The 57,671-nt window shown below is 55.1% G+C and carries 51 protein-coding genes and 2 tRNA genes (2 of these 53 only partly in view); 20 read left to right on the top strand and 33 right to left on the bottom strand.

The window, feature by feature from the left end; all coding sequences use genetic code 11:
• On the top strand, positions 1–8 hold the 3' portion of the coding sequence (locus FKM52_RS03465) for a luciferase-like monooxygenase (protein ID WP_141174809.1). The gene continues 1,003 nt to the left of window position 1, outside the view; only the last 8 of its 1,011 coding nucleotides appear in the window; the start codon falls outside the window, past its left edge; its stop codon occupies positions 6–8.
• Positions 9–81: 73 nt separating this feature from the next.
• Here FKM52_RS03465 and FKM52_RS03460 read toward each other — a convergent pair whose 3' ends face one another.
• The 19 genes from FKM52_RS03460 to rlmE all read right to left on the bottom strand — a co-directional run bounded on the left by FKM52_RS03460 (position 82) and on the right by rlmE (position 22,230).
• Positions 82–1,968, bottom strand: coding sequence for a DEAD/DEAH family ATP-dependent RNA helicase (locus FKM52_RS03460; protein WP_141174808.1), 1,887 nt, complete (start codon positions 1,966–1,968; stop codon positions 82–84).
• A 176-nt stretch (positions 1,969–2,144) separates the two neighbouring features.
• Positions 2,145–3,029: a lipoprotein NlpI gene (gene nlpI / locus FKM52_RS03455; protein WP_141174807.1), complete on the bottom strand. Its 885-nt coding sequence runs from the start codon at positions 3,027–3,029 to the stop codon at positions 2,145–2,147.
• Between the two features lie 126 nt (positions 3,030–3,155).
• Positions 3,156–5,285 (bottom strand): polyribonucleotide nucleotidyltransferase, encoded by a 2,130-nt coding sequence (gene pnp / locus FKM52_RS03450; protein WP_141174806.1) that lies wholly within the window; start codon positions 5,283–5,285, stop codon positions 3,156–3,158.
• Between the two features lie 308 nt (positions 5,286–5,593).
• Positions 5,594–5,863 (bottom strand): 30S ribosomal protein S15, encoded by a 270-nt coding sequence (gene rpsO, locus FKM52_RS03445; protein ID WP_038628742.1) that lies wholly within the window; start codon positions 5,861–5,863, stop codon positions 5,594–5,596.
• 106 nt (positions 5,864–5,969) lie between these two features.
• The gene (truB, locus tag FKM52_RS03440; RefSeq protein ID WP_141174805.1) at positions 5,970–6,914 is read right to left on the bottom strand and encodes a tRNA pseudouridine(55) synthase TruB; all 945 of its coding nucleotides are present in this window, start codon (positions 6,912–6,914) and stop codon (positions 5,970–5,972) included.
• Positions 6,914–7,318, bottom strand: a complete 405-nt coding sequence (gene rbfA / locus FKM52_RS03435; RefSeq protein ID WP_141174804.1) for a 30S ribosome-binding factor RbfA — start codon at positions 7,316–7,318, stop codon at positions 6,914–6,916. Before rbfA ends, truB begins: the two co-directional genes overlap by 1 nt.
• A gap of 98 nt (positions 7,319–7,416) precedes the next feature.
• The gene (gene infB / locus FKM52_RS03430; protein WP_141174803.1) at positions 7,417–10,107 is read right to left on the bottom strand and encodes a translation initiation factor IF-2; all 2,691 of its coding nucleotides are present in this window, start codon (positions 10,105–10,107) and stop codon (positions 7,417–7,419) included.
• Positions 10,108–10,124: 17 nt separating this feature from the next.
• Positions 10,125–11,612, bottom strand: coding sequence for a transcription termination factor NusA (gene nusA, locus FKM52_RS03425; protein WP_141174802.1), 1,488 nt, complete (start codon positions 11,610–11,612; stop codon positions 10,125–10,127).
• Positions 11,613–11,636: 24 nt separating this feature from the next.
• Entirely contained in the window at positions 11,637–12,089 is a 453-nt protein-coding gene (gene rimP, locus FKM52_RS03420; RefSeq protein ID WP_141174801.1) for a ribosome maturation factor RimP, read from the bottom strand.
• A gap of 211 nt (positions 12,090–12,300) precedes the next feature.
• Positions 12,301–12,377 (bottom strand) — tRNA-Met (locus FKM52_RS03415).
• A gap of 253 nt (positions 12,378–12,630) precedes the next feature.
• Positions 12,631–13,440 (bottom strand): tyrosine-protein phosphatase, encoded by an 810-nt coding sequence (locus tag FKM52_RS03410; RefSeq protein WP_141174800.1) that lies wholly within the window; start codon positions 13,438–13,440, stop codon positions 12,631–12,633.
• Positions 13,441–13,913: 473 nt separating this feature from the next.
• On the bottom strand, positions 13,914–14,168 hold the full coding sequence (locus FKM52_RS03405) for a putative Se/S carrier-like protein (protein WP_141174799.1): 255 nt from the start codon (positions 14,166–14,168) through the stop codon (positions 13,914–13,916).
• Entirely contained in the window at positions 14,161–15,228 is a 1,068-nt protein-coding gene (yedE, locus tag FKM52_RS03400; RefSeq protein WP_246085497.1) for a YedE family putative selenium transporter, read from the bottom strand. The genes FKM52_RS03405 and yedE overlap by 8 nt, the downstream gene beginning before the upstream one ends.
• A gap of 1,373 nt (positions 15,229–16,601) precedes the next feature.
• A tRNA-Leu gene (locus tag FKM52_RS03395) sits at positions 16,602–16,688 on the bottom strand.
• Positions 16,689–16,724: 36 nt separating this feature from the next.
• A complete protein-coding gene (secG, locus tag FKM52_RS03390; protein WP_141174797.1) occupies positions 16,725–17,057 on the bottom strand; it encodes a preprotein translocase subunit SecG in 333 nt (110 codons plus the stop codon).
• Positions 17,058–17,355: 298 nt separating this feature from the next.
• Positions 17,356–18,690, bottom strand: coding sequence for a phosphoglucosamine mutase (gene glmM / locus FKM52_RS03385; protein ID WP_141174796.1), 1,335 nt, complete (start codon positions 18,688–18,690; stop codon positions 17,356–17,358).
• Positions 18,687–19,529: a dihydropteroate synthase gene (gene folP, locus FKM52_RS03380; protein WP_141174795.1), complete on the bottom strand. Its 843-nt coding sequence runs from the start codon at positions 19,527–19,529 to the stop codon at positions 18,687–18,689. The genes glmM and folP overlap by 4 nt, the downstream gene beginning before the upstream one ends.
• A gap of 84 nt (positions 19,530–19,613) precedes the next feature.
• The gene (gene ftsH, locus FKM52_RS03375; RefSeq protein ID WP_141174794.1) at positions 19,614–21,545 is read right to left on the bottom strand and encodes an ATP-dependent zinc metalloprotease FtsH; all 1,932 of its coding nucleotides are present in this window, start codon (positions 21,543–21,545) and stop codon (positions 19,614–19,616) included.
• 55 nt (positions 21,546–21,600) lie between these two features.
• Complete coding sequence (rlmE, locus tag FKM52_RS03370; protein WP_141174793.1) at positions 21,601–22,230, bottom strand: 23S rRNA (uridine(2552)-2'-O)-methyltransferase RlmE; 630 nt, start codon at positions 22,228–22,230, stop codon at positions 21,601–21,603.
• 125 nt (positions 22,231–22,355) lie between these two features.
• Here rlmE and yhbY point away from each other — a divergent pair, with 125 nt between their 5' ends.
• Positions 22,356–22,649: a ribosome assembly RNA-binding protein YhbY gene (yhbY, locus tag FKM52_RS03365; RefSeq protein WP_141174792.1), complete on the top strand. Its 294-nt coding sequence runs from the start codon at positions 22,356–22,358 to the stop codon at positions 22,647–22,649.
• A gap of 116 nt (positions 22,650–22,765) precedes the next feature.
• Here yhbY and greA read toward each other — a convergent pair whose 3' ends face one another.
• A complete protein-coding gene (gene greA, locus FKM52_RS03360) occupies positions 22,766–23,242 on the bottom strand; it encodes a transcription elongation factor GreA (protein WP_141174791.1) in 477 nt (158 codons plus the stop codon).
• 249 nt (positions 23,243–23,491) lie between these two features.
• On the opposite strand from greA, the gene dacB reads away from it, so the two are divergent.
• The 3 genes from dacB to pmrB are packed head-to-tail and all read left to right on the top strand — an operon-like array spanning position 23,492 to position 26,645.
• Complete coding sequence (gene dacB / locus FKM52_RS03355; RefSeq protein WP_141175196.1) at positions 23,492–24,925, top strand: serine-type D-Ala-D-Ala carboxypeptidase; 1,434 nt, start codon at positions 23,492–23,494, stop codon at positions 24,923–24,925.
• 5 nt (positions 24,926–24,930) lie between these two features.
• The gene (gene pmrA / locus FKM52_RS03350; protein ID WP_141174790.1) at positions 24,931–25,593 is read left to right on the top strand and encodes a two-component system response regulator PmrA; all 663 of its coding nucleotides are present in this window, start codon (positions 24,931–24,933) and stop codon (positions 25,591–25,593) included.
• Positions 25,590–26,645 carry a two-component system sensor histidine kinase PmrB gene (pmrB, locus tag FKM52_RS03345; protein WP_141174789.1) on the top strand — a complete coding sequence of 352 codons (1,056 nt, stop codon included), beginning with the start codon at positions 25,590–25,592 and terminating at the stop codon, positions 26,643–26,645. The genes pmrA and pmrB overlap by 4 nt, the downstream gene beginning before the upstream one ends.
• A gap of 524 nt (positions 26,646–27,169) precedes the next feature.
• On the opposite strand, the gene cgtA is transcribed toward pmrB, so the two are convergent.
• The 3 genes from cgtA to rplU all read right to left on the bottom strand — a co-directional run bounded on the left by cgtA (position 27,170) and on the right by rplU (position 29,142).
• Positions 27,170–28,342 carry an Obg family GTPase CgtA gene (gene cgtA, locus FKM52_RS03340; RefSeq protein WP_141174788.1) on the bottom strand — a complete coding sequence of 391 codons (1,173 nt, stop codon included), beginning with the start codon at positions 28,340–28,342 and terminating at the stop codon, positions 27,170–27,172.
• 215 nt (positions 28,343–28,557) lie between these two features.
• Positions 28,558–28,815 carry a 50S ribosomal protein L27 gene (rpmA, locus tag FKM52_RS03335; RefSeq protein WP_141174787.1) on the bottom strand — a complete coding sequence of 86 codons (258 nt, stop codon included), beginning with the start codon at positions 28,813–28,815 and terminating at the stop codon, positions 28,558–28,560.
• A 15-nt stretch (positions 28,816–28,830) separates the two neighbouring features.
• Positions 28,831–29,142, bottom strand: coding sequence for a 50S ribosomal protein L21 (gene rplU / locus FKM52_RS03330; protein WP_141174786.1), 312 nt, complete (start codon positions 29,140–29,142; stop codon positions 28,831–28,833).
• A 258-nt stretch (positions 29,143–29,400) separates the two neighbouring features.
• On the opposite strand from rplU, the gene ispB reads away from it, so the two are divergent.
• On the top strand, positions 29,401–30,372 hold the full coding sequence (gene ispB, locus FKM52_RS03325; RefSeq protein WP_141174785.1) for an octaprenyl diphosphate synthase: 972 nt from the start codon (positions 29,401–29,403) through the stop codon (positions 30,370–30,372).
• Between the two features lie 343 nt (positions 30,373–30,715).
• A complete protein-coding gene (locus FKM52_RS03320) occupies positions 30,716–30,991 on the top strand; it encodes a helix-turn-helix domain-containing protein (RefSeq protein ID WP_141174784.1) in 276 nt (91 codons plus the stop codon).
• Positions 30,992–31,059: 68 nt separating this feature from the next.
• On the opposite strand, the gene murA is transcribed toward FKM52_RS03320, so the two are convergent.
• The 7 genes from murA to mlaF form a co-directional block, all read right to left on the bottom strand.
• Positions 31,060–32,316, bottom strand: coding sequence for a UDP-N-acetylglucosamine 1-carboxyvinyltransferase (murA, locus tag FKM52_RS03315; protein ID WP_141174783.1), 1,257 nt, complete (start codon positions 32,314–32,316; stop codon positions 31,060–31,062).
• Between the two features lie 68 nt (positions 32,317–32,384).
• Positions 32,385–32,639 carry a BolA family iron metabolism protein IbaG gene (gene ibaG / locus FKM52_RS03310; RefSeq protein ID WP_141174782.1) on the bottom strand — a complete coding sequence of 85 codons (255 nt, stop codon included), beginning with the start codon at positions 32,637–32,639 and terminating at the stop codon, positions 32,385–32,387.
• A gap of 117 nt (positions 32,640–32,756) precedes the next feature.
• Complete coding sequence (mlaB, locus tag FKM52_RS03305) at positions 32,757–33,062, bottom strand: lipid asymmetry maintenance protein MlaB (protein WP_141174781.1); 306 nt, start codon at positions 33,060–33,062, stop codon at positions 32,757–32,759.
• On the bottom strand, positions 33,055–33,693 hold the full coding sequence (mlaC, locus tag FKM52_RS03300; RefSeq protein ID WP_141174780.1) for a phospholipid-binding protein MlaC: 639 nt from the start codon (positions 33,691–33,693) through the stop codon (positions 33,055–33,057). The genes mlaB and mlaC overlap by 8 nt, the downstream gene beginning before the upstream one ends.
• Positions 33,694–33,705: 12 nt before the next feature.
• A complete protein-coding gene (mlaD, locus tag FKM52_RS03295; protein WP_141174779.1) occupies positions 33,706–34,248 on the bottom strand; it encodes an outer membrane lipid asymmetry maintenance protein MlaD in 543 nt (180 codons plus the stop codon).
• 4 nt (positions 34,249–34,252) lie between these two features.
• A complete protein-coding gene (mlaE, locus tag FKM52_RS03290) occupies positions 34,253–35,035 on the bottom strand; it encodes a lipid asymmetry maintenance ABC transporter permease subunit MlaE (RefSeq protein WP_141174778.1) in 783 nt (260 codons plus the stop codon).
• Positions 35,036–35,042: 7 nt separating this feature from the next.
• A complete protein-coding gene (mlaF, locus tag FKM52_RS03285; protein ID WP_141174777.1) occupies positions 35,043–35,855 on the bottom strand; it encodes a phospholipid ABC transporter ATP-binding protein MlaF in 813 nt (270 codons plus the stop codon).
• 227 nt (positions 35,856–36,082) lie between these two features.
• On the opposite strand from mlaF, the gene FKM52_RS03280 reads away from it, so the two are divergent.
• The 11 genes from FKM52_RS03280 (at position 36,083) to npr (ending at position 44,123) form a co-directional block, all read left to right on the top strand.
• Entirely contained in the window at positions 36,083–37,063 is a 981-nt protein-coding gene (locus tag FKM52_RS03280; protein ID WP_141174776.1) for a calcium/sodium antiporter, read from the top strand.
• Positions 37,064–37,077: 14 nt separating this feature from the next.
• The gene (gene kdsD / locus FKM52_RS03275; protein ID WP_141174775.1) at positions 37,078–38,064 is read left to right on the top strand and encodes an arabinose-5-phosphate isomerase KdsD; all 987 of its coding nucleotides are present in this window, start codon (positions 37,078–37,080) and stop codon (positions 38,062–38,064) included.
• A gap of 16 nt (positions 38,065–38,080) precedes the next feature.
• Positions 38,081–38,647, top strand: coding sequence for a 3-deoxy-manno-octulosonate-8-phosphatase KdsC (gene kdsC, locus FKM52_RS03270; protein WP_141174774.1), 567 nt, complete (start codon positions 38,081–38,083; stop codon positions 38,645–38,647).
• Entirely contained in the window at positions 38,644–39,219 is a 576-nt protein-coding gene (gene lptC, locus FKM52_RS03265) for an LPS export ABC transporter periplasmic protein LptC (protein WP_141174773.1), read from the top strand. Before kdsC ends, lptC begins: the two co-directional genes overlap by 4 nt.
• Positions 39,191–39,739 (top strand): lipopolysaccharide ABC transporter substrate-binding protein LptA, encoded by a 549-nt coding sequence (gene lptA / locus FKM52_RS03260; RefSeq protein WP_141174772.1) that lies wholly within the window; start codon positions 39,191–39,193, stop codon positions 39,737–39,739. Before lptC ends, lptA begins: the two co-directional genes overlap by 29 nt.
• Positions 39,740–39,744: 5 nt before the next feature.
• Positions 39,745–40,470, top strand: coding sequence for an LPS export ABC transporter ATP-binding protein (gene lptB, locus FKM52_RS03255; protein ID WP_141174771.1), 726 nt, complete (start codon positions 39,745–39,747; stop codon positions 40,468–40,470).
• 47 nt (positions 40,471–40,517) lie between these two features.
• A complete protein-coding gene (gene rpoN, locus FKM52_RS03250) occupies positions 40,518–41,954 on the top strand; it encodes an RNA polymerase factor sigma-54 (RefSeq protein WP_141174770.1) in 1,437 nt (478 codons plus the stop codon).
• Positions 41,955–41,977: 23 nt separating this feature from the next.
• Entirely contained in the window at positions 41,978–42,265 is a 288-nt protein-coding gene (gene hpf, locus FKM52_RS03245; RefSeq protein WP_141174769.1) for a ribosome hibernation promoting factor, read from the top strand.
• 178 nt (positions 42,266–42,443) lie between these two features.
• A complete protein-coding gene (gene ptsN, locus FKM52_RS03240; protein WP_181407891.1) occupies positions 42,444–42,926 on the top strand; it encodes a PTS IIA-like nitrogen regulatory protein PtsN in 483 nt (160 codons plus the stop codon).
• Between the two features lie 73 nt (positions 42,927–42,999).
• Positions 43,000–43,854 (top strand): RNase adapter RapZ, encoded by an 855-nt coding sequence (gene rapZ, locus FKM52_RS03235; protein ID WP_141175195.1) that lies wholly within the window; start codon positions 43,000–43,002, stop codon positions 43,852–43,854.
• Positions 43,851–44,123, top strand: coding sequence for a PTS phosphocarrier protein NPr (npr, locus tag FKM52_RS03230; protein ID WP_141174767.1), 273 nt, complete (start codon positions 43,851–43,853; stop codon positions 44,121–44,123). The genes rapZ and npr overlap by 4 nt, the downstream gene beginning before the upstream one ends.
• A 4-nt stretch (positions 44,124–44,127) precedes the next feature.
• On the opposite strand, the gene mtgA is transcribed toward npr, so the two are convergent.
• Positions 44,128–44,823 (bottom strand): monofunctional biosynthetic peptidoglycan transglycosylase, encoded by a 696-nt coding sequence (gene mtgA / locus FKM52_RS03225; RefSeq protein ID WP_141175194.1) that lies wholly within the window; start codon positions 44,821–44,823, stop codon positions 44,128–44,130.
• A 900-nt stretch (positions 44,824–45,723) separates the two neighbouring features.
• Positions 45,724–48,069 (bottom strand): aerobic respiration two-component sensor histidine kinase ArcB, encoded by a 2,346-nt coding sequence (gene arcB, locus FKM52_RS03220; protein ID WP_141174766.1) that lies wholly within the window; start codon positions 48,067–48,069, stop codon positions 45,724–45,726.
• Positions 48,070–49,007: 938 nt separating this feature from the next.
• On the opposite strand from arcB, the gene gltB reads away from it, so the two are divergent.
• Positions 49,008–53,474, top strand: a complete 4,467-nt coding sequence (gltB, locus tag FKM52_RS03215) for a glutamate synthase large subunit (protein ID WP_141174765.1) — start codon at positions 49,008–49,010, stop codon at positions 53,472–53,474.
• Positions 53,475–53,483: 9 nt separating this feature from the next.
• Positions 53,484–54,902: a glutamate synthase small subunit gene (locus tag FKM52_RS03210; protein WP_141174764.1), complete on the top strand. Its 1,419-nt coding sequence runs from the start codon at positions 53,484–53,486 to the stop codon at positions 54,900–54,902.
• Positions 54,903–55,004: 102 nt separating this feature from the next.
• On the opposite strand, the gene FKM52_RS03205 is transcribed toward FKM52_RS03210, so the two are convergent.
• On the bottom strand, positions 55,005–57,671 hold the 3' portion of the coding sequence (locus tag FKM52_RS03205; RefSeq protein WP_141174763.1) for an autotransporter outer membrane beta-barrel domain-containing protein. Its footprint extends 573 nt past the window's final position; 2,667 of the gene's 3,240 nt are visible here — the last part of the coding sequence; its start codon lies off the right edge, out of view — the gene reads right to left on this strand; it ends in the stop codon at positions 55,005–55,007.

The raw sequence follows: 57,671 nt of genomic DNA, 5'->3' as shown, positions 1-57,671 counted from the left end.
CGCTTTGAAGGTTACGTTATCCTGAATCGCAGCCATAAAAAAACCAGCCTTGCGGCTGGTTTTTTATTTCGTGCTTAGCGATTAGTAATCGCGACGACGAACGGCACCGGTACCGGCGCTATCTTCACGACGCGGGCCACGGTTAGCGCCTTCGCGGTTGAAGCTGCGCCCGCCGCCTTCACGACGTTCGCTAAAGCGACGACCGCCTTCGCGACCGCCCTCACGACGTTCGCCGCCGCCGAAACCGCTACGGCCGCCGCCGCGACGCTCACCACGGTCAGAACGTTCATGCGGCTGCGCATCGCCCAGCAGCTGCATATTCATCGGCTTATTGAGAATACGCGTGCGGGTAAAGTGCTGCAGGATTTCACCCGGCATACCTTTCGGCAGCTCAATCGTTGAGTGAGAAGCAAACAGCTTGATGTTGCCGATGTAACGGCTGCTGATATCGCCTTCGTTGGCGATAGCGCCCACGATGTGACGCACTTCAACACCATCATCGCGACCCACTTCAATGCGGTACAGTTCCATATCGCCAACGTCACGACGTTCACGACGTGGACGATCGCCATCGCGGCTGTCGCTACGTACTTCACGGCTGCCGCGACGATCGTCACGCTCACGGAATTCACGACGCTGCGGACGCGGCGCATCCGGCGGCAGAATCAGCGGACGTTCGCCCTGCGCCATTTTCAGCAGCGCGGCGGCCAGCGTTTCCATATCCAGATCGCTTTCCGGCGTCAGCTGGCTCAGCAGCGCGCGGTACTGTTCCAGATCGCTGCTTTCCAGCTGCTGCTGTACTTTAGCGGCGAACTTCGCCAGACGGCGGGTGCTCAGCAGTTCCGCGTTCGGCAGTTCCACTTCCGGAATGGTCAGCTTCATGGTGCGTTCGATATTGCGCAGCAGACGGCGCTCGCGGTTTTCCACGAACAGCAGCGCGCGACCGGCGCGACCGGCGCGACCGGTACGGCCGATACGGTGAACGTAGGATTCCGAATCCATCGGGATATCGTAGTTAACCACCAGGCTGATACGATCGACGTCAAGGCCACGAGCGGCAACGTCAGTCGCGATCAGGATATCCAGACGACCATCTTTCAAACGCTCCAGCGTCTGCTCGCGCAGCGCCTGGTTCATATCGCCGTTCAGCGCGGCGCTGTTATAGCCGCTGCGCTCCAGCGCTTCAGCCACTTCCAGCGTCGCATTTTTGGTGCGAACGAAGATAATGGCGGCATCAAAGTCTTCCGCTTCCAGGAAACGCACCAGCGCGTCGGTTTTACGGCCCCAGACGGTCCAGTAGCTCTGGCTGATGTCAGGACGCGTGGTAACGCTGCTCTGGATACGTACTTCCTGCGGATCTTTCATAAAGCGACGGGTAATGCGACGAATCGCTTCCGGCATGGTGGCAGAGAACAGAGCGGTCTGATGACCTTCCGGGATCTGCGCCATGATGGTTTCCACGTCTTCGATAAAGCCCATGCGCAGCATCTCATCCGCTTCGTCGAGCACCAGACCGCGCAGGTTGGAGAGATCCAGCGTGCCGCGTTTCAGGTGGTCCAGCAGACGGCCAGGCGTACCTACTACGATTTGCGGCCCCTGACGCAGCGCACGCAGCTGCACGTCATAACGCTGGCCGCCATACAGGGCCAGCACGTTTACGCCGCGCATATGTTTGGAGAAATCGTTGCAGGCTTCTGCAACCTGCACCGCCAGCTCACGCGTCGGCGCCAGCACCAGGATCTGCGGCGCTTTCAATTCGCTGTCAATGTTGTTCAGCAGCGGTAAGGCGAAAGCTGCGGTTTTGCCACTACCGGTTTGCGCCATACCCAGCACATCGCGGCCTGCCAGCAGATGCGGGATACAGGCGGCCTGGATGGGCGACGGCTTCTCATAGCCCATGTCATTCAGAGCGGTGAGGATAGCTTCGTTAAGGCCCAGATCGGAAAAAGTGGTTTGGATATCAGTCATGTAGTACAAGTGCCTCTTAGATTACGGCGGCCAGTCTACACAACTCATTCTGAAAATATGCAATCATTTTCATTGAAAAATGTGAACCGGCTCAAATTAGATGTTTTGACGAACAAAAAAGCCGTCACCCCGAAAGGTGATGACATTTTGCAAAAAATGGATCAGTTGTTCGTCAGCTATTGCTGGTCAGATTCTGTTAAATCGTCTTGTGTCTGGCCTAACAGCGCCAGTTCCAACAATGCGTATCGGTGCTCAACAAAGTTATGTACGTTGTTGGCAACCGCCAGTTTGAACAACGCTTCCGCGCTGTCCTTCTCCCCCAGACTTAGGTAGTACTTACCTAAATAGAAGTTGGTTTCACTGAGATGTTCAGCGAGCGAGGTGTTATCCGTTGCGTCTGCCTTAAGACGTTCCATCAGCGTTTTTTCACTGATGTCGCCAAGGTAGAACTCGACAATATTCCATCCCCATTGATCGCGATTCGCCTTCTCGTAACGCTGCTTCAGCATTACTTTCGCCTGCTTAGCATCCATCTCTTGTTCATCGAGATAGAGCCACAGACTGCGGAAAGGATCGTTAGGATCGTCTTGATAAAACGCCAGCAGATCATCTTGCGCTAACCTGTACCGTCCGCCGTAATAGAGGGCGATACCACGGTTCAAATGCGCATAATTGTAAGTTGGATCAAGCTCAAGTACAGAATCGAACGCTTCATAGGCGGCATCAAAGTTGCCCGCCTGCGTTAAGTATATACCTAAATAATTAAATACTTCAGGCATATCTGGTCTTATAGACAGCGCCTGCGAAAAATCGTTCCGCGCTAGTGCCCTCAGACCTAAGCTATCATACAACACTCCGCGCTCATATAATAGCTGTGCGCGCTCATCATCGGTCAGTGCCCGACTGGCAAGAATTTGTTCCATGCGCGCCAGGATGACTTCCTGTTGCAGAGTCGGCTGTAGCGGAACCGCCAGCACATCGCTCTTACGCCAATCTGAGTTGCTGCATCCTGCCAGCGTGATAGCTGTCGCAACGAAACACCAGCGCAAAAAAGGCTTCATTTCCCACTCCCGAATACCAACATTGGGATGCACGTCCTGTCATCCGCCTGCCATGCACAAGGATTCCCGCCCTCGCAACGAAACAGCTCTCCCCACCGGGGGGAGAGCTCAATGTCGAACGCGCTTTTACTCTGCTTCAGGGGTCGCGGCTGCCGTTTCCGCCTGCGGCTGCTGCTCTGAAGCTTCTTTAATGCTCAGACGCACGCGGCCCTGACGGTCAACTTCCAGCACCTTAACCGGTACTTCCTGACCCATCTGCAGGTAGTCGGTAACTTTCTCAACGCGTTTGTCAGCGATTTGAGAAATATGCACCAGGCCTTCTTTACCGCCGCCGATAGCGACGAAGGCGCCGAAGTCAACGATGCGGGTAACTTTACCGTTGTAGATACGGCCCACTTCGATTTCCGCAGTAATCTCTTCGATACGACGGATAGCGTGCTTCGCTTTATCGCCGTCGGTCGCGGCGATTTTCACCGTACCATCATCTTCGATTTCAATGGTGGTGCCGGTTTCTTCGGTCAGCGCGCGGATCACGGAGCCACCTTTACCAATCACATCCTTAATTTTGTCCGGATTGATTTTGATAGTGTGGATACGCGGTGCGAATTCAGAGATATCGCCACGCGGCGTGCTGATCGCCTGCTCCATCACGCTGAGGATATGCAGACGCGCGCCTTTGGCCTGATTCAGCGCCACCTGCATAATCTCACGGGTGATGCCTTCAATTTTGATATCCATCTGCAGCGCGGTAATACCTTCACGGCTGCCGGCGACTTTAAAGTCCATATCGCCGAGATGATCTTCATCGCCGAGGATATCTGACAGCACCACATAGCGGTCGCCTTCTTTTACCAGGCCCATCGCGATGCCCGCGACGGCCGCTTTAATCGGCACGCCCGCGTCCATCAGCGCCAGTGACGCGCCGCAAACGGAAGCCATAGAGGAAGAACCGTTGGATTCGGTGATTTCAGAAACCACGCGCACGGTATACGGGAATTCGTCGAGCTTCGGCATCACAGCCAGCACGCCGCGTTTCGCCAGGCGACCGTGACCAATTTCACGACGCTTCGGCGAGCCTACCATTCCGGTTTCGCCCACGGAGTACGGAGGGAAGTTATAGTGGAACAGGAAGTTGTCGGTGCGTTCGCCCATCAGCTCATCCAGGCTCTGCGCGTCACGCGCGGTGCCCAGCGTTGCGGCAACCAGCGCCTGCGTTTCGCCGCGGGTAAACAGCGCGGAACCGTGCGTACGCGGCAGCACGCCGGTGCGAACGTCCAGACCGCGGATCATATCTTTTTCGCGTCCGTCGATACGCGGCTCGCCGTTCAGTACGCGGCTACGCACAACGTTTTTCTCGATGGCGTGCAGGATGTCGCTGATTTCACCTTCATCCAGCGTTTCATCTTCCGCCAGCAGCGCGGCGGTGGTTTCTGATTTAATCAGATCAACCTGCGCATAGCGCTGCTGTTTTTCGGTGATGCGATAAGCATCGCTCAGGCGAGCTTCCGCCAGCGCCGCGATACGCGCGTTCAGCGCTTCGTTAGCGGCTTCCGGCTGCCAGTCCCAGCGCGGTTTACCCGCTTCGGCAACCAGCGAATTGATGTTTTCAATCACTACCTGCTGCTGTTCGTGTCCGAACACTACCGCGCCCAGCATCTGCTCTTCAGAGAGGATATCCGCTTCGGATTCCACCATCAGCACCGCGCCCTGCGTACCGGCAACCACCAGATCCAGACGGGACTGTTTAATCTCATCGGAAGTCGGGTTCAGCACATATTGATCGTTGATATAGCCAACGCGCGCGGCGCCGATAGGGCCGTTGAACGGAATGCCGGAGAGGCTCAGCGCCGCAGAGGCGCCGATCATCGCCACGATATCCGGGTTAACCTGCGGGTTTACCGATACCACGGTAGCGATAACCTGAACTTCGTTAACGAAGCCTTCAGGGAACAGCGGGCGAACCGGGCGGTCAATCAGACGCGCGATCAGCGTTTCGCCTTCGCTCGGACGGCCTTCACGACGGAAGAAACTGCCCGGAATACGACCGGCAGCGTAGGTACGCTCCTGGTAGTTTACGGTCAGCGGAAAGAAATCCTGGCCGGCTTTCGCTTTTTTCTGGCCGACAACAGTTACAAATACGGCGGTATCATCCATGCTGGCCATAACGGCCGCAGTAGCCTGACGTGCCATCATACCGGTTTCCAGCGTCACGGTATGCTGGCCGTACTGGAATTTACGTACAATCGGATTCAGCAAAATAACTTCCTTTACGTCAAAACAGGCACACTCTCGCTGCCTGCTGTGGGTGTTTAACCTTCATTGCATCCTCGCGACTAATGACAATCCTTATGCCCTGCTGCATAAAGTCTCTCATTAGCCGCGCGAACCTCTGCAAGTGAAGATCACATACTGCAACAATACAATATATTGCTATAGATTGCTGCCGGTTGGTTGAAAAAAGGGGCCCTGAGGCCCCTTTTCCACGAAACTTGCACCATGCCGTTCAATCTTATCCCTGCTGACGCAGGAAAACGTGCATTTGCCCCAGAACAGCATGTTGGGACTTAGCGACGCAGACCCAGGCTTTCGATCAGGCTGGTGTAACGCGCAACGTCTTTACGCTTCAGGTAGTCCAGCAGCTTACGACGCTGGGAAACCATGCGCAGCAGACCGCGACGGCTGTGGTGGTCTTTCTTGTGCTCAGAGAAGTGACCCTGCAGATGGTTAATCTGTGCAGTCAGCAGAGCAACCTGAACTTCGGTTGAGCCGCTGTCGTTAGCGCCACGACCGTATTTAGCAACGATCTCTGCTTTAGCTTCGGTACTTAGAGACATAATGAACTCCAGTTAAATGATGAATGTCAGGGTGCCAATCTCTAATTCAGCGACCCCATGTAAAGCCGCATTATTCTACTCTCAGGCGGGGATGAGTGCAAATGACTCAGGCAGAATATTCTACTACCAACCGGCGCGGCGCCACGCGTCCATCTTCCGCAATCTGCGCCATGCCGATAAATTTGCGCGCTTCGCCTTCGGTTACCCGCACCAGCCCTTCCCGCGGCGCGCCGGAAGCCTGCACCGGCTGGCCCTGCTTAAACCAGACCGCGACCGCACTGCTAAGGTTAACTTCCGGGTAAGCCGCCGCCGGGCTATCCATCGGCATCAGCAAGGCATCCAGTTCAGCCAGCGCCGCTTCGTTTAACTCGCCCGCTTCGCCCTGCAGGGCAAACAGCTGCTCCAGCGTTACCATCTTTTCAATCGGATAGCGCGCCACCTGCAGGCGACGCAGCATGATAACGTGCGCGCCGCATCCCAGCTTTTCGCCAAGATCGTCGATAATGGTGCGGATATAGGTGCCTTTCGAACAGTGAATTTCCAGCTCCAGCTCGTTTCCCTGCCAGCGAATAAACTGCAGCTCATAAACGGTAATCGGGCGCGCTTCACGCGGCACTTCAACACCCTGACGCGCATATTCATACAGCGGGCGGCCCTGATATTTCAGCGCCGAATACATCGACGGCACCTGCAGGGTTTCGCCGCGGAAACTTTCCAGCGCGGCGTCAAGCTGCGCCTGATCAAAGGTTACCGGACGTTGCGTAATAATCTGACCATCGGCGTCGGAGGTATCCGTACGCTCGCCCAGGCGGGCGATTACGCGATAGCGCTTATCGGCATCCAGCAGATATTGCGAGAACTTCGTCGCTTCGCCCAGGCAGACAGGCAGCATGCCGGTCGCCAGCGGGTCCAGCGCGCCGGTATGGCCCGCCCGGTTAGCGCGGAAGATACGCTTAACCTTTTGCAAGGCATCGTTAGAGGAAAGCCCCTGCGGCTTATCCAGCAGCAGCACGCCGTGGATATCACGACCGCGACGACGAGGACGGCTCATTACTCCTCCTTGTCGTCTTCTTCCGCCGGTCCGCGGCGCTGGGCGTCATTTTTAACGACGTTGGTCACCAGGTTGGACATGCGCATCCCTTCAACCAGCGAATTATCGTAGAAGAATGTCAGCTCAGGCACGATGCGCAGACGCATCGCCTTACCGAGCAGCATGCGGATGTAGCCGGAAGCGTCCTGCAGCACCTTGACGCCCGCCTTAACCGAATCAGCATCATCGTCATTTAAGAAAGTCACAAACACCTTTGCGTAGGCCAGATCGCGTGACACCTCAACGCCGGAGACGGTCACCATCAGGCCGAGGCGCGGATCTTTAATTTCACGCTGGATGATGATAGCGATCTCTTTTTGCAGCTCCTGAGCAACGCGCTGCGGGCGACCAAATTCTTTCGCCATAATTATTTCTCCTGATAAGGCTGAGCCCCGACCGGAACAGGGCGGGGCTCAGCGAGGGGAGGCGCCAGGCCTCCCAAATACCACTTACAATGCGACCGTTATTCGATGGTACGCTGGATCTCGATCACTTCGAACACTTCGATCATATCGCCGGTGCGAACGTCGTTGTAGTTCTTAACGCCGATACCACATTCCATGCCGTTACGCACTTCGTTAACGTCGTCTTTGAAGCGGCGCAGAGATTCCAGCTCGCCTTCATAGATAACCACGTTGTCGCGCAGAACACGGATCGGGTTGTGACGTTTCACCACGCCCTCGGTCACCATACAGCCGGCAATCGCGCCAAATTTCGGTGATTTGAACACGTCGCGCACTTCGGCCAGGCCGATGATCTGCTGTTTGTATTCCGGCGCCAGCATGCCGCTCATCGCCGCCTTCACTTCGTCGATCAGATTATAGATGACGGAGTAGTAACGCAGATCCAGGCTTTCCGCATCGATCACGCGGCGCGCTGAGGCGTCGGCACGAACGTTGAAGCCGAGGATGATGGCGTTGGAAGCCGCAGCCAGCGTGGCGTCCGTTTCGGTGATACCACCGACGCCGGAACCGACGATTTTGACTTTCACTTCGTCGGTAGAGAGCTTCAGCAGCGAATCGGAGATCGCTTCGACAGAACCCTGAACGTCCGCTTTCAGCACGATATTCAGCTCGGATACGTCGCCTTCGGTCATGTTGGCGAACATATTTTCCAGCTTGGATTTCTGCTGACGCGCCAGCTTAACTTCGCGGAATTTGCCCTGACGGTAGAGTGCGACTTCACGCGCTTTCTTCTCGTCGCGCACTACGGTCGCTTCATCGCCCGCCGCCGGCACGCCGGAGAGGCCGAGAATTTCAACCGGGATAGATGGGCCCGCTTCGGTTACTTCATGGCCCAGCTCATCGCGCATCGCGCGCACGCGGCCATATTCGAAGCCGCACAGCACGATATCGCCCTTATGCAGCGTACCTTCGCGCACCAGCACGGTAGCGACCGGACCACGCCCTTTATCCAGGAAGGATTCGATAACCACGCCGCTGGCCATACCGGCACGTACCGCGGTCAGCTCCAGCACTTCAGACTGCAGCAGAATCGCATTCAGCAGATCGTCAACGCCGGTGCCCGCTTTCGCCGACACGTTAACGAACATGTTTTCGCCGCCCCACTCTTCCGGAATGATGCCGTACTGGGTCAGTTCATTCTTCACGCGATCCGGATCGGCTTCCGGCTTATCGATTTTGTTCACCGCAACCACGACCGGCACGCCAGCCGCTTTCGCGTGCTGAACCGCTTCGATCGTCTGCGGCATCACGCCGTCGTCAGCCGCCACTACCAGCACCACGATATCCGTTGCCTGCGCGCCGCGGGCACGCATGGCGGTAAACGCGGCGTGGCCTGGGGTATCCAGGAAGGTGATCATGCCGTTATCGGTTTCAACGTGGTAGGCGCCGATATGCTGAGTAATGCCGCCCGCTTCGCCGGAGGCGATTTTGGTGGAGCGGATATAGTCCAGCAGCGAGGTTTTACCATGGTCAACGTGCCCCATGATGGTCACCACCGGCGCGCGTGATTCAGCGGCAGCGCCGGTATCACGATCGCTCATTACCGCCTCTTCCAGCTCGTTTTCGCGGCGCAGGATCACTTTGTGTCCCATCTCTTCCGCTACCAGCTGTGCCGTTTCCTGATCGATAACCTGGTTAATGGTGGCCATTGCGCCCATTTTCATCATCGCTTTGATGACCTGGGAGCCTTTCACCGCCATTTTGTTCGCCAGTTCGGCGACGGTAATGGTTTCGCCAATGATAACATCGCGGTTAACCGCCTGCGCCGGCTTATTAAAGCCCTGCTGCAGCATGCTGCCTTTACGATGTTTGCCGCCTTTACCGCCGCGAATCGCCGCACGGGCTTCTTCACGATCGGTTTTCGCTTCCGCGTGTTTGTTGCCTTTGCTACGTGGACGAGGCGCTTTAGCGGTACGGGTACGTCCACGGCCGCCTTCAACCTCGCGGTCGTTTTCGTCTTCGGCCTGACGTGCGTGTTGCGAGGTAGTGACGTGATAATCCGCGTCATCTTCCTCGGTCGGTTTCTCTTCCCAGTCGCCAGCTTTCTGCTCTGCGAGCTTACGCGCTTCTTCCGCTACGCGGCGCGCGTCTTCTTCCAGCTTACGGCGGGCTTCTTCTTCCGCTTTACGCTTCAGCTCTGCGGCTTCAGCTTCGCGACGGGCTTTTTCAGATTGTCCGGCCCGGGTCATATCGTCGGTTTGTTGGTTGCTCACTTTCTCATTTTCCGCTGCTTCGCGCTTAGCCTTTTCCGCAGCTTCGCGTTTGGCTTGCTCTTCGGCTTCACGCTTCGCTTTTTCCGCTGCTTCACGCCTGGCTTTTTCTTCCGCCTCACGACGAGCCTGTTCTTCCGCTTCACGCTGCGCCTGCGCTTCTGCTTCAGCCTTGGCTTTTTCAGCCTCAGCATCCTCTTTTACATAGGTGCGCTTTTTGCGGACTTCGATTTGCACCGACTTACTTTTACCCCCGGTGCCTGGAATATTCAAGGTGCTGCGCGTTTTGCGCTGCAAGGTTAATTTGCCTGACGGGCTGCCATTATCGCGATTGAGGTGCGTCAGTAAGGTTTCTTTTTCCTGCTGGGTTACAGAGTCATTTTCAGACTTACGGATCCCTGCATCAGCAAACTGCTGTACCAGGCGTTCCACCGAAGTCTGAATCTCTGCGGCCAGCGATTTTACGGTTACATCTGTCATGCTGTTCCTTCCTGTTATTACGCGTCGTCGCCGAACCAGCAGATATTACGCGCCGCCATAATCAGGGCGCCGGCCTTCTCATCGTCCAGGCCTTCGATATCTGTCAGATCGTCAACACCCTGCTCGGCCAGATCTTCCAGCGTGCAAATGCCACGTGCCGCCAGTTTGTTAGCCAGAGCGCGATCCATACCTTCAAGGTTAAGCAGATCGTCCGCAGGCTCGCCGCCGCCATTGCTTTCGGCTTTTTCCAGCGCCAGGGTCGTCAACGCATTTTTCGCACGTTCGCGCAGTGCTTCTACGGTCTCTTCATCCAGGCCTTCGATTTCCAGCAGCTCGTTCATTGGCACATAGGCCAACTCTTCCAGGGAGGAGAACCCTTCTTCGACCAGCACGGTGGCGAACTCTTCATCGATGTCCAGGTGTTTAGTGAAAACATCAATCGCGGCATGCGCTTCCGCCTGATGTTTCGCCTGCAAATCATCGACCGTCATCACGTTCAGCTCCCAACCGCTCAGTTGCGAAGCCAGACGCACGTTTTGACCATTACGGCCAATCGCCTGAGCCAGATTGCCGGCTTCTACAGCGATATCCATGGTGTGATTATCTTCATCCACCACGATTGAGGCGACATCCGCAGGCGCCATCGCATTAATCACGAACTGCGCCGGGTTGTCATCCCACAGAACGATATCGATACGCTCGCCGCCCAGCTCGCTGGAGACCGCCTGCACGCGCGCGCCGCGCATGCCGACGCAGGCGCCGACCGGGTCGATACGCTTATCGTTGGTTTTCACTGCGATTTTAGCGCGCGATCCCGGATCGCGAGCGGCAGCTTTAATCTCAATCACTTCTTCGCCGATTTCCGGTACTTCAATGCGGAACAGTTCAACCAGCATTTCCGGTTTAGAACGGCTGACGAACAGCTGCGCGCCGCGCGCTTCGGGACGTACCGCATAAAGTACGCCGCGAATGCGATCGCCCGGACGGAAATTCTCACGCGGCAGCATATCTTCACGCAGAATTACCGCTTCCGCGTTGTTGCCGAGATCGAGCGTAATATTGTCGCGGTTAACCTTTTTCACCACGCCGGTGATGATTTCGCCTTCCTGCTCGCGGAACTGATCGACCACCATCGCGCGCTCGGCTTCACGTACTTTCTGTACGATAACCTGTTTCGCGGTCTGGGTGGTGATGCGGTCAAATTTTACCGACTCAATCTGATCTTCAACGAAGTCGCCAGGGTTGAGGGTTTCATCTTCATAACGCGCCGCTTCCAGCGTGATTTCGCGCGTCGGCTGGGTGACTTCTTCCACTACCTGCCAGCGACGGAAGGTATCGAAGTCGCCGCTTTTCCGATCGATGCTGACGCGTACATCGATTTCCTGCTCATATTTTTTCTTGGTTGCAGTAGCCAGTGCGCTCTCCAGCGCTTCGAAGATTTTCTCACGCGGCAGGGCTTTTTCATTAGAAACGGCTTCTACAACAGCTAAGATTTCTTTATTCATCCTGGTTAGCCTCAATCCGGACTTTTAAAAGTGGGGGACCAGGTTCGCTTTCTGAATATTGCTCAGCGCGAACACTTCATCTCTACCCTCGACGGTCACCGTAATCATTTCGCCTTCAACGGCCTTAATGACACCCTGCCATTTACGGCGGTTCTGGACGGCCATACGCAGTACCAGGCTGACTTCCTCACCTGTAAATCGTACATAATGTTCAGCGGTAAACAGTGGGCGATCAAGACCCGGCGAGGAAACTTCAAGGTTGTAAGCGACCGTGATGGGATCTTCCACATCCATGACTGCGCTTACCTGGTGGCTGACATCAGCACAATCGTCAACATTGATGCCATCTTCACTATCAATATAGATGCGCAACGTTGAAGTGCGACCACGTATGAACTCGATACCGACCAGTTCGTAGCCAAGCGCTTCTACCGGTGCTGAAATCATCTCTGTTAATTTCTGCTCTAATGTGGACAAGCCCACCCCCAAGACATAAAAAAAGGGCTTATAGCCCAGTGTTGCGATTCCTGATAACAAAAAACCCCGAAAATTCGGGGCTTAATGCGACTGGACCCTGTATGCCGCAGCTGCGGCCCGGCACACCATCCAAAGAATTTTTTTCAAAAATTAGCTGAGGATGCATTCGGAGATACATACAGTATATTTGAAAAATAACTCTAAGGGAAAGTGGTTGCGGGGGCCGGATTTGAACCGACGACCTTCGGGTTATGAGCCCGACGAGCTACCAGGCTGCTCCACCCCGCGTCCGGAAACGTGGCGAATATTACGCCGAACCTGCACAAAATGCAAGTGAAACTAAGATTTGCTACGGGCTTCAGACCTGCATTCGAAGCCTGATGCGTTGATAAATAAACCAGTTAAGAATGAATGCCTTATGCCATATTCTCACAACTCGTTAGTCACAACAACAGATCTTTCAGCTCCGCAGCAAACAGGCATGCTCTGCCACGGAGAGAGGTATCTTATCAGGCGACGGCGGAGATTTAAAGGCTATACGCTATCTTTCCACCAGCAGCGCATTCAGGCGGGCGCGTTCAGCCGGGCCAATCCCCAGCGCACGATGCAGAAACGTCTTACTGTCGCCGTACTGTTCATCAATCGCCTGTAACGACGCGTTCAGATAGCTCTCCTGCACCTGCAACAGCGTCAGAATATTCTCCCGATCGGCCTCCGCGACCAGAGCGCCGTACTCTGTCAGCAGACGCTGGTTGACCGCGGCCCGATAGCGGTTGCTGAGCAGATAGTCCGCCATAATCACCTGCCGCTCCGCGCCTAATGCCATCAACACAAGCGCGGCGGCAAACCCGGTGCGATCTTTACCTGCCGTGCAGTGAAAATAGAGCGCGCCTTCAGCCAGAGTAAGCAGCTCGTGAAGAAATTCACCCCACCGGTCCAGACAGGCGGACTGGTGAACGAAAGCCAGATAGATATCCTGAAAAACCACGGCCGGATCGTTCTTTCCCAGCTGCTTAAGCATCTCTGCCGGGCTGGCGCTGTGTACCGGTAAAACGCTGCTGAGCACGTCCAGACGGATCAAGGCGGCATCGCCGGGGGTGCGATCGGGGCGATCGCTGACTTCGCCATCGGTACGTAGATCCACCACTTTCGCCAGCGGAATCTGCGCCAGCAGCTGCTCTCCGGCGGGCGTAAGGCAGTAGAGATCCTCACCGCGAATCAGCTTTCCTGGACGAATATGTCCACCGGCAACCGGATAGCCTCCCATATCGCGTACATTATTAACGCCCTCCAGCTCCAGCACGCGGGGAATAAGGATATCCGTCATCGCTTTGCCATACTCTCTACTCATTACTCACTCCATTCAGTAATCTTTCCGCCCGGTTTGACGAGCCTGGTTTATTAATCCCCCTATTTATACTACAGATACGTCCGTCTCTGCTGAGAAGTCGTAATGTGCTGGCGTTAGCGGCTTGCCATCCCTGCCGGGATGATTTATTCGATGACCCGCGTTAAGCCTAAAAGCGGCTATGGCGGCAGAATGAGTAAAGGGCGCAGCCTCTACCCCGCTACTTTGCGCCAGAACCCCGGCCGCTGGCGACAATGATTCCATCGTCCTTATAAGCTTAATGCCAGGCAATATTTAGCGAACGGTTAAACAGCGCTAACGGCAGGAATATATATGCCTCTGCACGGTTAGCGAGAAAAAAAGCATCAAGCAAGCGCAGCTTACCGTAACAGCTACGGTCATCGGCCGGATATTACCTATCAGGATAGCGGGCATCAGCGTTAAGCAGATCAGCAGTAAAAGATGCTATACCCGGATTACCGCTCATCCCGCCATATTAATTCTGGCGCGCCATCGTTACCCAACCGGTATACGACGCTGACCTCCTGATTTAAATAATATTGAAACTCATCATCATCAGGCAGCGTAAAAGATACCGCAACGCCGCACTCGGCGGTAAGCTGGCGCGGAGCATCAAACACGTGAAATATAATTTGCCGCCGGGCCAGCGCTTTCTTTAACAAAATGGCGCCCAGCGGCGTATGAAATAAAAACAGGTAGCCGCTATTCATCAGCCGGTTTCCCTGCGCTTGCCACTATTTTACGCGCTCTAAAAATATATATTACGCCGATAATCAGAGTGAGCAGAATACCGATTATAACGATAATTTTGCCGCCTGCGGTTGGGCCGGCGGGGCTTGAGGCGAGAGAAAAGTTATGCGCCGCCGCCGCGCCCAGCAGCATACCCAGCACAACTATCGCGGCGTCAGAACTTCCCTGCCCCGCCCTGACTAACTGGCGTAGCGGGCAGCCGGTAATAAACACGCCGCACAGCCCAACCAGCGCCATAGAAAGAAAGTTCCAGACGCCATCCGCATGGGCAATTGGCTGATGCTCAAAACCAGCAGTGAATTTTCCCAGGTAAAGATTGCCGATACCTACCAGCAGGGTCAGCGCTAAAACGCCCAGCGCCATGGAAAAATTACGCGTCAGGAAAATGTTTTTCGCCATGCCGATAAAGCAGAAACGGGAGCGCTGGACAACAATACCAATCAGCACCCCTCCGATCAGCGAGAGCCACACCGGCGCGTGACTGGCTCCCGGCCCTTTTACACTGGCGCGGAAAAGCTCGCCGTTCCACAGGAAAAGCAGCAGCAGCGCAAGACAGATTATCGGGAAGAGCGCGCCCTCCAGCGAACTTTGCCGGTAGTTGCGCGGCAGCGTAAACCCTTTTTTAATAAACAGACAGCCGACGCCGATACCAGCGACCAGGCCCGCCAGGCCGATAAGCGCATTCAAATCGCCAGCCCCCAGGCGCAGCATCATCCGTAGCGGACAGCCTAAAAACACCAGACACCCCAGCATCATAAAAAAACCAAGGGTAAAACGTATAACGGGGGCCGAGCCGCCCTTTGCGCTGAACTCGCGGAATAATAACGCTGAAGCGAAAGCGCCGATAACAAAACCTGTAATTTCCGGCCGAAAATATTGAACGGCTGAAGCGCTGTGTAAATTAAAGCTGCCCGCGCTGTCACGTAAAAAACAGGCAACGCAAACGCCCATATTTGCCGGATTCCCTGCTTCACCAAGCGTTAAGGCAACAGCTCCAATAATAGCGCCGCAAATAATCATGACCCATGTTTTAGACATAATATATATTCCTGAGAATGGGTTAATAAATTTTATTAATAGTCCTGCTTTATAATCGGCTACTTTAGAACTTTTCCTGTGGCAAAAACGGGGGATGGTTCAAGTTTTTACAGCTGATATTGCCAGGGCTGAGAGGCTTATCTGAAAACGCTTTACTTCTGCCGTGACCTGCCATAATTAGCGGCTGCCAGCAGAAAAAGACGTTTATTGTTAACAAACCCATGACGCAAGTTAATTAAGGCAATAAAAAATAAACCCTGCATTAACCAATCAACGCCGGAACAGATAGCCGTCTGACATTAATAAAGGCCACGACGCCAAATGATACCAGTAATTTAATAATGAAAGAGTAATGCGCATCGACGAAAATATGCGAAAAGAGAGCAGCAGCGATATATTTTAGCAGATAAAAACGGACGCCATTAGCATCTGCAATCGCCCGGTGATACAGAAACAGACATGAACTTCACTATTACTGGACTGATAAATGTTATTAAAAATCGTGAAATGTCGCTTATAGCTGTAGCGCTGCCCGGCGCCGGCGCCGCCGTCGTAGCCCGATATCCAGCAAAGCAAAAAGATTGGCAAACTATCTGTCCGTTACCGTTCCGGAAATAGCGCGCAGCTCATGCTTAAGGGGCTGTTGAAGTGAATTGCCACGATTAAAGTCCAACGGCCAGCAGCCTTACGCCGGCGCTCAGGAATACTTTTATTCTGCTGGAACAGGCGCTGAAAAACAGCTAGCGCATGGGCTAAACGGGAAAATAGCTGGAGCAGCTTGCCGCGAACCAGCTATCAATGCGGCCTGCGCTGTACGCTTACCCGGAGGTTTCGGGAAAATATTTTATTTCATCTCTGCTTCAGCGCAAACAAACGTAAAGCCAACAGGCCATCCCCATCGTTGCTCCGCCCCATAGTGCGGCGGCAATCGCTATCAGTTCGGTCAACCTCTATAGCATCCACTCATACCGGTCAACATGGATTTAAACCCAACATGATGCCCTCTTTATTTGATGGCTTCCTGACTCATTAAGAGGGGGAAAAATCGCAAAAAGATCCAGGGCGTCATGCAAAAATAAATATCGCCCTCCCTATACCGGCGATGAACAGCAAATGACGCCATCTCCAGCGCAGCACAGCGAAATGCACCATCAATCCCGGAGACAGACCGTAATGTTTGCTCAACCCGTTGGTATAAGCTCTCCTTCGGGCAGAAGGCGCACGCATTTATAACCGGGATGAAGCAATGCTGATGAAGCCAGCCTAAAATTGAGAGGGAATAAAAGAGAGAAAAGCCGTTCTTACGCGGATGATACAAACAAAAACAGACGCCGTTAGCGTCTGTAATCGAATATTGGTACCGAGGACGGGACTTGAACCCGTAAGCCCAATCGGGCACTACCACCTCAAGGTAGCGTGTCTACCAATTCCACCACCTCGGCACTTAAGTCGTCAGTCTTAGCCGACGCCAGCACAACTTATTGCGGGATATCGCTGCCCGGCGCTGCCGGTTGAGCTGGAGCAGTCTGCTGAGACTGAGCCGGCTGCGTCAGGTTTTCCCACTCGCTACCTTTGGTTGTCTTATTGCTGTTCAGGTTACCCAGAATCAGACTGATAACGAAGAACAGGGTCGCCAGCACCGCGGTCATACGGGTCATGAAGTTACCAGAACCGGCAGAACCAAACAGCGTCGCGGAAGCGCCTGCACCAAAAGAGGCTCCCATATCAGCGCCTTTACCCTGCTGCAGCATGATCAGACCCACAAGGCCGATTGCCACTAACAGAAAAACGACTAACAGAGCTTCGTACATAATCAACCTGTTTCCTTGCGCGGTGACCGCACATCAAAAGCTTCAAACCAATAACGGGGATAATGCTCATCACCCATCAGAAGCGGGTGTGAATACTAACCAAAGGTTCCGACATCTGCAAGCGCATTTTGCTGCGCGCGCGCCGATTGCAGAAAAAAACGTCATGTCGCTGTTTTTTACGTCGAAATCCACAGCCTGGGCAGCAATGAGAAAACCCCGTCCGCCTGCCGGGCGCCTTCATCTACATGCGCCCGGAATGACCGATAATAACCTCGCAAAAGCCCGACGTCAGCCTTTTCTAAGCCGCTTTTACCGCATCGGCGATGCGATGCGCCAGCGCCGTGACCTGCGTTTCGTCTTCGCCTTCCACCATTACGCGGATCAATGGCTCAGTGCCGGATTTGCGCAGCAGCACGCGCCCGCGTCCCGCCAGCGCCTGTTCCACTTCTGCCGTTACCGCTTTGACCTCTGCGCTTTCCAGCGGATCGCCGCTGCCGCTAAAGCGAACGTTAACCAGAATCTGCGGCAGCAGCTTCATGCCGCTGCACAAATCGTGCAGCGTCATATGGTTACGCGCCATTGCAGTAAGCACTTGCAAACCTGCAACGATGCCGTCGCCGGTAGTAGTCTTATCCAGCAGGATAACGTGACCGGAGTTTTCCGCCCCAAGACGCCAGTTTTTCTCCTGCAGTTTTTCCAGGACGTAGCGGTCGCCGACTTTAGCGCGCGCAAAAGGTATACCGAGCTGTTTTAACGCCAGCTCCAGCCCCATATTGCTCATCAGCGTACCCACCACGCCGCCGCGCAGCTGGCCCTGACGCAGACCTTCACGTGCGATAATGTAAAGGATCTGATCGCCATCGACTTTATTGCCCAGGTGATCCACCATGATCACCCGATCGCCATCGCCGTCGAAGGCCAGCCCAACGTCCGCCTGCTCTTCCACCACGCGTTTTTGCAGCGCGCGTACGTCAGTAGCGCCGCACTCTTTGTTGATATTCACGCCGTCCGGCTGTATGCCAAAAGAGATAACCGTCGCTCCCAGCTCGCGCAGTACGTTAGGCGCGATATGGTAGGTAGCGCCGTTGGCGCAGTCGACTACGATCTTCAGGCCGTTCAGGCTCAGCTCGCTGGGGAAGGTACCTTTGCAGAACTCAATATAGCGCCCGGCGGCATCAACGATGCGGCTGGCACGCCCCAGCGCCGCGGAATCAACGCAGGTAAGCGGCTTTTCCATCTCCAGCTCGATCGCTTCTTCCACTTCATCCGGCAGCTTGGTGCCTTCGGAAGAGAAAAATTTAATGCCGTTATCTTCAAACGGATTATGCGAGGCGGAAATAACGATACCAGCTTCCGCACGGAAAGTGCGCGTCAGGTAGGCCACGGCCGGCGTCGGCATCGGGCCGGTAAACGAAGCGGAAAGCCCCGCCGCCGACAGGCCCGCTTCCAGCGCTGACTCCAGCATATAACCGGAGATACGAGTATCTTTGCCGATGATAATTTTTTTCGAACCGTGGCGCGCCAGCACTTTCCCTGCAGCCCAGCCCAGCTTAAGCACAAAATCAGGCGTGATAGGCATTTCGCCCACTTTTCCACGAATACCGTCAGTGCCAAAATATTTACGATTACTCATGCGTTTTCTTCCTTCGCTGAACGTGTCGCTTCGACGACGCGCATGGCTTCTACCGTCTCTTTAACGTCATGTACGCGTATAATTTGCGCACCCTGCATCGCCGCGATAACCGCGCAGGCCAGGCTACCAGTCAGACGCTGAGACGGACCAACATTCAGCAGTTGTCCAATCATCGATTTACGTGACATTCCAACCAACAGCGGCAGGCCAAAGTGGTGGAAATCCGCCAGGTGCGCCAACAGTTGATAGTTGTGGCTGAGATTCTTACCGAATCCAAAGCCGGGGTCGAGTAGCAGCTGCGATTTTTTAATCCCTGCATTCTCACAGCGGGCGATATGATAAGCGAAAAAATCATCAATTTCCCGCAGCAGATGCGTATAGTGAGGCGCGTTCTGCATGTTGTTCGGCTCTCCCTGCATATGCATCAGGCAAACCGGCAGGCCGGTTTCCGCCGCCGCCTCCAGCGCGCCGGGCAGCCGCAGCGAGCGGATATCATTAATAATGTGAGCGCCCACTCTTGCTGATTCTCTTATTACTTCAGGCTTTGACGTATCAACTGAGATCCAGACTTCAAAGCGTTGCGCGATCGCCTCCACCATCGGAATAACACGTTCCAGCTCTTCTTCGGCGCTTACCTCCGCAGCGCCGGGACGAGTCGATTCCCCGCCGACATCAATAATTGTCGCGCCGGCATTAATCATTTCGTTGGCATGGGTCAGCGCCGCAATCAGAGTGGCGTGCTGTCCGCCATCGGAAAAAGAATCAGGTGTGACGTTAAGAATGCCCATGACGTGTGGATGGGACAGGTCCAGCAGGGAATCCCGCGCGTACAGCTTCATCTTAAACTGCTCCTTTCTGCTTTTTGTCATTTTCCGCATGTAAAAAACCCCGGACCAGCCGGGGTTTTTCTCTGCCGCGCACGTTTACTTGTTAAACTGCTCGGACATGGTGTTGCCTGGGTTCGGCGTACGGGGTTCATCAACCGGACGCGGCGCCTTCGGCGAACCGTTGCTGTCGGAACCAGAACCGGCGCCCGGATCTTCCCAACCCGCCGGCGGACGCACTTCACGACGCGCCATCAGGTCATCGATTTGCGGCGCGTCGATGGTTTCATACTTCATCAGCGCGTCTTTCATCGCATGCAGGATATCCATATTATCGTTCAGGATACGGCGCGCACGCTGATAGTTGGTATCAATCAGCTGCTTCACTTCCTGGTCAATAATACGTGCCGTCTCATCAGACATATGCTTGGCTTTCGCTACGGAACGGCCGAGGAACACTTCACCCTCTTCTTCCGCGTACAGCAACGGACCCAGCTTCTCGGAGAAGCCCCACTGCGTCACCATGTTACGCGCCAGATTGGTCGCCACTTTGATGTCGTTAGAGGCGCCGGTAGAAACGTGCTCCGGCCCGTAAATGATCTCTTCGGCCAGACGACCGCCGTACAGCGTTGAGATCTGGCTTTCCAGCTTCTGACGGCTGGCGCTGATCGCGTCGCCTTCAGGCAGGAAGAAAGTTACGCCCAGCGCGCGCCCGCGCGGAATAATGGTGACCTTATGCACCGGATCGTGCTCCGGCACCAGACGCCCAATAATCGCATGGCCCGCTTCGTGATAGGCGGTGGACTCTTTCTGCGCTTCCGTCATCACCATGGAGCGACGTTCCGCACCCATCATGATTTTGTCTTTCGCTTTTTCAAACTCAACCATGGAAACCACGCGCTTGTTGCCGCGGGCGGCAAACAGCGCCGCTTCGTTCACCAGGTTAGCCAGATCGGCGCCGGAGAAGCCCGGCGTACCACGAGCAATGATCGCGGCATCAATATCGGTAGCCAGCGGCACGCGGCGCATATGCACTTTCAGAATTTGCTCACGGCCGCGCACGTCCGGCAGGCCGACCACAACCTGACGGTCAAAACGGCCTGGACGCAGCAGCGCCGGGTCAAGCACGTCAGGACGGTTGGTTGCGGCAATGACGATGATGCCTTCGTTGCCCTCAAAACCATCCATCTCAACCAGCATCTGGTTCAGCGTCTGCTCACGTTCGTCGTGACCGCCGCCTAAACCTGCGCCGCGCTGACGTCCTACCGCATCGATCTCATCGATAAAGATGATGCAGGGCGCCGCTTTCTTCGCCTGCTCGAACATATCACGCACGCGCGAGGCGCCGACGCCGACGAACATTTCCACGAAGTCAGAGCCGGAAATGGTAAAGAACGGTACTTTCGCTTCGCCGGCGATCGCTTTTGCCAGCAGCGTTTTACCAGTACCCGGCGGGCCCACCATCAGCACGCCTTTCGGAATTTTACCGCCCAGCTTCTGGAAGCGGCTTGGCTCACGCAGGTATTCCACCAGCTCGCCCACTTCCTCTTTCGCTTCGTCGCAGCCTGCAACATCAGCAAAAGTAGTTTTAATTTGGTCTTCCGTCAGCATGCGGGCTTTGCTTTTACCGAAGGACATCGCGCCCTTGCCGCCGCCGCCCTGCATTTGACGCATAAAGAAAATCCAGACGCCGATCAACAGCAGCATCGGGAACCAGGAGATGAAGATAGAAGCCAGCAGGCTCGGCTCTTCCGGCGGTTCGCCAACGACTTTCACATTTTTAGTCAACAGGTTATCGAGCAACTTGGGATCGTTGACGGGAATGTAGGTCGTATACTTATTACTGTCTTTCTTAATAACGTTGATTTCACGCCCGTTAATACGTGCCTCGCGGACCTGATCCTGATTCACTTCCGACAGGAAGGTTGAATAATCAACCCTACGGCCACTCGACTCGCTGGGCCCAAAGCTCTGGAAGACAGACATCAGCACGACCGCGATGACTAACCAGAGAATCAGGTTTTTCGCCATGTCACTCAAGGGATTAACCTCATATTACAACTGTGTTAACAGACAGCGTAGGGTACTATAGTTTGCGCCCTGTCGCTACAATGTACACTTCGCGTGAACGTGATCGCGAAGCGTCCGGCTTACGAATTTTCACCTTCGTAAACAGGGAGCGAATTTCCCGCAGGTATTCATCGAAGCCATCTCCCTGAAATACTTTCACTACAAAGCTGCCGCCAGGTGCCAGTATGTCGCGACACATATCCAACGCCAGTTCAACCAAATACATTGACCGGGGAATATCCACGGCGGGCGTGCCGCTCATGTTAGGCGCCATGTCGGACATGACCACCTGAACCTTCTCTTCTCCGACGCGCTCCATCAACGCTTTGATTACCGATTCTTCACGAAAATCGCCCTGAAGGAAATCGACGCCAACGATAGGATCCATTGGCAAAATGTCACAGGCAATAATACGGCCCTTTGAGCCAATCTGGGTAGCGACATATTGCGACCAGCCGCCAGGGGCGGCGCCAAGGTCAACGACGGTCATGCCGGGCCTGAACAGCTTATCGCCCTGCTGGATCTCATCAAGTTTAAACCAGGCGCGTGAACGCAACCCTTTTTTCTGTGCCTGCTGCACATATTTATCGCTAAAGTGTTCCTGAAGCCAGCGGCTGGAACTGGCCGAACGCTTTTTACCTGTCATACTTTTTCCAACTATTCTTCATCGTAGCGATAAATAACCAAACAGAGCGACGCCGTGTTTGGTGATATACCAGAGATGGCGGTAGAATGTACCGTTTTCAATCCCAATGTAAGTAAAAATATACGATGAATCTGAGTACCAAACAAAAACAGCACCTGAAAGGCCTGGCGCACCCGCTGAAACCGGTGGTAATGCTGGGCAACAGCGGCCTGACCGAAGGCGTGCTGGCCGAAATCGAGCAGGCGCTTGCGCATCACGAACTGATCAAGGTGAAGATTGCTACCGAAGACCGGGAAACCAAAAACCTGGTGGTGGAAGCTATTGTTCGTGAAACGGGAGCCTGTAACGTGCAGGTGATCGGCAAAACGCTGGTGCTGTATCGCCCGTCAGAAGAACGCAAAATCTCTCTACCACGTTAATCGCGTCAGCGTTTTCTTCGCCGGGAGAAGTTGCCATGCTCCTGCACTGGATAAAAGGCCGCAGCGCGGCCTTTTTCCTTTCTTTACATTTATGCGGCGTTTAGCGCAGCAGAGATTTAAAGATATTCTACTTTCAGAATTTCATACTCTACGTCGCCGCCGGGGGTTTTAATCACCACCACGTCGTCCGCCTCTTTGCCGATCAACCCGCGCGCCATCGGCGAGTTCACCGAAATAAGATTCTGTTTATAATCCGCTTCGTCATCGCCAACGATACGCCAGGTCGACTCTTCTTCGCTATCAAGATTCAGTACGGATACTGTCGCGCCGAAGATCACACGGCCGTTGTTCGGCATTTTGGTGACGTCAATCACCTGCGCATTAGAGAGTTTGGCTTCGATCTCCTGAATACGCCCTTCACAGAAGCCCTGTTCTTCGCGTGCGGCATGATACTCGGCATTCTCTTTCAGATCGCCATGCTCACGCGCTTCCGCTATCGCGGCAATAATTCGGGGGCGTCTGACGGTCTTCAGCTCTTCGAGTTCTTCACGCAGCTTTTCCGCGCCCCTTAACGTCATCGGAATCTGATTCATTTCAATACCTCGTCATCGGTCCTGTTTGCTTGTTGTCGTCCTGACCTGTAGTGGTCGGCCTGACGCGTTATGCAACGCTACCGGCTGATTCGCAAACAAAAGAAACCTGACCCGGAGCAGGCTCCAGGTCAGGATTCAGGTTTGCATTTTGATACGTATTTTAACCCAGAGTTCCCTGTGGGTCATCGTTTACTTTCTACCGTGATGCACCGTAGTATGACGGCTTCACCCGTCAGTTACCGCGAGATTATGCGATTTTCACGACTTGTTACCGGATTAACCTGTGCGTTTATGCTGCAGGCTCATGCAGCACCTGTGGAAGAATACACACAATACTTACCGGATGGCGCAAACCTGGCGCTGATGGCACAAAAAGTGGGTTCATCAACGCCGCTGGTCGATTATCACAGTAAACAAATGGCTTTGCCAGCCAGCACAATGAAAGTAGTGACTGCGCTCGCAGCACTGCTTGAGCTGGGGCCCGATTTTCGTTTTCGCACCACGCTGGAAACCGCGGGCAAAATCGACAATGGCACGCTGAAAGGCGATCTTATCGCCCGTTTCGGCGGCGATCCGACGCTTTCCCGCCAGGATCTGCGCAATATGGTGGCCGCGCTGACCAAACAGGGAATAACCCATATCCAGGGCAACCTGGTGGTGGATACCTCGGTTTTCGCCAGCCACGATAAGGCGCCGGGCTGGCCGTGGAACGATAATACGCAGTGTTTTAGCGCGCCGCCTTCCGCGGCGATCGTCGATAAGAACTGTTTTTCCGTTTCGCTCTACAGCGCCGAGCGCGCCAACGATAACGCCTTTATCCGCGTCGCCTCTTACTATCCGGTGACCATGTTCAGCCAGGTGCGCACCCTGGCAAAAGGCTCGCCGGACGCGCCTTACTGCGAGCTGGACGTGGTGCCCGGCGAGTTAAATCGCTATACGCTTACCGGCTGTATGACGCAGCGCAGCGAACCGCTGCCGCTGGCCTTCGCTATTCAGGATGGCGCGGCCTGGGCCGGCGCTATTCTGAAAACGATGCTGCAGGATGCCGGGATCGATTACAGCGGGCACCTGGTGCGCCAGACGCGCGTCACTGAACCCGGCGCGCTGCTGGCGGAAACGCAGTCCGCGCCGCTGCGCGATCTGCTGAAAATCATGCTGAAAAAATCGGACAATATGATTGCCGACACGGTTTTTCGCACTATCGGCCGTCACTATTTCAACGTTCCCGGCACCTGGCGGGCAGGATCTGACGCCGTACGTCGCGTGCTGCGTCAGAAGGCGAATATCGATCTGGGCAATACGATTCAGGTGGATGGCTCCGGCCTGTCGCGTCACGATTTGATCGCGCCGGCAACCATGATGCAGGTGTTGCAATATATCGCGCAGAACGATCGGCAGCTAAACTTTATCTCAATGCTGCCGCTGGCGGGCTATGACGGCACGCTGCGCTATCGCGGCGGGCTGCATGAAGCGGGCGTTGACGGCAAGGTGTCCGCGAAAACCGGCTCGCTCTCCGGCGTCTATAACCTGGCGGGCTTCATCACTACCGCCAGCGGTCAGCGCGTCGCCTTTGTGCAGTTCCTCTCCGGCTATGCGGTGCCGCCCGAAGAGAAACGCACGCGACGGGTGCCGCTGGTGCGCTTTGAAAGCCGGTTATACAAGGATATCTATCAGAACAACTGAGCCTGATGAAAATATTGATTGTTGAAGACGATCTGCTGCTGCAGGAAGGCGTGGCGCTCGCCCTCGGCGGCGAAGGCTACGTTACCGACTGTGCGGCCAAAGGCGCGCAGGCGGAGGCGCTGCTGCAAAGCGGACAATACAGCCTGATCGTGCTCGATCTCGGTCTGCCGGATGCGGACGGCACGCAGCTGCTGCGCCGCTGGCGACGGCAGGGCGTCGATTTGCCGGTGCTGATCCTGACGGCGCGTGATGCGCTGGAGGATCGCGTCGGCGGGCTGGACGCCGGCGCTGATGATTATCTGGTGAAGCCTTTCGCCCTTGCGGAACTAAAGGCGCGCGTGCGGGCGCTGATCCGGCGTTATCAGGGGCGCAGCGATAACCTGCTGCAGCATGGCGATCTGGCGCTGAATCTCTCTTCGCTTCAGGTAGCGGTAGAAAATCAAGCGGTAGAGGTGACGCCGAAAGAGTTCGCGCTGCTGACCCGTCTGCTGATGCGCATCGGACAAACGGTGCATCGCGAGACGTTGCAACAGGATCTCTATAGCTGGCAGGACGATAACGGCTCTAACACCCTCGAAGTGCATATTCACAATCTGCGGCGCAAGCTGGGTAAGGATCGTATTAAAACGGTGCGCGGCGTCGGCTATCGGCTGGAAGAGCGGCCGTGAACAGCATGCGGCAGCGTTTGCTGTTGATGCTGGCGCTGATTCTGCTCACCTGTCAGCTGATGAGCGCTATCTGGCTCTGGCACGAAAGTCGCGAGCAGATTAGCTTTTTGGTTAACGAAACGCTGACGGCCAAGGCGCGCAATCAGCACGTGGAAAATGAGATCCGCGAAGCGATCGCTTCGCTGCTGCTGCCCTCGCTGGTGATGGTGGGCTTCACGCTGGTGCTCTCCTTCTGGGCCATCAGCTGGATTATCCGTCCGCTTAACGCGCTGCAGGCAAGCCTGGCGGAACGCTCCGCTGATAATCTCTCTCCTCTGCCCACCTTTTCAGAAATGGATGAGATCGTGGCGGTAACCCGCGCGCTGAATCAGCTGCTGGCAAGGCTGAATCAGGCGCTTCAGCAGGAGCGGCTGTTTACCGCCGATGCGGCGCATGAGCTGCGCACCCCGCTGGCGGGCCTGCGGCTGCATCTTGAACTGATGGCGCAGCAGGAGGTCAGGCAGGCGCCGATGCTGGTGGGTCGCGTCGATCAGCTGATGCACGTTATTGAGCAGCTGCTGATGCTGTCGCGCGCCGGCCAGGAGTTAGCAAGCGGCCACTATCAAACTCTGATGTGGCAGCAGGATATTTTCACGCCGCTGCGGGCGGAAATGGAGGAAATGCTGAAACAGCGGCGCCAGCGCCTTGCCTGGCCGCTGGCGGACGGTAGAGTACAGGGCGATGCGATATTGCTACGCCTGATGCTGCGTAATCTGCTGGAAAACGCCTCGCGCTACAGCCCGGAAGATTCTCTGATTCAACTGGAGCTGGCTGGCGCCGCTGACGGCAGCCTGCTGCGCGTGGTGGATGAAGGGCCGGGCATCGAAGAGGAGAGCGCCGGCGAACTGACGCAGGCTTTTCATCGCCGCGATCGGCGTTACGGCGGCAGCGGGCTGGGCCTGAATATCGTGCTGCGTATAGTACAACTGCATAGCGGTACGCTACAGCTCATAAATCGCCGCGATCGCTCAGGCTTGCAGGCGCAATGCTGGCTGCCCGCCAGCCTGAGCTAAGGCGGCGGGCATAGGATCAGAAATGCGTGTTTAAACCAGGAAACCAGCCAGGTTCCGATTTGTTATTGGTATTAGCGCCCGCGCCATAGATATAAGAATGAGTCAGAGCGTTGTCGGTTGTTTGTGCATTCCCGGCGCGGAAATGGCGCTTATTCAGAAAATTACGCAGCGCTTAGCTGGCCCGACGTTTTTAACGGCGTGATATCGCTGGCCGGATCGCCATGGTCCCGTAAACGGCGGGCGGCTGGCGGAACAGCTGAAGCAGAAAGTGGGGGCGACGCAGCCGCAGCGCCTCTGGCTGGGGCCGGGCGGCATAAAAAGATCGTGTTGCAGTCAAACCGCCGGCGGCTGCCAATGCTGCGGACGCAGGGACACCAGGTAGCCTGGCGCGAATTTGAAGGCGGGCACGATGCGCTCGGCTGGCGCGGCGGCCTGATGGATGGGTTGCGGCAGCTGTGGGACAAGCTGCGTTAAGGCGCAGTAAAAAGCCCGGAATCATCCGGGCTTTTATTCAGGCAGCGGTATTAGCGCTGGTAGATGATTTCGACGCCTTCGTCGTCATCTTCATCCCAGTCGTCATCCCAATCTTCATCCACTTCTTCTTCCACCTGTTCCAGCGTTTCACGATGGTAGTCATCCCACATGAATTCCGCTTTTTCAGGTTTCTTCTCTTCCTCTTCCGCCTCTTTCGGGTGGGCGTTAAGGAACGACATCACATCCCAGCACAGCGCGTTTACGCCGGTCTGACTGGCGGCGGAAATGAGATAATATTTATCCTGCCAGCCCAGCGCTTCGGCAATGGCTTTCGCCCGCGCTTCCGCCTCTTCGCTATCCAGCAGATCGATCTTGTTAAACACCAGCCAGCGCGGCTTATGGAACAGTTTTTCGCTATATTTTTCCAGCTCGCCGAGAATGATGCGGGCGTTTTCTACCGGATCGGATTCATCGATCGGCGCCAGATCGATCAGGTGCAACAGCACGCGGCAGCGTTCCAGATGTTTCAGGAAACGGATACCCAGGCCTGCGCCTTCCGCTGCCCCTTCGATCAGGCCGGGAATATCGGCTACCACGAAGCTCTGCTCGCTATCCATACGCACTACGCCCAGGCTTGGCACCAGCGTCGTAAAGGGATAGTCGGCTACTTTGGGTTTCGCGGCGGAAACCGCGCGAATAAAGGTCGATTTACCGGCGTTCGGCAAGCCGAGCATCCCGACATCCGCCAGCAGCATCAGCTCCAGCTGCAGATCGCGCTTCTCGCCCGGCGTCCCCATGGTTTTCTGGCGCGGCGTACGGTTAACCGATGATTTAAAGCGGGTGTTGCCCAGCCCGTGCCAGCCGCCCTTCGCTACCATCAGCTTCTGCTCATGACGCGTCAGGTCGCCCAGCGTTTCGCCGGTGCCCTGATCGATAACGCGCGTCCCTACCGGCACTTTGATCACGATATCTTTACCGCGCTTGCCGGTACAGTCACGGCTCTGGCCGTTCTGACCGCGCTCGGCGCGGAACGATTTCTCAAAGCGATAGTCGATCAGCGTGTTAAGGTTCTCGTCCGCCAGCAGATACACGTCGCCGCCGTCGCCGCCGTCGCCGCCGTCAGGACCGCCTTTCGGAATATATTTTTCACGACGGAAGCTGACGCAACCGTTGCCGCCATCGCCTGCGACAACCAGAATCGTCGCTTCATCAACAAACTTCATTTACCTTCTCCGTAAATCATTCACCTGGCAACCGGCGGCATGGCCGGCGCGGCCTGTTCCGCCGAGGCCATAAGCGATGACCCGTTGCGGAAAGGCTGTACATAAAGTGTACAGCAAATCAGGCAAGCTCTAAATGTAAAAAGCCCCGCAATGCTCTGCGGGGCTTTCAAACTCTGGCAGGCCGATCGGCTTAATCAACCTGCAGCGCGATAACCTTACTCAGCAACAATGCTGACATATTTACGGTTTTTCGGGCCTTTAACTTCGAATTTCACTTTGCCGTCTACGGTAGCAAACAGCGTGTGGTCACGGCCAAGACCAACGTTAGTGCCGGCGTGGAATTTGGTGCCACGCTGACGAACGATGATATTGCCGGCCAGAACAGATTCACCGCCGAAACGTTTTACGCCCAGGCGTTGTGCATTAGAGTCGCGACCGTTACGTGTTGAGCCGCCAGCCTTTTTGTGTGCCATTTGTCAGATCTCCTCTCAGGCGCTGATGCCAGTGATTTTCACATCAGTGAACCACTGACGGTGGCCTTGCTGCTTACGGTAGTGTTTACGACGACGAAACTTAACGATTTTAATTTTCTCGCCACGACCATGAGCAACAACTTCTGCTTTGATCACGCCACCTGAAACCAGTGGTGCGCCGATAGTCACATCGTCACCATTAGCAATCATCAGAACCTGATCGAACTCAATTGTTTCGCCGGTTGCGATGTCCAGCTTTTCCAGGCGAACGGTTTGACCTTCGCTTACTCGGTGTTGTTTACCACCACTTTGGAAAACCGCGTACATATAAAACTCCGCTTCTGCGCATGCCCTCTTCAATTGTCAGGCGGCGCGATAAAATATTCACAATAGGGCGCGAATTCTACGCAAAATTCCCTGCGTTGACAAGAGGACATAGCAAAGGATTGCAGAAAAAAAACGCAGCGCCATACTCAGGATTCCAGAGTCTCGTTTTTCAAGTACAATCTGTAATACATTACATCCCACAGACATGGGCAAAGTCGCTTAACATGGCGCTGAACAGAGCAATAGCTGAACAGACTGATGAATTTAGAACAAATTAATGAATTAACCGCGCAGGATATGGCGGCCGTCAACGAGACTATCCTCTCACAGCTGAATTCAGATGTTTCGCTCATCAATCAGTTGGGTTACTACATTATCAGCGGCGGCGGCAAACGTATTCGCCCGATGATCGCCATCCTTGCGGCGCGCGCGCTGGGCTACGAGGGCAGCCAGCATGTCACTATCGCCGCGCTGATCGAATTTATTCATACGGCGACGCTGCTGCATGACGATGTGGTGGATGAATCTGATATGCGCCGCGGCAAAGCGACCGCCAACGCCGCCTTTGGCAACGCGGCCAGCGTGCTGGTCGGCGATTTTATCTATACGCGCGCCTTTCAGATGATGACCAGCCTCGGCTCGTTGCGCGTACTGGAGCTGATGTCGGAGGCGGTAAACGTTATCGCCGAAGGCGAAGTGCTGCAGCTGATGAACTGCAACGATCCGGATATTACCGAAGAGAGCTATATGCATGTTATCTACAGCAAAACCGCGCGTCTGTTTGAAGCGGCGGCGCAGTCATCCGGCATTCTTGCCGGCGCGACGGCGGCTGAAGAGCAGGCATTGCAGGCATATGGCCGCTATATCGGCACCGCTTTCCAGCTGATTGACGATCTTCTTGATTACAGCGCGGATGGTCAGACGCTGGGCAAGAATGTCGGCGACGATCTGAGCGAGGGCAAGCCTACGCTGCCGTTGCTGCACGCCATGCGCCACGGCGACGCGCAGCAGGCGGCGATGATCCGCGAGGCAATCGAGCAGGGCAATGGCCGCCATCTGCTGGAGCCGGTGCTGGAAACCATGCGCCAGTGCGGCTCGCTGGCATGGACGCGCAGCCGCGCCGAGCAGGAAGCGGATAAGGCTATCGCCGCCCTGCAGACGCTGCCGGAATCCCCCTGGCGCAGCGCGCTTGAGGCGCTTGCGCATATGGCCGTCCAGCGCGACTCCTGATAGCCGGCGCAACGGGAGCGCTGCCGCAGGCGGGCTCCCGGTTTAGCTTCTCTGTTTTCCTTCCCGTACTTTCCAGTAGTTTCCAGATTTCTTCGGATCGGTCCGATCGCGCCTCGCTTCTGTTGCAGCAGTTATTAATATTTTGCGAAGAAAGACACAGTTTATCAGCATCGATTAAAAATAACTGGAAACTTATGGAATCTGTTTGCTATAAAAAAACACCGTAACTCAACAGGTAACTCTATTTTTTGACAACATCTCCGTTTTCTTAAATAAGATCATCCTGATAGCCGTTAACGCCTCCATGGTTGATCGTCGAAATCCGCATAGGGAGAGATGCGCTATGAATAAAAGCAAGCTTCAGAAACACGACTGGCATCCCGCCGATATTATCGCCGCCCTGCATAAAAAGGGAACGTCTCTGGCAGCCGTTTCGCGCCAGGCCGGGCTTAGCTCATCCACGCTGGCAAACGCCCTTAATCGCCCCTGGCCCAAAGGCGAGTGGCTGATCGCGGACGCCATTGCCGTTCACCCTGCGGAGATCTGGCCCAGCCGCTATTACGATCCTAAAACCAATCGGCTGATCGATCGAAAAAAATTGATCCGCATCCGTACCTGACGGCCTTGGGGCAAAAAAAAAAGCTCCCGCTTAACGGGAGCTGCTTTTTTAATAGTTCGCCGGTTCGGTTAACCGGCTACGCGCTCAATGTTGGCGCCCATGGCAATCAGCTTATCTTCGATATGCTCATAGCCGCGATCGATATGGTAGATACGATCGACGATGGTGGTGCCTTCCGCAATGCAGCCCGCCAGCACCAGGCTGGCCGAAGCGCGTAAGTCAGTCGCCATCACCTGCGCGCCGGAAAGCTTTTCTACGCCATGACAGATGGCGGTATTGCTCTCAATCTCAGCATGCGCGCCCATACGAATTAGCTCCGGGATATGCATAAAGCGGTTCTCGAAGATAGTTTCCGTAATCACGCCGGTGCCTTCCGCTACCAGGTTCAGCAGCGTAAACTGCGCCTGCATATCGGTAGGAAATCCTGGATGCGGCGCGGTGCGCACGTTTACCGCTTTCGGACGCTTACCGTGCATATCAAGGCTGATCCAGTCTTCTCCAGTCTCGATCTCCGCGCCCGCTTCGCGCAGCTTCGCCAGCACCGCATCCAGCGTATCCGGCTGGGTCTTATGGCAGACAACCTTGCCGCCGGAGATAGCGGCTGCTACCAGGAAGGTTCCGGTTTCAATACGATCCGGCAGCACGCGATAAACGCCGCCGCCCAGCCGTTCAACCCCTTCGATGGTGATGCGATCGCCGCCGGCGCCGCTGATCCTGGCGCCAAGCGTATTCAGAAAGTTTGCGGTATCGACGATTTCCGGCTCCCGCGCGGCATTCTCAATAACCGTGGTGCCCGTCGCCAGCGTAGCCGCCGACATAATAGTTACCGTTGCGCCTACGCTGACTTTATCCATCACGATATGCGCGCCTTTCAGGCGCCCGTTGACGGAAGCTTTAACGTAGCCCTCTTCCAGTTTGATTTCCGCTCCCAGCTGCTCCAGACCGGTAATATGCAGATCGACCGGACGCGCGCCGATAGCGCAGCCGCCCGGCAGCGAAACCTGGCCCTGGCCAAAACGCGCGACCAGCGGCCCCAGCGCCCAGATAGAGGCGCGCATGGTTTTCACCAGTTCATAAGGCGCGCAGTAAACATCGACCTTGCCGGCATCAAGATGCACTGAGCCATTGCGCTCTGCTTTCACCCCCAGCTGGCTCAGCAGCTTCATGGTGGTATCAATGTCCTTCAGCTTCGGGACATTTTGAATCTCTACCGGCTCTTCAGCCAGCAAAGCGGCGAACAGGATCGGCAGCGCGGCATTTTTAGCGCCGGAGATGGTAACTTCACCACTCAACCGGGTCGGACCCTGTACACGAAATTTATCCATTGCAACTGCTCTCTGTTGTCAGAACTCAAAGGGCCGTTGAGTCGCGGACAGTATGCCGCGCCAACAGCTTAAAAACCGTTCAGCTTACGATCCCTTTCCCACTCTTCGGGCGTGTAGGTTTTGATCGAAACCGCATGGATACGGTTATCGGCGATATATTCCATTAGCGGCGCGAAGACCGTTTGTTGCTTCTTCACGCGGCTCAGCTCACTAAAAAGCGCGCCGACGGCGATAACCTGAAAATGGCTGCCGTCACCGCTAACGTGGACTTCCTGCAACGGCAGCGCATTCATCAGCACGGCCTGGATTTCACTATTTTCCATGATTTTTCTGCATTCGGTTGATGATAAACAGGCTGACATAGTAGTTGAAAGCGCATTTATCTTAAATAAGCAAAAAGCCCCTGAGAATCCAGGGGCTTAATAAAGATTTAGCGCTAATCAGGCAGGATCGTCAGCAGAAACAATGATCTGCTGTAAATTGTACAGCGCGATCAGCGAATGCAATTTATCCGTAACGCCGCTAAAAACCGGCGCGGCGCCCTGCTGTTGCGCAATCTGCCGCAGGTGCACCAGCAGCGCCAGCCCGGCGGAATCCACGCGTTGCAGGCCGGCTACATCAATGGCGGCGATATTCCGCATGATGGTTTCACGCTGCTGCCACAGGTCGAGCAGCGTTTCCCGATCGAGCTCTCCCTGCAGGAACAGCGTCCCGTCCTCAACGCGCCAGCTCAGCCGATCAGCCATTATTTTTCTGATCCAGCGTAACAGGCTGCGCCGCGTAGTTTTTCAGCAGCTGCGTCAGGCCGTCAATGCCTTTGGTGCGCAGCGTATCGCTCCACTCGTTCTGCTTGGTGGTGATCATGCTGATCCCTTCAGCGATCATGTCATACGCCTGCCAGTTGCCGGTACGGCTGTTTTTACGCCACTGGAAATCGAGGCGAACCGGCGGGCGGCCGTTAGGATCGATAATGGTCACGCGAATGGCGATAATGCTGGCATCGCCCAGCGGCTGTTCCGGCGCGATCTGATAAGTCTGACCATGATAGAGCGCCAGCGCCTGGCCATAGGCCTGCGCCAGATAGTCGCCAAAGGCTTTAAAGTAGGCGTCGCGCTGCTCCGGCGTCGCTTCGCGATAGTAGCGGCCCAGCACCAGCGCGCCGGCATATTTCACCTGCACGTAGGGCAAAAGCTCCTGGCGCACGATATCACGCAGGTAGTTAGGATCCCGCTTAATCGCAGGCTGCTCATTCTTCAGGCGGGTAAAGGTCTTTTGCGCCGCCTCATTCATCAGCTTGTAAGGATTGCTTTGGTCTGCCGCGTTCGCCGCCAGCGGCGCGATAACCAGCATCGCGACCATCAGTAAACGTTTAAACATGCGTATAGCCTCTTAAGGTTGTTCCGGGGTGGCCGGAGCGGGTTGTGCAGGCGCGGCCTGCTCCTGCTGATTGCTCTGGTTGCCGCCATCGCCGCTCTTATACAAGAACTGACCGATCAGATCCTCCAGCACCAGCGCGGATTTAGTGTCCTGCAGCGTATCGCCATCTTTCAGGATCGCCGTCCCCATTTCCGGATCGTCGAACCCGACGTTTAGCGACAGATACTGCTCTCCAAGCAGCCCCTGGGTACGGATAGCCAGCGAGCTGGTATCGGGCAAGTGGTTATATTTCTCTTCAATCGCCATCGTGACGCGCGGCGACAGACTTTTTTCATCCAGCGAGATATCGGTTACGCGTCCAATGACCACGCCGCCAATTTTTACCGGCGAGCTGGTTTTTAGTCCGCCAATATTGTCGAACGTCGCGTAGAGTTTCCATGTCGGCTCGGTGCCCAGCGATTTCACATCCGCTACGCGCAGACAGAGAAACAGGATGGCAACCAGCGCCAGCAGCATAAAAGCGCCGACCCAAATTTCACTTTTTTTGGTTTGCATTGCTTTAGTTCCCAAACATCAGTGCTGTTAGCACAAAATCTAAACCGAGCACCGCCAGCGACGCATGAACTACCGTGCGCGTCGTAGCCCGACTGATCCCTTCAGAAGTTGGGATCGCATCATAACCGTTAAATAAGGCGATCCAGGTAACGGTGACGGCGAATACCGCGCTTTTAATCAGACAGTTAACCACATCGACGCGAAAATCGACCGCATTCTGCATCGCCGACCAGAAGAAACCGGCATCGATCCCCTTCCAGCTTACGCCTACCAGCGCGCCGCCCCAGATACCTACCGCGGTAAAGATCATGGTCAGCAGCGGCATACTGATAAAGCCTGCCCAGAAACGCGGCGAAATTACCCGACGCAGCGGATCTACCGCCATCATTTCCATACTGGAAAGCTGCTCCGTCGCTTTCATCAGTCCGATTTCCGCCGTCAGCGCCGATCCTGCCCGCCCGGCAAACAGCAGCGCGGTTACGACCGGCCCCAGTTCGCGCAGCAGCGAAAGCGCCACCAGCATTCCGAGGCTGGTTTCAGCGCTATAGGTGGTCAGCACCAGATACCCCTGCAGGCCGAGCACCATGCCGATAAACAGGCCGGAAACCACAATAATCAACAGCGACATCACGCCGACGCTGTAAAGCTGTTTAATCAGCAGCGGCGCATGCTTGCGAAATTCCGGCTTCCCCGCCAGCGCATGAAACAGCATCAGTCCTGCGCGGCCGAACGAGGCGCAGGTGCGAATCCCTTGGCGGCCCAGCGATGCCAGAGCATGTAAAAACATCAGTTTATTAACTCCCTGAACCGATCAGATCGGTAAAATAGTCGCCGGCCGGATAACGAAAAGGCACCGGCCCGTCGGCAATGCCGTCAATGAACTGACGTACGCGCGCATCCGGATTTTCCTGCAGCGCCTGCGTCGTTCCCTGAGCAATAACTTTTTGTCCGGCAACAATATAGGCGTAATCGGCAATGCTCAAGACTTCTGGCACATCATGCGATACCACGATACAGGTCATGCCTAAAGCGTGATTCAGCTCATCGATCAATTTAACCAGCACGCCCATAGTAATAGGATCCTGACCGACGAAAGGCTCATCGAACATAATCAGATCCGGCTCCAGCGCAATGGCGCGCGCCAGCGCCGCGCGCCGCGCCATGCCGCCCGACAGCTCGGAGGGCATCAGCGCCGCCGCGCCGCGCAGCCCGACCGCTTCCAGCTTCATCATCACCGTGCTGTGCAGCAGCGCCGGCGGCAGACGGGTATGCTCGCGCAGCGGCCAGGCGACATTTTCATAAACGTTAAGATCGGTAAACAGCGCCCCGGACTGGAATAACATGCTCATGCGCTTGCGCGTCTCATACAGACGGGAACGCGAAAGCGTGGGAATATTTTCTCCATCAAACCAGATCTCACCGGCATCTGGCTGTAGCTGTCCGCCAATCAGGCGCAGCAGCGTAGTTTTACCGATGCCGGAAGGCCCCATGATGGCGGTGACTTTCCCCTTCGGCACCGTTAACGAGATATTGTCGAAAATAGTGCGATCGCCGCGCGTAAAGCTAACGCCGTGGACCTCGACCAGATTCGTGGATGGCTGGTGCATTGCAACCTCTGTTATCCCTTTCAGGCGACTCAGATCAAATATGTTAAGCGTACTTTCATTGCGATAGCCGCGAGTTTTACAGAAACTTACCGCCCCGTCGTGGCGAAAACAGGCATACGTTTTACTTTTTGCTCGCAGGCGGTCAAAATCATCGCCATTCTTTTTGCAACGCCCGCAAAATGACGAGCCAGGCAAACCGACAAGTATAACCGATCCAAGGATTTTTCATGCTTTTAGCCACTGCACTGTTAGTTATCGGTTTAGTTTTACTGGTTTACGGTGCCGATCGTTTGGTGTTTAGTGCCGCTATCCTTTGTCGCTCGTTAGGCGTTCCGCCGATTATTATCGGCATGACGATTGTCGGTATCGGCACGTCGCTGCCTGAACTGATCGTTTCCTTTTCCGCAGCGACGCGCGGGCAGATGGATATGGCCGTCGGTACGGCGATGGGATCGAATATCACCAATATTTTGCTGATTCTCGGCGGCGCGGCGCTGCTGCATCCCCTGACGGTGCATTCCCGGCTGGTGCGGCGCGAGCTGCCGCTGATGCTGCTGGTTACGCTGCTGGGCGGCGTCATGCTGGTCGATAACCAGCTAAGCCGCGGCGACGGCATCGCGCTGGTAGCTATCGCCCTGCTTTACCTGCTGTATATTATCCGCATCGCGCGCCGCGCCGAACAGGATAACAACGATACCCTGACGCGGGAACAGCTGGCGGAACTGCCGCGCGACGATGCAGGCAATACCGTTGCGTTCCTGTGGCTGGCGGTCGCGCTGATTATTCTGCCGATGTCTACGCGCATGGTCATTGATAACGCTTCGGTGATTGCCGATTATCTTGGCGTCAGCGAGCTGGTAATTGGCCTGACGATCGTTTCCGTCGGCACCAGCCTGCCGGAGCTGGCGACGGTCATTGCGGGCGCATTAAAAGGGGAAGATGATATCGCCATCGGCAATCTTATCGGCTCCAACATTTACAATATCGCCCTTGTGCCCGGCCTGCCGGCGCTGTTCCAGCCCGGCGCGATCGACAGCGCCGCCTTTGCGCGCGATTACTGGATTATGCTGGGCGTCAGCGCCCTGTTTATGCTCTTTTGTTTACAACGTAGCCGTCGTATCGGGCGTAGCAAAGGCGCCTTTTTGCTGGCCGGTTTCGTTGTCTGGATAGCGGTACTCTACCTGGAACCTCTCTATCTCAACGGATAAAGGACTGAATATCAATGTCTCATCTCGTGCCTGAACCCGGCTTTGATTTCCAACAGGCTGGTAAAGAAGTGCTTCATATTGAACGCCAGGGGCTGGAACAGCTCGATCGGTATATTAATGAGGATTTCACGCGCGCCTGTGAAATGATGTTTTACTGCCAGGGAAAAGTGGTGGTGATGGGCATGGGCAAGTCGGGGCATATCGGCAAAAAGATGGCGGCCACCTTCGCCAGTACCGGAACCCCGTCCTTTTTCGTACACCCAGGGGAAGCCAGCCACGGCGATCTGGGAATGGTCACGGCAAAGGATGTGGTTATCGCCATCTCCAATTCCGGCGAATCCAACGAAATCATGGCGCTGATTCCGGTGCTGAAAAGGTTGAAGGTCGCGCTCATCTGCCTGACCAGCCGCCCGGAAAGCAATATGGCGCGCGCTGCAGATATCCATCTCTGTGTTAAAGTACCGCAGGAAGCCTGTCCGCTGGGGCTGGCGCCTACCTCCAGCACCACCGCTACGCTGGTGATGGGCGATGCGCTGGCGGTGGCGCTGCTTAAGGCGCGCGGCTTTACCGCCGAAGATTTCGCGCTTTCCCACCCTGGCGGCGCGCTGGGCCGCAAACTGCTGCTGCGCGTCAGTGATATTATGCACAGCGGCGACGAGATCCCGCACGTCGCCAAAGAGGCGTCATTACGGGATGCGCTGCTGGAAATTACGCGAAAAAATCTGGGAATGACGGCGATCGTCGACGATCAGATGCAGATTCAGGGCGTTTTCACCGACGGCGACTTACGGCGCGTATTTGATATGGGAATCGATTTTCAGCAGGCCGCTATCGCCAGCGTCATGACGCCGGGCGGCGTGCGCGTGCGTCCCGGTATGCTGGCGGTGGACGCGCTGAACCTGATGCAAAATAAGCATATTACCGCGGTGATGGTTGCCGATGGCGACCGGCTGATCGGCGTAGTACACATGCATGACATGCTGCGCGCGGGCGTAGTATAACCTGATGGAAATAAGAATGACGCAACAACCGGACGCCGTAGAAACCTGCTACGGCGCAGTAAGTTTTGATGTAATCGAACGCGCCAGGGCGATACGTCTGCTGATCTGCGACGTCGACGGCGTAATGTCTGACGGCCTGATCTATATGGGCAACAGCGGCGAGGAGCTGAAGGCGTTTAACGTCCGTGACGGCTACGGCATCCGCTGTCTGCTAACCTCTGATATCGAGGTAGCCATTATCACCGGCCGCCAGGCGAAACTGCTGGAAGATCGCTGCCGGACGCTGGGTATTACACATCTTTACCAGGGGCAGTCTGATAAGCTTTTGGCCTTCCGGGAACTTCTGGATACACTGTCGTTAAGCCCGAATCAGGTTGCCTATATCGGCGACGATCTGATTGACTGGCCGGTGATGGCGCAGGTGGGGCTGAGCGTGGCGGTAGCCGATGCGCATCCGCTGCTGCTGGGACGTGCGAATTACGTCACCCGTATTGCCGGCGGACGCGGCGCGGTACGTGAAGTCTGCGATCTGATTTTGATCGCCCAGGAGAAGTTTGATGATGCCAAAGGGCTGTCGATATGAGTAAAACCAGGCGTTGGATAACGTTACTGTTGGCGTTAATCGCCATAATATTGATCGGCTGGAACCTCGCCGGCAATGATAACGATCGGGCGCCGGTAGAGACCAACAGTCAGGAACCCACCTATACCAGCGCGAACTCCAGCACCGTAGTTTATAACCCGCTGGGAGCGCTCAGCTATAAACTGGTGTCAGATAAAGTGACCTGGTTCGCGGCGGAGGAGGTCAGCTGGTTTGATAATCCGCTGATGACCACCTATGACGACGACAAAATACCTGCCTGGTCAGTTCGCGCAGATAAAGCCAAACTGACTAAAGACCGCATGCTGTATCTTTACGGTCACGTTGAGGTCAATAGCCTGACGAAAGATGCCCAGATTGATCGGATCAAAACCGACAATGCGCAGGTCAATCTGGTGACGCAGGACGTGCAATCTGACGACCAGGTAACGCTTTATGGCCGCAGCTTTAACTCCACAGGTATGAAGATGCGCGGTAATTTACGGACGAAAACGGCCGAGCTGATTGAAAAGGTCAAAACCAATTATGAAATCAATACACAATCGCAGCCTTAAACTGCTGCTTATCAGTACACTGCTGGCTGCCGGCGCTCCGGCGCTTGCGCTGACGGGCGATTCCGACAAGCCCGTTAATATTGATTCCGCTAACCAGGCGCTGGATCTGCAGGGTAATGTGGCCACCTTTACCGGCAACGTGATCGTTACCCAGGGTTCGATCAAAATTACCGCCGATAAAGTAGTGGTTACGCGCCCCAACGGCGACAGCCAAAAAACCATCGTCGACGCCTGGGGAAATCCCGCTACCTTTTATCAGCTGCAGGATAACGGCAAGCCGGTCAAAGGCCATGCGCAGAAAATGCACTATGAGCTGGCGAAGGATCTGGTTGAGCTGACGGGCAACGCCTATATCGAACAGCTGGACAGCAATGTTAAAGGCGATCGTATTACCTATCTGGTGAAAGAACAGAAAATGCAGGCGTTCGGCCAGGGCGAAAACAAGCGCGTCACGACGGTGCTGGTGCCTTCGCAGCTGCAGGACAAAAACTCATCCAACAGCCAAAAGAAGAGTAACTGATTCGTATGGCAACGCTACTTGCTGAAAATCTGGCCAAGGCTTACAAGGGCCGCCGCGTGGTGGAGGATGTCAGCCTTCAGGTAAAATCCGGCGAAATCGTCGGCCTGCTGGGGCCGAACGGCGCCGGTAAAACCACGACGTTTTATATGGTGGTCGGCATTGTGCCGCGCGATGCCGGGCGCATCGTGATTGATGATGAAGACATCAGTATTTTACCGCTGCACGCGCGCGCGCGCCGCGGCATCGGTTATCTGCCGCAGGAAGCCTCGATATTTCGTCGGCTGAGCGTTTATGACAACCTGATGGCGGTGCTGCAGGTACGCGAGGATCTCACTACGGAACAGCGCCAGGATCGCGCCAAAGAGCTAATGGAAGAGTTCCATATCGAACATCTGCGCGACAGCCTGGGCCAGTCGCTTTCCGGCGGCGAACGCCGACGCGTCGAGATTGCCCGCGCGCTGGCGGCCAACCCGAAGTTTATTCTGCTGGATGAGCCGTTTGCCGGCGTCGATCCCATCTCCGTTATCGATATCAAAAAAATTATCGAACACCTGCGCGACAGCGGTCTGGGCGTCTTAATCACCGATCATAACGTGCGCGAAACCCTGGCCGTTTGCGAACGTGCCTATATCGTCAGCCAGGGGCGTTTAATTGCCCACGGCACCCCTGAAGCGATCCTGGAAGATGAACAGGTGAAACGCGTCTACTTGGGTGAAGAGTTCCGACTCTGATATGGTGTGGTTATAACAGTGTCTTACCGGGAATCGTTATTCTGAATATGAAGCAAGGTTTGCAACTCAGGCTCAGCCAACAGCTCGCCATGACGCCGCAGCTGCAGCAGGCTATCCGCTTGCTGCAGCTTTCCACGCTGGAGCTTCAACAGGAGATTCAGCTGGCGCTGGAGAGTAATCCGTTGCTTGAGCAGACCGATAATATCCATGAAGAGGTTGAATCGCGCGACGCGCCGGAGAGCGACACGCTCGACACGCGCGAGGCGCTTGAGCAGAAGGATATGCCGGAAGAGTTGCCGCTTGACGCCACATGGGATGAAATCTATACCGCCGGTACGCCATCCGGCACCGGCACCGATTACCGCGACGATGAGCTGCCGGTTTACCAGGGTGAAACCACCCAGTCGCTGCAGGACTATCTGATGTGGCAGGTAGAGCTAACGCCATTTACCGATACCGACCGCGCTATCGCCACCTCGATTGTCGATGCTATCGACGATACCGGCTATCTTACCGTTACGCTGGAAGATATTCGCGACAGCATGGGCGATGAAGATATCGCGCTGGATGAAGTTGAGGCGGTGCTCAAACGTATTCAGCGTTTCGATCCCGTCGGCGTCGGCGCTCGCGATCTGCGTGACTGCCTGCTGGTGCAGCTTTCCCAGTTTACCAGCGATACGCCATGGCTTGCAGAAGCGCGACTGATTGTCAGCGAGCATCTCGATTTGCTGGCTAACCACGATTTTCGCAGCCTGATGCGCGTCACCCGCCTGAAAGAAGAGGTGCTGAAAGAGGCGATGGCGCTGATCCAGTCGCTTGATCCGCGGCCGGGGCAGTCGGTCAACACCGACGAACCGGAATATGTGATCCCGGATGTGCTGGTGCGAAAAACGGGAAACCGCTGGACGGTTGAGCTGAACAGCGATAGCGTGCCGCGGCTGAAAATCAATCAGCAGTATGCCGCGCTGGGCAGCTCAGCGCGCAACGATAGCGACAGCCAGTTTATTCGTACTAACCTGCAGGAAGCCAAATGGCTGATTAAAAGCCTTGAAAGCCGCAATGACACCTTACTTAAGGTCACGCGCTGCATTGTTGAACAGCAGCAGGCTTTCTTTGAGCAGGGCGAAGAGTTTATGCGCCCGATGGTGCTGGCGGATATTGCCCAGGCCGTCGAGATGCATGAATCGACAATTTCACGCGTTACCACGCAAAAATATCTGCACAGTCCACGCGGTATTTTTGAGCTGAAATATTTTTTCTCCAGCCACGTTAATACCGAGGGCGGCGGCGAAGCGTCGTCAACGGCGATCCGCGCGCTGGTAAAAAAACTCATCTCGGCGGAAAATCCCGCCAAACCGCTGAGCGACAGCAAGCTCACCGCCATGCTGTCCGATCAGGGCATCATGGTGGCGCGCCGCACCGTCGCGAAGTATCGAGAGTCTTTATCTATCCCGCCATCAAATCAGCGTAAACAGCTGGTTTGATACTCACTGAGAAGGAAGACGCTATGCAACTCAATATTACCGGGCAACACGTTGAAATCACTTCAGCCTTACGCGACTTTGTGAACAATAAGTTTGCCAAGCTGGAACAATATTCCGACCGGATAACTCAGGTCCATGTTGTGCTAAAGGTAGAAAGAGTGCAGCAGATAGCAGAGGCGACGCTGCATATCAGCGGCGGCGAACTGCATGCGACTTCTGAGGCTGAGGATATGTATGCGGCGATCGACAGCCTGATCGATAAGCTGTCTCGCCAGCTAACCAAACATAAAGACAAATTAAAACAACACTAACCTTCACGTGGCTGAAGGAAAAACGCGTCGGTTAACCAGTCAACGATGTCGGGGGGCGAATTTTTTCGCCCCGTTTTTCCATTCACGCCTCACTGGCAAATTTTACTGCTTTTCTCGCCGTAAGACGCGTAAAGTAGCGCGATGCGCCGGTTAATGTGAACACGCAAGTGAAACTATGATGAACAACGAACTCTCACTGGAACTGAGCACTGTACTTAACCTCGACTGTACCCGCAGCGGAGTACATTGCCAGAGCAAAAAGCGGGCACTGGAAATCATCAGCGAGCTCGCTGCCAGGCAGCTCAACCTGCCGCACCAGACGGTTTTTGAAGCTATTCTGACACGCGAACGCATGGGCAGCACCGGCATTGGCAACGGTATCGCCATTCCGCACGGCAAGCTGGAAGAAGATACGCTGCGCGCGGTAGGCGTTTTTATCCGTCTCGATCAGCCTATCGCCTTCGATGCGATTGATAATCAACCAGTCGATCTGCTATTCGCCTTGCTGGTGCCGGCGGATCAATGTAAAACACATCTGCATACCCTTTCGCTGGTGGCGAAACGGCTGGCTGATAAAACGGTTTGTCGTCGCCTGCGGGCAGCGCAGAGTGATGAAGAGCTGTATGAAATCATCACCGCAACGCCGGAAGAGACTCACTGATTAATAAGCTTGCATTTTTGCCTGGATGGCTGGCGCAGACGCCGGCGTACAGGATAAATGGGGAGAGAATTTAATGGTGCTGATGATCGTCAGCGGACGTTCAGGCTCAGGGAAATCCGTCGCGCTACGCGCGCTGGAGGATATGGGATTTTACTGCGTAGATAACCTGCCGGTAACGCTGCTGCCCGAACTGGCGAATTCGTTATCCGAGCGCAATATCTCCGCCGCCGTCAGTATTGACGTGCGTAATATGCCGGAAACGCCGGACGTGCTGGAAAAAGCGTTAACCAGCCTGCCCGGCAGCTTTTCGCCGCAGCTGCTGTTTCTGGATGCCGATCGTAATACCCTGATTCGCCGCTACAGCGACACCCGCCGTCTGCACCCGCTCTCCAGTAAAAATCTCTCGCTGGAAAGCGCCATTGATGAAGAAAACGATCTGCTGGAGCCGCTGCGATCGCGCGCCGATCTAATCGTTGATACTTCAGAAATGTCCGTGCATGAGCTGGCCGAAATGCTGCGCACCCGCCTGCTTGGCAAGCGCGAACGCGAACTGACGATGGTGTTTGAATCCTTCGGCTATAAGCACGGCATCCCTATCGACGCCGATTATGTTTTCGACGTGCGCTTTCTGCCGAACCCGCACTGGGATCCCAAACTGCGCCCGATGACCGGTCTCGATCGCCCCGTTGCGGCGTTTCTCGACCGCCACACCGAAGTGCATAATTTTATTTATCAGACCCGCAGCTATCTGGAACTGTGGCTGCCTATGCTGGAAACCAACAACCGCAGCTATCTGACCGTCGCTATCGGCTGTACCGGCGGCAAACACCGCTCCGTCTACATTGCCGAACAGCTGGCGGACTATTTTCGTTCGCGCGGCAAGAATGTCCAGTCCCGCCATCGTACGCTGGAAAAACGCAAATCATGACCGTCAGGCAAACTGTTGAAATTAAAAATAAGCTGGGCATGCATGCGCGCCCGGCGATGAAACTGTTTGAGCTGGTGCAGAGCTTTGATGCTGAAGTGCTGCTGCGTAACGAAGCGGGCACCGAAGCCGAAGCCAGCAGCGTAATCGCCCTGCTGATGCTTGATTCGGCCAAAGGCGGCCATATTGAGATTGAAGCGAGCGGCCCGCAGGAGCAGCAGGCGCTGGCGGCGGTCATTGAACTTTTCGACGCCGGTTTTGACGAAGAGTAGAACCTTACAGGCGATATTGTTGAATATAGCCTGTTCCACCTAACTGGCGCATCTGTCGCATGATCCACTGCTGCCGCTGGCGAACATAGCCCGATGGCGCATCGACGCGAAAACGCAGCGGGTTTGGCAATACGGCCGCCAGCAGCGCGGCTTCGGATATCGTCAGAGCGCTGGCGGGCTTATGAAAATAGCGCTGCGCCGCAGCCTCAACGCCAAAGATGCCGTCGCCGAACTCGGCGATATTCAGGTAAACCGTCAGGATGCGTTTTTTGCTCCATACCCCTTCCAGTGCCAGCGTCAAACCTGCCTCCAGCCCCTTACGCAACCAGCTGCGCCCATCCCACAGAAATAAGTTTTTCGCCGTTTGTTGCGAGATGGTGGAGGCGCCACGCAGCCTTTTGTCCTGGTTATTCAATACCGATTCAATCGCAGCGACGTCAAATCCCCAATGTTCAGGAAACTTTTGGTCTTCAGCGGCGATAACGGCCAGCGAAACCCATGGCGAAATCTTATCGCTGGCGACCCAATCAGAATGCGCTACCCACGAAAACCGCCCTTCGATCCAGGCGGCGATCTGGCGCTCCGCCATTACCGCGGAGAAGGGAACCGGTAAAAAAGAGAATAATAAGATCCCGGCCAGCCAGATGCCGCCCAGCAAAAAACAGATCCGCAGCAGCCAGCGCCTGCCAAAAGAGAGCAGGCCTTTGTTACCTTTTCCGAAACGATTCGCACTGTTACCTGTTTTTCTCACTTATCAATTACTCTCATTTTCGCTTTGCTCAATGCTACGAATAAATCGCGAAATGCGCCGCAAAACGCCGCTTTTTTGCACTCATTTTTATGATTCAGAACTTTAGTTTTTGTTAATTTCTTCTTGCATCAATGGCTTCCATCTCAAAGGAATCGGTTCCAAAGGTTAGTGACATTGGTGAGTACCTGATAAAACCTCTCGCAACATTATCAACGCCCAACAGGCCATACATTCAAAAACCTTATATATGAAATAAAAAAGCGGCGCCCAATCGAAAGAAAAGACAAAGTTAGCTCAAGTAAACTGCACTTTCATTGTTCACTTCCCATCTCTTTTTATCTTCATCAAGATCGTTTTTAGTTTCTCACTTAGTTACGATAACTTTACAGCTAAAGCCTCTCTCTTCCCTCCGGTTACCAGGCGGTTGGTGAGAAGGACAATATTCTGGACTGGTGATTAATTACATTTAATTACAAGACATTAAGCAAAAGTGACATTCTCCATAGTTAATGGTGAATCACTAAAACTTTTGTGTAAAACGGACTCTTATTATGAGCAAATTTTTTTGCAATGAAATCCTTTACAAAAGCTCAAATTGACGCCAATATAGGGCCTCAGTTAATTACACGACTGACTGTATCACCAAATTAATGTTTTATGAGTGCAAACGCTGTTCAACATCACAAATTTTAATGAATGATTTAACAGATTCTGTGAGATTTGCTAAGGTGTGTCCAGGCGTTACCCAATACCATGCTTATGCCGCTAGTGAACTCTTCTAAGAATGGCCTGAGCAACCTTTTTCCCTGGTGTTGGCGCAGTATTCGCGCACCCCGGCACAAGCCGGGGTCATTTTTTTCCAGCGTCTGGCTGCTGTTTTACCCACTCTCGTAGCACTTCCACATCGTGTCGCCACTCCTGCTTCAGCTCATCAATCCATTCCTGCACATTATCCCACCACGCGGGTAGTTCGGGACTCTGAATCTGTTTCGCTAACTGCTGCAGATGCTGTAAGCCTACCGAACCTGCCGCGCCTTTGATTTTATGCCCTTCTTCAGCGATGCCCTTTTGATCGCGCGCCATCATATTAGAATCCAGCACCGCCAGATAGCCCGGCATCATCTGCTCAAACATATCGAGGCTGCGCGTAATCAGCGAAGGACCGACCAGTTCGGTGTACTGCTCCAGCATCGGCAGATCGAGCAACGCCAGCTTTTTATCATCCATGCGCTCATGCGCTATCGCTGGCGTCGTCGCTTCCTGATAATCCCAAAACTTTTTAATCATGGCGGTTAGCGCCGGAACCGCCAGCGGCTTGCTCAATACGTCATCCATTCCGGCATCAAGGTACTCTTTCTTATCTTTTAATACGTTAGCGGTCAGCGCGATCAGCGGCGGCAGCGCGCTGTCTTTAAAGCGCTGATGGATTTCCCGCGCAACATCCAGCCCGGTCATATCCGGCAGCTGAATATCCAGCAGCACCAGGTCAAACTCGTCAGGCTCGAACATATCAAGCGCTTCCTGGCCGGTCATGGCCACCTCCACGCTGTTGCCCAATTTTTCCAGCACCGAACGCGCCACCACTACGTTAAGTTCAATATCTTCGACCAGCAGCACATGGAGCGCAGGCAGCGGCATCTCATCCGCCGGCATTTCATCTTCCACCTCTCCCGCCACGCGCGGCGCTTTCAGCGTAACCGTAAAGCACGCCCCCTCTCCCGGCGCGCTGCGTACCGTGATATCGCCGCCCATCGCCTGCGCCAGGCGACGTGAAACCGCCAGGCCGATGCCGGTGCCGGTTGCCGGCTTGCCGCCATGCTGATCTTTTACCTGATAATACATGGCGAAAATCTTGTCCTGCTCATCAAAGGGAATGCCCATCCCTGAATCCTCAACCTCGAAGCGTAGCTGCTCCGCCTCGTAGCTGACTCGTACCACAATTTCGCCCTGGCGGGTAAACTTCACCGCATTGCCGATCAGATTCCACAGTATCTGGCGTAGCCGGGTGCCGTCGGCGATAATTTTATGCGGCAGCGGCAGCTGCGGATGGAGCACAAACCTGAGCCCCTTCGGCTGCGCCAGCAGGCCGGAAAGGTTTTCCAGATCGGCAAGGAAGCTGGTGAAATCAAGCGGCTGATTATCAAGCTGCACTTTGCGCCGCTCGATTTTATCCATCTCGATAACGTCATTAAAAATATTGCCCAGCGTGATCGCCGAGACGTGGATCGTTTTGAGATATTTCAGCTGCTCCTGATTTAAATCGGTATCAAGCAAAATACGGCTTAGCCCGACGATGCCGTTAAGCGGCGTGCGCAGCTCGTGGCTGATGGTAGAAATAAAGGTGGTTTTCTCACGGCTGGCGTTTTCCAGCGCGTCCTGATAGCGCTTACGCTCGGTGATATCACGGCCAAAGCCCATCAGGCCGCTGCGTTTGCCGACGCGATCGTAATAAGGGACTTTGCGGATTTCGAAGCAGGCTTTACGCCCGTCGGGATATTGCAGCCACTGCTCATAGGTAAGCGAAACATTATGGCGGAATACCTTTTCATCGGTTTCCAGCACTTTCGCCGCCGTTTCGTCATCGTAAACTTCTTTCGGCGTCAGGCCGATCAGCTGCCTTTCGCTTTTGCCGATCAACAGCTCCATTGCCCGGTTGCAGCCAGAAAACTGCTGATCGATATTGCGGTAAAACACCAAATCGGGCGAAGCATCCAGAAAAGATCGCAGAAAAGATGATTGCTGTTCAAGTTCGATTTGCGCCTGTTCGCGTCGCGCCATCTCCTCTTTCAGCTTATCGACCACCAGCAGGCGCGCCTCTTCCGCTTTAACGCGATCGGCAATTTCCTGATTCAACTGGCTGATGGTTTCTTTCATCTGCTGGTTTAGCTCAAGATCGCGCTTACGCATCTCTTCCAGCTTATCCACCAGCCGGGAAAGCCGCTGGCGCGACTCCTCCAGCTGCTCTACCACCACCGAGAGAAAGTAAACCGCCCAGGGAGTGATTAACAGCCCAAAAAACACGGAACGTACCATATCGATACTTTCCACATGGCCGCGCAGCAGCATGGTAACCGCCATCTGCACCACCATGGCCAGCACTACTAACGCGGAGGCCAGCAGCAGGGAAAAACGAATCAGCCCCAGCTTGACCATCAAATCGACATAATATTGCGCCAACAGACGAATTTGTTTCATATCAGCTTCCTTCCTGGTCTCTTTTTCCATCATACCCCACTTTGCCGCTAACCGGTTGAGACAAGCGTAAACGAGAAGATGGCGGCGACGGCGCTGGCTTCAGAAGAACAAGCAGGCAAACCGGGCGACGCCTGGCGGCAAAGGCCCGTGAGAAGGAAGGTAAAAGGTAAAGCAAGCGCTGCGGGAGCGCTATTGAGGTATGTGGTCGGATGCCGCCGCAAGCAAGCGTAGGGTGGGTTAAAACCGCGACGATTTCATCAGGTTGCATAGACTGAAGGTATGTTTGTTTAATCAGATGCCGCCGTTTAGCCTCGATTTCCTTAAAAAATGCTCCTGCGCTGCCTCTCATCTTACCAACGCTAAAGAATAATCATTCAAATTAAGCGCGTTTTTAATCATTCACCACTCAATTAGATTTGCTAATAATCATCCTGTGTTTAGCGAAAAAGTAAAGTTATAAGAAAAACAGTCAGATTCCATAATCCCGACGTAATTTATAGCATTTAATCCTGCAATACGCGCCGACACTAGCATGGTGCAGAGATTTGACCGCTGCCCTATAGTGAGACAGCTCACACTATCCCGCGCAGGCCAGCTGCGCCCTCAAGATAAAACATTGAGTAAAAATTTTATAAATCAAAAAGTTAGTAAGTTAAAGCGTTAAAAAGCGCAATCAGAAGGCCTGGTTGACCTCTTTACGCTTTCCCGATAAGTTGGAAATCCGCTGGAAGCTTTTCGGATGAGCGTTCCGCTCATCATATTTATGCAGTAATTGAGATTCCCTCGAAACAAGTCCGCAATACTTGTGTCACCGATGCCTGAGGCAATGACTGGGAGCAATGCGACCGATGAGCGTATGACGCGCTAACCAGCCGCCTGCCCTTTCTACGCCCGCCGCTGACGCCGGGAATCCGCAGAGCCTGGGGAGGTTCACTGAAATGTTGTACGATAAATCCCTTGAAAAGGATAACTGTGGTTTCGGCCTGATCGCTCATATTGAAGGCGAACCCAGCCATAAAGTAGTGCGCACTGCGATTCACGCCCTGGCTCGTATGCAGCACCGCGGCGCAATTCTTGCCGACGGCAAAACCGGCGACGGCTGCGGCCTGCTGCTGCAAAAACCCGATCGTTTTTTTCGCATTGTTGCGGAAGAACAGGGCTGGCGCCTGGCGAAGAACTATGCCGTAGGCATGCTGTTCCTCAGCCAGGATGAGGAAAAAGCCCGCGCCAGCCGCCGCATCGTGGAAGATGAAGTACTACGCGAAACCTTATCTATCGTAGGCTGGCGCGATGTGCCAACCAATCAGGACGTGCTGGGCGACATCGCCCTCTCCTCTCTGCCCCGTATCGAACAGATTTTTATCAACGCGCCCGCGGGCTGGCGTCCGCGTGATATGGAGCGTCGTCTTTATATGGCGCGCCGCCGTATTGAAAAGCGTATTGAGGCGCTGGACGACAAAGAATTTTATATTTGCAGCTTCTCTAACCAGGTCAATATCTATAAAGGCCTGTGTATGCCGGCCGATCTGCCGCGCTTTTACCTTGATCTGGCGGATCTGCGCCTGGAATCGGCGATTTGCCTGTTCCACCAGCGCTTTTCAACCAATACCGTGCCGCGCTGGCCGCTGGCGCAGCCGTTCCGCTATATGGCGCACAACGGCGAGATTAATACCATCGCCGGCAACCGTCAGTGGGCGCGCGCGCGCGCCTATAAGTTCCAGACGCCGCTAATTCCCGATCTACAGGATGCCGCCCCCTTCGTTAATGAAACCGGCTCAGACTCCAGCTCGATGGATAATATGCTGGAGCTGTTCCTCAACGGCGGCATGGACCTGATCCGCGCCATGCGCCTGTTGGTGCCGCCAGCCTGGCAAAATAACCCGGATATGGGCCCTGAGCTGCGCGCCTTCTTTGACTTTAACTCCATGCATATGGAGCCGTGGGACGGCCCGGCGGGCATCGTTATGTCTGACGGGCGCTACGCCGCCTGTAACCTCGATCGTAACGGCCTGCGTCCGGCCCGCTACGTAATTACCAAAGACAAGCTGATCACCTGCGCTTCAGAAGTCGGCATCTGGGATTATCAGCCCGACGAAGTGCTGGAAAAGGGGCGCGTCGGCCCTGGCGAGCTGATGGTTATCGATACCCGTGCGGGCCGCATTCTGCATTCCGCCGAGACGGATGACGATCTGAAAAGCCGCCATCCCTATCAGTCCTGGATGGAAAAAAACGTTAAGCGCCTGGTGCCGTTTGAGGATCTGCCTGACGAACAGGTGGGAAGCCGCGAGCTGGACGACGTTACCCTGCTGACCTATCAGAAACAGTTCGGCTACAGCAGTGAAGAGCTGGATCAGATTATTCGCGTGCTGGGCGAGAACGGCCAGGAAGCGGTCGGCTCAATGGGCGATGATACGCCGTTTGCGGTGCTCTCCAGCCGCCCGCGTATTATTTACGACTATTTCCGCCAGCAGTTCGCTCAGGTTACCAACCCGCCGATCGATCCGCTGCGGGAAAATCACGTGATGTCGCTGGCCACCAGCATCGGCCGCGAAATGAACGTATTCTGCGAGGCGGAGGGCCAGGCGCATCGCGTCTCCTTTAAGTCGCCGATCCTGCTCTTCTCTGATTTCCGTCAGCTCACCACGATGGAAGGCGAATATTATCGCGCCGATACCCTCGACTGTACGTTTAATCCGGCGGAGCAAACGCTGGAAGCAACTATTCATGAGCTTTGCGCTAAAGCGGAAAGCATGGTGCGCAACGGCACGGTACTGCTGGTGCTCTCCGATCGCGCGATCGGCGAACAGCGTCTGCCGGTTCCGGCGCCGATGATGGTGGGCGCCATCCAGACGCGTCTGGTAGAGAAAAACCTGCGCTGCGACGCTAATATCATCGTCGAAACCGCCAGCGCCCGCGATCCGCACCATTTCGCGGTGCTGCTCGGCTTCGGCGCCACCGCGATCTATCCCTATCTCGCCTATGAATCGCTGGCGAAAATGGCCGATAGCGGCATTATTGAAAAAGATTACCGCACGCTGATGCTGAACTACCGTAACGGCATCAATAAGGGGCTGTACAAGATTATGTCGAAGATGGGCATTTCGACTATCGCCTCCTACCGTTGCTCCAAGCTGTTCGAAGCGGTTGGCCTGCATCGCGACGTCTCCAGCCTGTGCTTTCAGGGCGTGGTCAGCCGGATCGGCGGCGCAAATTTTGCTGATTTCCAGCAGGATCTGGTCAATCTGGCGAAGCGCGCCTGGCTGCAGCGGAAACCGCTCGATCAGGGCGGCCTGCTGAAGTATGTCCACGGCGGGGAGTATCACGCCTATAACCCGGACGTGGTGCGCACGCTGCAAGCGGCGGTACAGAGCGGTGAATACAGCGATTATCAACTCTATGCCCGCCAGGTTAATGAACGTCCGGTAGCGACGCTGCGCGACCTGCTGGCGATAAAACCCGGCACGCAGCCCGTCAGTCTGGAGGAGGTAGAACCCGCCAGCGAGCTGTTTAAGCGCTTCGATACCGCCGCCATGTCTATCGGCGCCCTTAGCCCGGAAGCGCATGAGTCGCTGGCGCAGGCGATGAACAGCCTGGGCGGCTACTCGAACTCCGGCGAAGGCGGCGAAGATCCGGCGCGTTACGGCACCAGCAAAGTTTCCCGTATTAAGCAGGTCGCTTCCGGACGCTTTGGCGTGACGCCAGCCTACCTGGTTAACGCCGACGTTATTCAGATAAAAGTAGCCCAGGGCGCCAAGCCGGGCGAAGGCGGACAGCTGCCGGGCGATAAGGTTACGCCCTACATCGCTAAGCTGCGTTATTCGGTGCCGGGCGTCACGCTGATCTCGCCGCCGCCGCATCACGATATCTATTCAATTGAAGATCTGGCGCAGCTGATTTTCGATCTGAAGCAGGTTAATCCAAAAGCGATGATTTCGGTGAAGCTGGTTTCAGAGCCGGGCGTCGGCACCATTGCTACCGGAGTAGCAAAAGCCTATGCCGATCTGATTACTATCGCCGGCTATGACGGCGGCACCGGCGCCAGCCCGCTTAGCTCAGTAAAATATGCCGGCTGTCCGTGGGAGCTGGGGCTGGTGGAAACCCAGCAGGCGTTAGTCGCCAACGGCCTGCGCCATAAGATCCGTTTGCAGGTGGACGGCGGGCTAAAAACTGGACGCGACATCATCAAGGCGGCGATTTTAGGCGCGGAAAGCTTTGGTTTCGGTACCGGCCCGATGGTGGCGCTGGGCTGTAAATATCTGCGCATCTGCCATCTGAATAACTGCGCCACCGGCGTGGCTACGCAGGATGAGAAGCTGCGTAAAAACCACTACCACGGCCTGCCGTATCGCGTGACCAACTACTTCCAGTTTATCGCGCAGGAAACGCGCGAGCTGATGGCGGAGCTGGGAGTGAAGCGGCTGGTGGATCTGATCGGGCGTACCGATCTGTTGACGGTGCTGGATGGCTTCACCGCTAAACAGCAGAACCTGGATCTCTCTTCGCTGCTGGTCACCGCCACGCCGATGCCCGGCAAAGCGGTTTACTGTACCGAAGGCAACCCGCCGTTTGATAACGGTGATTTAAACAAAGCGCTGCTGCAGCAGGCTATGCCCTACGTGGAAGCGAAACAGAGCAAAACCTTCTGGTTTGATATCCGCAATACCGATCGCTCCGTCGGCGCCATGCTTTCCGGCGCGATCGCCACGATCCACGGCGATCAGGGGCTGGCGTCCGATCCGATCAAAATTCACTACAGCGGCACCGCCGGCCAGAGCTTTGGCGTCTGGAACGCGGGCGGCGTTGAGCAGACGCTGACCGGCGACGCCAATGACTACGTAGGCAAAGGCATGGCCGGCGGCCTGCTGGCGATTCGTCCGCCGGTAGGATCGGCGTTCCGCAGCCATGAAGCGACCATCGCCGGCAATACCTGCCTGTATGGCGCCACCGGCGGCAAACTGTTTGCCGCTGGACGCGCGGGCGAACGCTTCGCCGTTCGTAACTCCGGCGCCATTACCGTGGTTGAAGGCATCGGCGATAACGGCTGTGAATATATGACCGGCGGCATCGTTTGCGTGCTGGGCAAAACCGGCATTAACTTCGGCGCAGGCATGACCGGCGGTTTTGCCTACGTGCTGGATGAAGATGGCGAATTCCGTAAGCGTGTTAATCAGGAACTGGTAGAAGTGTTAAGCGTGGACGATTTGGCTATCCACGAAGAGCACCTGCGCGGCCTGATTACCGAGCATGTGCAGCATACCGGATCGACGCGCGGCGAAGAAATTCTGGCTAACTGGCCGGAATGGGCGCCCAAGTTTGCGCTGGTCAAACCAAAATCCAGTGACGTTAAGGCGTTGCTGGGGCACCGTAGTCGTTCCGCAGCCGAGCTGCGGGTGCAGGCGCAGTAAGAGGTCACCATGAGTCAAAACGTCTATCAGTTTATCGACTTGCAGCGCGTTGATCCGCCGAAAAAGCCGCTCAAGATCCGTAAAATTGAGTTTGTAGAAATCTACGAACCTTTTTCCGAAAGCCAGGCTAAAGCGCAGGCGGATCGCTGCCTTTCGTGCGGTAACCCCTACTGCGAATGGAAATGCCCGGTTCACAACTATATTCCCAACTGGCTGAAGCTGGCTAACGAAGGAAGAATTATTGAGGCCGCCGAGCTTTCCCATCAGACCAACAGTCTGCCGGAAGTGTGCGGGCGCGTTTGCCCGCAGGATCGCCTGTGCGAAGGCTCCTGTACGCTTAACGATGAGTTCGGCGCGGTCACCATCGGCAATATCGAACGCTATATTAACGATAAGGCGATGGAGATGGGCTGGCGTCCCGATATGTCGCACGTTAAGCCTACCGGCAAGCGCGTTGCAATTATCGGCGCAGGCCCGGCCGGACTAGCCTGTGCTGATGTATTAACCCGCAACGGCGTTAAAGCGGTGGTTTACGATCGTCATCCAGAAATTGGCGGGCTGCTGACCTTTGGTATCCCCGCCTTTAAGCTGGAAAAAGAGGTTATGACGCGTCGCCGTACGATGTTCACTGAGATGGGCATTGAATTTCAGCTGAATACTGAGGTTGGACGGGATATTCAGCTCAGCGACATGATTAATGACTTCGATGCGGTATTTCTTGGCGTTGGCACCTATCAGTCGATGCGCGGCGGCCTGGAAAACGAAGAGGCGCCGGGCGTATACGATGCCCTGCCATATCTGATCGCTAATACGCGTCAGACAATGGGTTTCGAATCGCTGGCCGATCGGCCCTATATCAACCTGCAGGGCAAACGTGTCGTGGTACTGGGCGGCGGCGATACCGCCATGGACTGTGTACGCACCGCTGTTCGTCAGGGCGCCACGCATGTCACCTGCGCCTATCGTCGCGACGAAGAAAATATGCCGGGTTCGCGCCGGGAAGTGAAAAACGCGCGTGAGGAAGGCGTTGAGTTTCAATTCAACCTGCAGCCGCTGGGCATTGAGGTTAACAGCGCCGGACGCGTTTGCGGCGTCAGCGTTGCCCGCACCGAGATGGGGCAGCCGGATGCGCATGGGCGGCGGCGGGCAGAGATCGTCGCCGGTTCCGCGCATATTTTGCCGGCGGATGCGGTTATTATCGCCTTTGGTTTTCGTCCGCATAAGATGGAATGGCTGGAGCCATTTAGCGTTGAGCTGGATGCGCAGGGACGTATTATCGCGCCTGAAGGTCATGACAACGCGTTCCAGACCAGCAACCCGAAAATCTTCGCGGGCGGCGATGCGGTGCGCGGCTCAGATCTGGTGGTAACGGCTATTGCGGAAGGTCGCAAGGCGGCGGAAGGGATTATGAACTATCTGGAAGTCTGACGAAAATCGTTCCTGCCAGTAGAAAAACCGTCAGCCAGACGCTGACGGTTTTTTTATGTCCAGGCGTGCTTCAGGGCGAGCCGGCGCCCGCCCTGACGCTAATCAGAACTGATATTTAACGCCCAGCATGCCTGCGGTATAGCTGTAGTTATCGTCATCGAAGCGGTGAGCGACATTTCCCCAGACGGAGAGGTTATCCATCAGCTTACCTTCAAGCCCCACTTTAAACTCGCCGACATCTTTCGCCGTCGAGCTGGTATAGCGGCGGCTGCCGGCAGCGAAGTGGTAATCAGCTTCATAAGCTTCCGTATTGTGTAACCAGTTAAGCTCAACAAAAGGCTGGAAAATCTGCTGGCGATTTACCGGCGAGGTGCCGCGCAGCCAGGTGCGCACGCCAAGGCGTGTCTGCCAGTAATCCTGATCGCCGCTGTTGATGGTGCTGCCGCGTTTATCATTAACGTCATCAGCATGTATGCCGGACCAGGACAGCTGCGCCTGCGGCTGAATAAACCACGAGGCGGTAGGGAAATCTGCCAGGCGCAGGCTGTAGCCGGTTTCCAGCGAGGCGCTAAAGCCTTTAGATTTGTAGCTGATAGTGGAGTAGCCGTCGCCGGTCACGTCATTGTCAAACCAGCCATGCTGCAGCCAGCCATCGACATACATGCCGTTCTGCTCCAGATCCTGACTGGAGTGCCAGGTGGCGTAGAGGCCCGCGCTGTAACCTTTGACGCGGCTTTTCGCCTTATAGCCGGTATAAACAGAGTGTGAATTCAGGTGAGCATCACCGTATCCACCCAGCACGCCAACGCGCAGCAGGCTCTCTCCGTTGTTGTATTGAACGATATCGCCCCCCAGCTGCGTTACCGCCGCATTGGTTCTTACCTTCAACTGCTGTTCAGCGGCCCGGCTTCGGGTTTGCCCGCCTTCAGTACGCAGCCACATTGTAGAGGCAAAGTCACCTACGGCTTTCGGCTGGTTGAACAGCGACTCGCCGGCGCGATCGCGTAACCGCAGATAAAACATCTGGTTGGCAATCGCCTGGTTGCCGATATAAGCGCCAACCTCCGGCTCAACCAGATGTATTTGATCCGGTGAAGGAGTCGGCGACGGACCCGGATTAGGGGTAGGTATCGGATCGGGTCCTGGATTCGGCGTCGGGTCAGGATTCGGCACAGGATCTTCCGGATCTGGCGCTTCCGGCTTGTAGGTTGAACGCAGATACCAGTCGCCATCATTATCGGTCACGCCCCCTTTATAAAGGAGGTATTCGTATCCGCCGTAGCCAACGCGATTGTTTAGTTCAAACAGCCCGTTAGATTCGCCGCCTACCATAACGACTTTAATACCGTTATTGGTTTCCGCGCCCAGCCCGCCATCGTTAATAATCTTCAGATTAGTTTTCCCGGCGGTACTGCCTTCCACTACCAGACGATCCGTCAACGAATCATCGTCGCCTAAACGCGTCAGCAAGGTCAGCATACCACCATCGCTAACATAGTCGCCTTTAACCGTCAGGGTGCGCCCCGCCGAGCCTGCAGTATCGGCGAAGTTGATTTCACCGGCATTGCGCAGGGTTTTCACATCAGAGTCGCCGGTTACGGTCCAGACGCTGCCCTGATGATCAAAGCTGTTCACCCCGGTTACCGTACCGGTCAGGTTGGAGCTGTTAAGCAGCTTTATATTCGCGTTGGAAACCTCAGCGGCGGTAATATTACCCTTAGCCGTGACATGATCCAGATCGAGTTTGACATCAGAGCCGGTAACGGCGTTAAGCAACTTCCCTTTGACCGTAATCGTTGAATCTTTCAACAGGATATCGCTGAAGCCGTGACCGTAAATGCCGTTGCCCTCGGTGTTTTCCAGCGTGCCGTTTTCAACGGTTAGCTGGTTACGCATCTCTGCGCTACCGTCGCGCATATAGAAGATATCGCTGTTTATGCCGCTATTGTTAACAGTTAAATTGCTGGCATTCAGCGAGGCGCCTTCCCAAATGCCCAGCGCACCAGAATATTCGCCTGAGGTGGTAATAGTGACGCTGTCCAGCTCGGCATGATTCACTTTTTTATCATGTCCGTTGCGTACTAACACGCCGTGAGCCTCATTGCCATAGGTGGTAATGTTACTGTTGGTCAGCGTCAGCGTGGAAGCTGCCTTGCTGGTATCCGAACCGGAAAGATTTACGCCTGTTGATTTATTACCGTGAGTAATAACCGTCAGATCATCCGCCGTTGCCTGAGCGCCGGCGCTGACTGACATGCCGTAGGCATCGTTGCCTTTAGTTTCGATACGCGTGCGGGTAATTGTCCCTGTGCCGCACAGCCCGGTACAGTTTTGCACGTTTTGCAGCCACAATCCCCAGCCGTAGGAAATCGGCGTCGGCGAGGCGTCCAGCAAGATATTAACGTCGGTAAGGTTCACTTCCGAAGAGTTGGCGTATATACCGATAGTGCCGTTAATGGTCGAATTGTTCAGCGTCAGTTTACTTAGCTGGCTGGCTTCAATGGCCCGATGCTGAGCAGAAGTAATGGTCAAATCATTACCGGTAAATTCGCTGGCGATAATTCCCAGCGCCTTACCCGCGCTCTTTATTGTTCCGTGCTGAAAATTAACTTTACTGTTATTGGTCAGGTTTAAGCCCGTACCGCTGTCGGTATTGTTATTAACAACGTTACTGTTGGTTATCGCCAGCGTCGAGTTATCCACTCCCATCGCATTAAAAATGGAGGAATGGTTAATCTCGCTGTTATCAAGCGAACCTTTCGCATCGGC

The sequence above is a fragment of the Mixta tenebrionis genome (genome assembly GCF_006517625.1).
Lineage (GTDB): Bacteria > Pseudomonadota > Gammaproteobacteria > Enterobacterales > Enterobacteriaceae > Mixta > Mixta tenebrionis.
Note: the sequence above shows the minus strand (reverse complement) of the source record. Positions and strands in the feature narration are given on the sequence as shown.

Coding starts and splice junctions, on each gene's coding strand:
- FKM52_RS03460 (WP_141174808.1), bottom strand. CDS start 1,968: ATGACTGATATCCAAACCACTTTTTCCGATCTGGGCCTTAACGAAGCT.
- nlpI (WP_141174807.1), bottom strand. CDS start 3,029: ATGAAGCCTTTTTTGCGCTGGTGTTTCGTTGCGACAGCTATCACGCTG.
- rpsO (WP_038628742.1), bottom strand. CDS start 5,863: ATGTCTCTAAGTACCGAAGCTAAAGCAGAGATCGTTGCTAAATACGGT.
- truB (WP_141174805.1), bottom strand. CDS start 6,914: ATGAGCCGTCCTCGTCGTCGCGGTCGTGATATCCACGGCGTGCTGCTG.
- rbfA (WP_141174804.1), bottom strand. CDS start 7,318: ATGGCGAAAGAATTTGGTCGCCCGCAGCGCGTTGCTCAGGAGCTGCAA.
- infB (WP_141174803.1), bottom strand. CDS start 10,107: ATGACAGATGTAACCGTAAAATCGCTGGCCGCAGAGATTCAGACTTCG.
- nusA (WP_141174802.1), bottom strand. CDS start 11,612: ATGAATAAAGAAATCTTAGCTGTTGTAGAAGCCGTTTCTAATGAAAAA.
- FKM52_RS03410 (WP_141174800.1), bottom strand. CDS start 13,440: ATGAGTAGAGAGTATGGCAAAGCGATGACGGATATCCTTATTCCCCGC.
- FKM52_RS03405 (WP_141174799.1), bottom strand. CDS start 14,168: ATGAATAGCGGCTACCTGTTTTTATTTCATACGCCGCTGGGCGCCATT.
- yedE (WP_246085497.1), bottom strand. CDS start 15,228: ATGATTATTTGCGGCGCTATTATTGGAGCTGTTGCCTTAACGCTTGGT.
- secG (WP_141174797.1), bottom strand. CDS start 17,057: ATGTACGAAGCTCTGTTAGTCGTTTTTCTGTTAGTGGCAATCGGCCTT.
- glmM (WP_141174796.1), bottom strand. CDS start 18,690: ATGAGTAATCGTAAATATTTTGGCACTGACGGTATTCGTGGAAAAGTG.
- folP (WP_141174795.1), bottom strand. CDS start 19,529: ATGAAGCTGTACGCGCGGGATTCCCTGCTGGACCTGTCCCATCCACAC.
- ftsH (WP_141174794.1), bottom strand. CDS start 21,545: ATGGCGAAAAACCTGATTCTCTGGTTAGTCATCGCGGTCGTGCTGATG.
- rlmE (WP_141174793.1), bottom strand. CDS start 22,230: ATGACAGGTAAAAAGCGTTCGGCCAGTTCCAGCCGCTGGCTTCAGGAA.
- yhbY (WP_141174792.1), top strand. CDS start 22,356: ATGAATCTGAGTACCAAACAAAAACAGCACCTGAAAGGCCTGGCGCAC.
- greA (WP_141174791.1), bottom strand. CDS start 23,242: ATGAATCAGATTCCGATGACGTTAAGGGGCGCGGAAAAGCTGCGTGAA.
- dacB (WP_141175196.1), top strand. CDS start 23,492: ATGCGATTTTCACGACTTGTTACCGGATTAACCTGTGCGTTTATGCTG.
- pmrA (WP_141174790.1), top strand. CDS start 24,931: ATGAAAATATTGATTGTTGAAGACGATCTGCTGCTGCAGGAAGGCGTG.
- cgtA (WP_141174788.1), bottom strand. CDS start 28,342: ATGAAGTTTGTTGATGAAGCGACGATTCTGGTTGTCGCAGGCGATGGC.
- rpmA (WP_141174787.1), bottom strand. CDS start 28,815: ATGGCACACAAAAAGGCTGGCGGCTCAACACGTAACGGTCGCGACTCT.
- rplU (WP_141174786.1), bottom strand. CDS start 29,142: ATGTACGCGGTTTTCCAAAGTGGTGGTAAACAACACCGAGTAAGCGAA.
- ispB (WP_141174785.1), top strand. CDS start 29,401: ATGAATTTAGAACAAATTAATGAATTAACCGCGCAGGATATGGCGGCC.
- FKM52_RS03320 (WP_141174784.1), top strand. CDS start 30,716: ATGAATAAAAGCAAGCTTCAGAAACACGACTGGCATCCCGCCGATATT.
- murA (WP_141174783.1), bottom strand. CDS start 32,316: ATGGATAAATTTCGTGTACAGGGTCCGACCCGGTTGAGTGGTGAAGTT.
- ibaG (WP_141174782.1), bottom strand. CDS start 32,639: ATGGAAAATAGTGAAATCCAGGCCGTGCTGATGAATGCGCTGCCGTTG.
- mlaB (WP_141174781.1), bottom strand. CDS start 33,062: ATGGCTGATCGGCTGAGCTGGCGCGTTGAGGACGGGACGCTGTTCCTG.
- mlaC (WP_141174780.1), bottom strand. CDS start 33,693: ATGTTTAAACGTTTACTGATGGTCGCGATGCTGGTTATCGCGCCGCTG.
- mlaD (WP_141174779.1), bottom strand. CDS start 34,248: ATGCAAACCAAAAAAAGTGAAATTTGGGTCGGCGCTTTTATGCTGCTG.
- mlaE (WP_141174778.1), bottom strand. CDS start 35,035: ATGTTTTTACATGCTCTGGCATCGCTGGGCCGCCAAGGGATTCGCACC.
- mlaF (WP_141174777.1), bottom strand. CDS start 35,855: ATGCACCAGCCATCCACGAATCTGGTCGAGGTCCACGGCGTTAGCTTT.
- FKM52_RS03280 (WP_141174776.1), top strand. CDS start 36,083: ATGCTTTTAGCCACTGCACTGTTAGTTATCGGTTTAGTTTTACTGGTT.
- kdsD (WP_141174775.1), top strand. CDS start 37,078: ATGTCTCATCTCGTGCCTGAACCCGGCTTTGATTTCCAACAGGCTGGT.
- kdsC (WP_141174774.1), top strand. CDS start 38,081: ATGACGCAACAACCGGACGCCGTAGAAACCTGCTACGGCGCAGTAAGT.
- lptC (WP_141174773.1), top strand. CDS start 38,644: ATGAGTAAAACCAGGCGTTGGATAACGTTACTGTTGGCGTTAATCGCC.
- lptA (WP_141174772.1), top strand. CDS start 39,191: ATGAAATCAATACACAATCGCAGCCTTAAACTGCTGCTTATCAGTACA.
- lptB (WP_141174771.1), top strand. CDS start 39,745: ATGGCAACGCTACTTGCTGAAAATCTGGCCAAGGCTTACAAGGGCCGC.
- rpoN (WP_141174770.1), top strand. CDS start 40,518: ATGAAGCAAGGTTTGCAACTCAGGCTCAGCCAACAGCTCGCCATGACG.
- hpf (WP_141174769.1), top strand. CDS start 41,978: ATGCAACTCAATATTACCGGGCAACACGTTGAAATCACTTCAGCCTTA.
- ptsN (WP_181407891.1), top strand. CDS start 42,444: ATGAACAACGAACTCTCACTGGAACTGAGCACTGTACTTAACCTCGAC.
- rapZ (WP_141175195.1), top strand. CDS start 43,000: ATGGTGCTGATGATCGTCAGCGGACGTTCAGGCTCAGGGAAATCCGTC.
- npr (WP_141174767.1), top strand. CDS start 43,851: ATGACCGTCAGGCAAACTGTTGAAATTAAAAATAAGCTGGGCATGCAT.
- arcB (WP_141174766.1), bottom strand. CDS start 48,069: ATGAAACAAATTCGTCTGTTGGCGCAATATTATGTCGATTTGATGGTC.
- gltB (WP_141174765.1), top strand. CDS start 49,008: ATGTTGTACGATAAATCCCTTGAAAAGGATAACTGTGGTTTCGGCCTG.
- FKM52_RS03210 (WP_141174764.1), top strand. CDS start 53,484: ATGAGTCAAAACGTCTATCAGTTTATCGACTTGCAGCGCGTTGATCCG.